This is a genomic window from Pseudomonas sp. MWU12-2037 (assembly GCF_023242345.1).
GTDB lineage: Bacteria > Pseudomonadota > Gammaproteobacteria > Pseudomonadales > Pseudomonadaceae > Aquipseudomonas > Aquipseudomonas gingeri_D.
In genome coordinates, this window is record NZ_JALLIZ010000006.1 from 1 (window position 1) to 57,671 (window position 57,671).

At 62.0% G+C, this 57,671-nt stretch carries 28 protein-coding genes and 2 pseudogenes (1 of these 30 running past the window's edge); 13 read left to right on the forward strand and 17 right to left on the reverse strand.

Features of this window, described 5'->3' with window-relative positions:
* From M5B42_RS12495 to M5B42_RS12515, 5 genes are all read left to right on the forward strand, one after another.
* A partial coding sequence (locus M5B42_RS12495) for a non-ribosomal peptide synthetase (protein ID WP_248746006.1) occupies positions 1-5,582 on the forward strand: 5,582 nt, incomplete at its 5' end.
* A gap of 4 nt (positions 5,583-5,586) precedes the next feature.
* Positions 5,587-19,188, forward strand: coding sequence for a non-ribosomal peptide synthetase (locus tag M5B42_RS12500; protein WP_248746007.1), 13,602 nt, complete (start codon positions 5,587-5,589; stop codon positions 19,186-19,188).
* 282 nt (positions 19,189-19,470) lie between these two features.
* Entirely contained in the window at positions 19,471-20,298 is an 828-nt protein-coding gene (locus tag M5B42_RS12505) for a helix-turn-helix transcriptional regulator (protein WP_103499344.1), read from the forward strand.
* Positions 20,298-21,716, forward strand: a complete 1,419-nt coding sequence (adeC, locus tag M5B42_RS12510) for an AdeC/AdeK/OprM family multidrug efflux complex outer membrane factor (protein ID WP_247263495.1) — start codon at positions 20,298-20,300, stop codon at positions 21,714-21,716. Before M5B42_RS12505 ends, adeC begins: the two co-directional genes overlap by 1 nt.
* A gap of 19 nt (positions 21,717-21,735) precedes the next feature.
* The gene (locus tag M5B42_RS12515) at positions 21,736-21,942 is read left to right on the forward strand and encodes a hypothetical protein (protein WP_103499346.1); all 207 of its coding nucleotides are present in this window, start codon (positions 21,736-21,738) and stop codon (positions 21,940-21,942) included.
* Between the two features lie 108 nt (positions 21,943-22,050).
* Here M5B42_RS12515 and M5B42_RS12520 read toward each other — a convergent pair whose 3' ends face one another.
* The 3 genes from M5B42_RS12520 to M5B42_RS12530 are packed head-to-tail and all read right to left on the reverse strand — an operon-like array spanning position 22,051 to position 26,155.
* The gene (locus M5B42_RS12520) at positions 22,051-23,391 is read right to left on the reverse strand and encodes an MFS transporter (protein WP_247263496.1); all 1,341 of its coding nucleotides are present in this window, start codon (positions 23,389-23,391) and stop codon (positions 22,051-22,053) included.
* 41 nt (positions 23,392-23,432) lie between these two features.
* Positions 23,433-24,974, reverse strand: coding sequence for an AMP-binding protein (locus M5B42_RS12525; protein ID WP_103499342.1), 1,542 nt, complete (start codon positions 24,972-24,974; stop codon positions 23,433-23,435).
* Positions 24,975-24,976: 2 nt separating this feature from the next.
* Entirely contained in the window at positions 24,977-26,155 is a 1,179-nt protein-coding gene (locus tag M5B42_RS12530; protein WP_248746008.1) for an acetyl-CoA acetyltransferase, read from the reverse strand.
* Positions 26,156-26,304: 149 nt separating this feature from the next.
* Here M5B42_RS12530 and M5B42_RS12535 point away from each other — a divergent pair, with 149 nt between their 5' ends.
* Complete coding sequence (locus M5B42_RS12535; protein ID WP_103499341.1) at positions 26,305-26,877, forward strand: LuxR C-terminal-related transcriptional regulator; 573 nt, start codon at positions 26,305-26,307, stop codon at positions 26,875-26,877.
* An 80-nt stretch (positions 26,878-26,957) separates the two neighbouring features.
* Positions 26,958-27,114, forward strand: a pseudogene (locus M5B42_RS12540) (addiction module antidote protein, HigA family); the annotation flags it as partial.
* 70 nt (positions 27,115-27,184) lie between these two features.
* On the opposite strand, the gene M5B42_RS12545 reads toward M5B42_RS12540, so the two are convergent.
* The 5 genes and pseudogenes from M5B42_RS12545 to M5B42_RS12565 all read right to left on the reverse strand — a co-directional run.
* Positions 27,185-28,426, reverse strand: coding sequence for a M20/M25/M40 family metallo-hydrolase (locus M5B42_RS12545; protein ID WP_248746009.1), 1,242 nt, complete (start codon positions 28,424-28,426; stop codon positions 27,185-27,187).
* A gap of 64 nt (positions 28,427-28,490) precedes the next feature.
* Positions 28,491-29,291 carry a class I SAM-dependent methyltransferase gene (locus tag M5B42_RS12550; protein ID WP_248746010.1) on the reverse strand — a complete coding sequence of 267 codons (801 nt, stop codon included), beginning with the start codon at positions 29,289-29,291 and terminating at the stop codon, positions 28,491-28,493.
* A 248-nt stretch (positions 29,292-29,539) separates the two neighbouring features.
* Positions 29,540-29,902, reverse strand: coding sequence for a hypothetical protein (locus M5B42_RS12555; protein ID WP_218171284.1), 363 nt, complete (start codon positions 29,900-29,902; stop codon positions 29,540-29,542).
* Between the two features lie 602 nt (positions 29,903-30,504).
* Positions 30,505-30,948 carry a DUF2846 domain-containing protein gene (locus tag M5B42_RS12560; RefSeq protein ID WP_103496604.1) on the reverse strand — a complete coding sequence of 148 codons (444 nt, stop codon included), beginning with the start codon at positions 30,946-30,948 and terminating at the stop codon, positions 30,505-30,507.
* 298 nt (positions 30,949-31,246) lie between these two features.
* A pseudogene (locus tag M5B42_RS12565) lies at positions 31,247-31,552 on the reverse strand (IS481 family transposase); the annotation flags it as partial.
* A gap of 183 nt (positions 31,553-31,735) precedes the next feature.
* Here M5B42_RS12565 and M5B42_RS12570 point away from each other — a divergent pair.
* On the forward strand, positions 31,736-32,749 hold the full coding sequence (locus M5B42_RS12570) for an IS110 family transposase (protein ID WP_248746011.1): 1,014 nt from the start codon (positions 31,736-31,738) through the stop codon (positions 32,747-32,749).
* A 700-nt stretch (positions 32,750-33,449) separates the two neighbouring features.
* Here the strand turns inward: M5B42_RS12570 and M5B42_RS12575 are convergent.
* Positions 33,450-43,127: a filamentous hemagglutinin N-terminal domain-containing protein gene (locus M5B42_RS12575; protein WP_248746012.1), complete on the reverse strand. Its 9,678-nt coding sequence runs from the start codon at positions 43,125-43,127 to the stop codon at positions 33,450-33,452.
* Between the two features lie 276 nt (positions 43,128-43,403).
* Here M5B42_RS12575 and pnuC point away from each other — a divergent pair, with 276 nt between their 5' ends.
* The 4 genes from pnuC (at position 43,404) to M5B42_RS12595 (ending at position 46,663) form a co-directional block, all read left to right on the forward strand.
* Positions 43,404-44,009 (forward strand): nicotinamide riboside transporter PnuC, encoded by a 606-nt coding sequence (gene pnuC, locus M5B42_RS12580; protein ID WP_248746013.1) that lies wholly within the window; start codon positions 43,404-43,406, stop codon positions 44,007-44,009.
* A 52-nt stretch (positions 44,010-44,061) separates the two neighbouring features.
* A complete protein-coding gene (locus M5B42_RS12585; protein ID WP_283099762.1) occupies positions 44,062-44,295 on the forward strand; it encodes a UTRA domain-containing protein in 234 nt (77 codons plus the stop codon).
* A gap of 130 nt (positions 44,296-44,425) precedes the next feature.
* Positions 44,426-46,024, forward strand: coding sequence for a lactate dehydrogenase (locus M5B42_RS12590; RefSeq protein WP_248746015.1), 1,599 nt, complete (start codon positions 44,426-44,428; stop codon positions 46,022-46,024).
* Positions 46,025-46,177: 153 nt separating this feature from the next.
* Positions 46,178-46,663 (forward strand): Spy/CpxP family protein refolding chaperone, encoded by a 486-nt coding sequence (locus M5B42_RS12595; protein ID WP_248746016.1) that lies wholly within the window; start codon positions 46,178-46,180, stop codon positions 46,661-46,663.
* 47 nt (positions 46,664-46,710) lie between these two features.
* On the opposite strand, the gene M5B42_RS12600 is transcribed toward M5B42_RS12595, so the two are convergent.
* From M5B42_RS12600 to M5B42_RS12625, 6 genes are all read right to left on the reverse strand, one after another.
* Positions 46,711-47,625: a LysR family transcriptional regulator gene (locus M5B42_RS12600; protein WP_152740395.1), complete on the reverse strand. Its 915-nt coding sequence runs from the start codon at positions 47,623-47,625 to the stop codon at positions 46,711-46,713.
* A gap of 175 nt (positions 47,626-47,800) precedes the next feature.
* Complete coding sequence (ycaC, locus tag M5B42_RS12605) at positions 47,801-48,427, reverse strand: isochorismate family cysteine hydrolase YcaC (protein ID WP_103496609.1); 627 nt, start codon at positions 48,425-48,427, stop codon at positions 47,801-47,803.
* Between the two features lie 69 nt (positions 48,428-48,496).
* The gene (locus M5B42_RS12610) at positions 48,497-50,335 is read right to left on the reverse strand and encodes an amidohydrolase (RefSeq protein ID WP_103496610.1); all 1,839 of its coding nucleotides are present in this window, start codon (positions 50,333-50,335) and stop codon (positions 48,497-48,499) included.
* Complete coding sequence (locus M5B42_RS12615; RefSeq protein WP_103496611.1) at positions 50,332-50,964, reverse strand: antibiotic biosynthesis monooxygenase; 633 nt, start codon at positions 50,962-50,964, stop codon at positions 50,332-50,334. The genes M5B42_RS12610 and M5B42_RS12615 overlap by 4 nt, the downstream gene beginning before the upstream one ends.
* Positions 50,957-51,904 (reverse strand): LysR substrate-binding domain-containing protein, encoded by a 948-nt coding sequence (locus tag M5B42_RS12620; protein WP_103496612.1) that lies wholly within the window; start codon positions 51,902-51,904, stop codon positions 50,957-50,959. Before M5B42_RS12620 ends, M5B42_RS12615 begins: the two co-directional genes overlap by 8 nt.
* Positions 51,905-51,924: 20 nt before the next feature.
* On the reverse strand, positions 51,925-52,749 hold the full coding sequence (locus tag M5B42_RS12625) for an alpha/beta hydrolase (protein WP_248746017.1): 825 nt from the start codon (positions 52,747-52,749) through the stop codon (positions 51,925-51,927).
* Between the two features lie 130 nt (positions 52,750-52,879).
* Here M5B42_RS12625 and M5B42_RS12630 point away from each other — a divergent pair, with 130 nt between their 5' ends.
* The gene (locus M5B42_RS12630; protein WP_248746018.1) at positions 52,880-55,681 is read left to right on the forward strand and encodes a winged helix-turn-helix domain-containing protein; all 2,802 of its coding nucleotides are present in this window, start codon (positions 52,880-52,882) and stop codon (positions 55,679-55,681) included.
* On the opposite strand, the gene M5B42_RS12635 is transcribed toward M5B42_RS12630, so the two are convergent.
* Positions 55,628-57,124, reverse strand: coding sequence for a winged helix-turn-helix domain-containing protein (locus M5B42_RS12635; RefSeq protein WP_248746019.1), 1,497 nt, complete (start codon positions 57,122-57,124; stop codon positions 55,628-55,630). The genes M5B42_RS12630 and M5B42_RS12635 overlap by 54 nt on opposite strands.
* A gap of 187 nt (positions 57,125-57,311) precedes the next feature.
* A protein-coding gene (locus M5B42_RS12640; RefSeq protein ID WP_103496616.1) for a GlxA family transcriptional regulator crosses the window boundary here: on the reverse strand, positions 57,312-57,671 show its 3' end. 591 nt of this gene lie beyond the right edge of the window; 360 of the gene's 951 nt are visible here — the last part of the coding sequence; its start codon lies beyond the right edge, outside the window; the stop codon is at positions 57,312-57,314.

Below are 57,671 nucleotides of genomic sequence, written 5' to 3' on the forward strand. Positions count from 1 at the left end.
GTCGCGTCGACCAGTTGCTGGCGCAGATCAAGGCCACCACCCTCGACGCCTACAGCCATCAGGACTTGCCTTTCGAACAGGTGGTCGAAGCCCTGCAACCGGAGCGTAGCCTGGGCCATAGCCCGCTGTTCCAGGCGATGCTGGTGCTCGGCAATACCCCTCACGACCAGGTTCTGGCCCTGCCCGGCCTGGAACTGACCCCACTGCCTCAAGTCACCGGCACCACCCAGTTCGACCTGAGCCTGTCGCTCAACGACGACGGTGAAAGCATCCGTGGCCAGTTCGAATACGCCACCGATCTGTTCGACGAAAGCACCATCGCCCGCTGGAGCCGCCATCTGCTGCACCTGCTCGACGCCCTGCTCGGCGATGCCGGACAACCGCTGGCGAGCCTGCCATGGCTCGACGCAGATCAACGCGAGCAACTGCTGACGACCTTCAATCCAGCGCAAACGCCCCTGGACGAACAGCCGCAGCGTCTGCCCCAGCGTGTCTTCGAGGCCCAGGCGGCACTCACCCCGCACGCGGTGGCACTGGTCTGCGCCGGACAACCCCTCGATTACGCCGAGCTCAATGCCCGGGCCAACCGTATCGCCCACCGTCTGATCGCTCTCGGCGTGCGCCCTGACGACACCGTCGGCCTTTGCGTCCGCCGCAGTCCGGAGATGGTCATCGGCCTGCTCGGTATCCTCAAGGCCGGTGCTGCCTACGTGCCACTGGACCCGCAATACCCTGCGCAACGCCTGGCCCATATGCTCGCCGACAGCGCGCCACGGGCCCTGGTGTTCCAGCAAGGGCTGGACGAACTGCCGCTGCCCGCGGGCCTGGCGACCCTTGAACTGAACGACCCGACGCTGCTCGACGTAGCGGATCACAACCCGCAGGTGCCGGCGCTGAACTTCAGCCATCTGGCCTATGTGATCTACACCTCGGGCTCCACCGGCTTGCCCAAGGGCGTGATGGTCGAACATCGCGGCCTGCGCAACCTGCTCGACTGGTACCTCGAGGACCTGGCGCTGCATGCCGGGGACGCAGTGCTGCTGGCCTCCTCCTACAACTTCGACCTGACCCAGAAGAATATCCTTGCGCCACTGATGGTCGGCGCGGCGCTGCACCTGGCCGAAGAACCGTTCAACCCCGCGGCCATCGTCGCGCAGATCGCCGAGGCCGGCGTCACCCACATCAACCTGTCACCGAGTGCCTTCCACGCCCTGGTGGACGCTGACCCACAACAGGCCCTGGCCTGCCTGAAACGCGTGGTCCTGGGGGGCGAGCCGATTCAGATCGCCATGCTGGAAAAACTCGCCCTGCCACGCCCGGCGGTGATCAACAGCTACGGCCCCACCGAGTGCAGCGACGTGGTCGCCTGGCACACGGCGGACATGGACCTGGCGACCTACCAGGAGCGTTCGATCCCGATTGGCCGGCCGATCCGCAATATGCAACTGCATGTGCTGGACAACCACGGTCAATTGCTGCCCGTGGGGGTCCGCGGCGAGATCCATATCGGCGGCGTCGGCGTTGCCCGCGGCTACCTCAACTTGCCGCAACTGAGTGCCGAGCGTTTTATCAGCGACCCGTTCTCCGCACTGGCCAACGCCCGCCTGTACAAGACCGGCGACGTCGGCCGCTGGCTGCCCGACGGCACCCTGGAATACCTCGGGCGCAATGACGACCAGGTGAAGATCCGTGGCCTGCGGGTCGAACTGGGGGAAATCGAGGCGGCCCTCGCCGCCCTGCCTGGTGTTCGCGAGGCGGCAGTCATTGCCCGCGAGCAGCAGGCCGGACAAGCCGACAGCAAGCGCCTGATCGCCTACCTCTGTGGCGAACCGGCCAGCGCCGAGCAATTGCGCGCCGAATTGCTGACCCGCCTGCCCAGCCATATGGTGCCGAGCGCCTTTGTGGTGCTGGATGTCCTGCCCTTGACCGCCAACGGCAAGCTCGACCGTCGGGCCCTGCCGGAGCCGGGCCAGGACGCCTACGCCAGCCGTACCTACGAGGCCCCTCAGGGCCCCGTGGAACAAGTTATCGCCACGATCTGGGAGCAATTGCTCGGTCTGCAACGTGTCGGTCGCCATGACGGTTTCTTCGAGCTCGGCGGCCACTCGCTGATGGCCGTCAGCCTGATCGAACGCCTACGCGAACAAGGCCTGAACGCCGATGTGCGGCGGGTCTTCAGTGCACCGAGCCTGCGCGAGCTGGCCCTGGCCGTGGGCCAGGCCAGTGAAGCGCTGTTCCAGGCACCGGCCAACCGGATTCCGGCCGATTGCACACAGCTGACAGCGGATATGTTGCCGCTGGTGACGCTGAACGCCATGCAGCTGGAGCGAATCGTCGCCGCCGTGCCCGGCGGGGCCGCCAATATCCAGGACATCTATCCCCTGGCGCCGCTGCAGGAAGGCATTCTCTTCCATCACCTGCTCGGCCATGAAGGCGACGCCTACCTGGTGCGCTCGATGATCGAGTTCGACGACCGCCAGCACCTGGACGCCTTTATCGGTGCCCTGCAGCAGGTGATCGAGCGGCATGACATCCTGCGCACGGCCGTGCACTGGGACGGCCTGCCCCAGGCGGTGCAGGTGGTGCAACGTCACGCTCGCCTGCCGGTGCACAGTGTCACCCTCGACAGCGACAAGGACCCGCTGGAGCAGTTGCGCAACCTCAACGATCCACGGCAACTGCGCCTGGACCTGCGTCAGGCGCCGCTGATGCGTGCCTGTATCGCCCGCGATCCGCACTCCGAGCGCTGGTTGCTGGCATTGCTCAACCACCATATGGCCAGCGACCATGTGACCCTGGAAATCGTCCTGGAAGAAATCCACGCGATCCTCCACGGCCAGGGCGACAGCCTGCCGGTGCCACAACCCTATCGCGACTTTATCGCCCAGACCCAGGCCACTCCGGCTGAAGTCCATGAAGCCTACTTCCGCCGCCGCCTGGCCGATGTCGATACACCGACCGCGCCGTTCGACCTGCTGGAAGTCCAGGGCGACGGCAACCACATCGAAGAAGCCGAGGTGCACCTGAGCAGCGAACTCAGCCGGCGTATCCGGGCCCAGGCCCGCGAACGCGGAATGACCCCGGCGGTGCTGTTCCATGTGGCCTGGGCCCAGGTCCTGGCCCGCTGCACCGGCCGCGACGACGTGGTCTTCGGCACCGTGGTCGCCGGTCGCCTGCAAGGTTCGGCGGGTGCCGAACGGGCCCTCGGAGTCTTTATCAATACCCTGCCGGTGCGGGTGCAACTGGCCGCGCAAGGGGCCCATGAGCTGGTCCTGGCGACTCACCGCGACCTCGGCGAGCTGCTTGCCCACGAACAGGCATCCCTGGCCCTGGCCCAACGTTGCAGTGGCGTGGCCAAGGCCCTGCCGCTATTCACCAGCCTGCTCAACTACCGCCACCAGAGCGACGACAGCCAGTTGCAATGGCCGGGCATGCGCATGCTCGACAGCGCCGAGCGGACCAACTATCCGCTGACCCTGTCGGTCAACGACTACGGCGACGACCTCGGCCTGTTGGTGCAAAGCGTGCGGCCGGTGGACCCGCAACGCCTCTGCGCCCTGATGCAGCGTGCCCTGGAGCAACTGACCCAGGCGCTGATGTACACACCGAAAATCCCCCTCACGCAACTCGATGTGCTGCCGCCCGCGGAGCGCACCCTGTTGCTCGAAACCTTCAACCAGAATCGCCTGGACTACCCGACGGACGCCTGCATCCAGCAACTGTTCGAAGAGCAGGTGTGCTGGACGCCGGAAGCCATCGCCCTGGTCGATGCCCAGGGCAGCCTCGACTATGCCGGACTCAATGCCCGCGCCAACCACCTGGCCCAACAGCTGATCGCGGCCGGCACCCAGCCAGGTGACCTGATCGCCATCTGTGTCGAACGCGGCGCGGCGATGATCGTCAGCATCCTCGCCATTCTCAAGGCCGGTGCCGCCTATGTGCCGCTGGACCCGACCTACCCGGCCGAACGCCTCGTCGCGATTGTCGAGGATGCCCAACCGCGCTTGCTGCTGGCCGATCCGCTCGGACGCGCGGCGGTGGGCGAACTGACTGGCACGACCCGCTACCTGGCGCTCGAACAGGCCGATACGCTGACGCCGGCAGCCGACCTGGAAAATCCACGGTTCGCCGCCGGCGCCCTGACCTCGGCACACCTGGCCTATGTGATCTACACCTCCGGTTCCACCGGCAAGCCCAAGGGCGTGATGATCGAGCACCGCAACCTGGTGGCCTCGACCCTGGCCCGCTGCGCCGTCTACGCACCGAACGAAGACCGGCGCTTCCTGCTGCTCTCCTCGATTGCCTTCGACAGCTCGGTGGCGGGGATTTTCGGTACCCTGGTCAGCGGCGGCACCTTGTGCATCCCGGATGCCGAGACCGCCCGCGATCCCGAAGCCGTTGCCCGCTTCATCGATGCCAAGGCGATTACCACCCTGCTCTGCGTGCCGTCCCTGGGCCGCCTGGTGCTGGGCAGCCTGGCCAGCGGCAAGGGTCACGCCAGCCTGCGCGAGATGATTGTCGCCGGCGAAGCCTGCCCGCCGCTGCTGGTGCAGGAATGCGCCAGCTTCGAACCGGCCATCACCCTGTACAACGAATACGGTCCCACCGAAGGCACGGTCTGGGCCACGGTGCACCGCTGCTCCGGTGATGAACAGGGCACGGTGCCGATCGGCCAGGCCATTCCCAATACCCGCCTGTACCTGCTCGATCCGCAAGGCCAGCCGGTGCCCCTGGGGGTTTCGGGTGAGCTGTATATCGGTGGCGAAGGGATTGCCCGTGGCTACCTGAACCGGCCGCAATTGAACGCCGAGCACTTCCTCGCCGACCCGTTCGGCCTCAGCGACGACGCACGGATGTACCGCACCGGCGACCTGGTGCGGATGCGTCCCGACGGGGTGCTCGAGTTCCTCGGCCGTAACGACCAGCAGGTGAAGATCCGCGGCTTCCGTATCGAACCCGGTGAAATCGAAGCGCTGATGCTGACCCTGCCGGGCGTACGCGAGGCGGCGGTGATCGCTCGCGAGGATGTTCCGGGCAGCACCCGTCTGGTGGCCTATCTGAGCGTCGAGCCGCACCTGGCCGGACGCAATGCCAGCCATACATTGCGGCCTTACCTCAGCTCGCAACTGCCGGACTACATGGTGCCGTCAGCCTTCGTGCTGGTCGAGCAACTGCCGCTGAGCCCCAACGGCAAGCTCGACCGTCGCGCCCTGCCGGTCCCTGCCGCCGAAGACTTCGCCCACCGCGAGTACGAAGCGCCCAACGATGAGACCGAAACCCTGCTGGCGGCGATCTGGGCCGACCTGCTGGGCCTCGAACGCATCGGCCGGCATGACGACTTCTTCGAACTCGGCGGTCATTCGTTGCTGGCCGTGCAGGTCACCCTCCGGGCCCGCGAGACCTTCGGTGTCGAAGTGCCCCTGAGGGGCCTGTTCGAACACCCGTCGCTGCAGGCCCTGGCCGACCTGGTCACCACCCTGCAACTGGCGCAGTACGAGTCGGACGAACTGCTGGACCTGCAACAAGAAATGGCTTCGCTGTCTGAAAGCGAACTGCTCGCTATCGTCTCCAAGGATGCTTGATAAATTGAACTCACATAACGATAGTCTCGACCAGTTGAAACGTGCCGCCATGCTGCGCCTGCTCAAGCAGCGCGGCGCCACGCGGACCGTCGATACCACCTCGGACGACATGGTTGCCGTGGACCGCGACGGTCCGTTGGCGCTGTCGTTCGCCCAGCAACGCCTGTGGTTCCTCGATCAGTTGGACCCGACGGCCAGCGCCGCCTACCACATGCCGGCAGCACTGGTGCTGCGCGGCAGCCTTGACCACAACGCACTGAAGGCCGCCCTCGATCAACTGGTGGCCCGCCATGAAAGCCTGCGTACCACCTTCCGCCGTGACGGCGAGCAGCCGGTGCAAATCATCGCGCCGGCCAACTGCGGCTTCAGCCTGGCGGAGCACGATCTGCGCCACCTCTCCGTCGAGCTGGCGGCAGAACAGGCCGCCCGGTTGAGCGAACGCGAAGCCACGACGCCCTTCGACCTGCTGAACGGGCCGCTGATCCGTGGCAGCCTGCTGCGCCTGGCCGACGATGAACACCGCCTGCTGATCACCCAGCACCACATCATCTCCGACGGCTGGTCCATCGGGGTGCTGGTCAAGGAGTTCGCCGCGCTGTACCAGGCCTTCAGCACCGGCCAGGCCGATCCCCTGCCGGCCCTGGCCCTGCAATACGCCGACTACGCGGCCTGGCAACGCCGGCACCTGGAAGGCGAACGCCTGAGCCGGCACGTCGAGTTCTGGCGCAGTCACCTGGCCGGCGCCCCGGCCTTGCTTGCGTTGCCCACCGACCGGCCACGTCCGGCGGTGCAGAGCTACCGTGGCGAGACCCTGAGCTTCGATTTGCCCGTGGCCCTGTCCGCGGCCATCACCCGCTTCGCCCAGTCCCGTGCCGCGACCCCGTTCATGACCCTGATGGCCGCCTGGGCGGTCCTGCTGGGCCGGATCAGTGGCCAGCAGGACGTGGTGATCGGCACCGTGACCGCCAACCGCGACCGCCAGGACGTGCAGGCGTTGATCGGTTTCTTCGTCAACACCCTGGCCCTGCGGGTGCGCCTGGACGCCAACCCGACCCTCGACCAGGTGCTGCAACAGGTCAAGGAACTTCTGCTGGAGTCCGCCAGCCGCCAGGACACCCCGTTCGAGCAAGTGGTCGAGGCCCTCAAGCCACCTCGCAGCGCCAGCTACAGTCCGGTGTTCCAGACCATGCTCTACACCAACGCCGGCGGTGCCGGCGGGCAGTTGCAATTGCCGGGATTGAACCTGGAGTTCCTGCCGTCGCACAAGGACAACACCCAGCACGACCTGTCGTTACATATCGACGAAGGCGGCGCGAGCCTGTCCTGCAGCCTGTCGTATTCCACCGCCCTGTTCGACGCCAGTACCGTCGAACGCCTGGCGGCGCGCTTCGAACGCCTGCTGCAGTGCTTCACCGAAGCCCCGCAAACCCGACTCGGCGCCCTGGAATTGGACGCCGCCCTGGCGCTACCCGAGGTCAGCGCGCTGGTGCCGGTCCCGGCACGGCTGCCGCTGTCCTATCACCAGGAACGGGTCTGGTTCGTCGACACCTTCGAAACCGGCTACCTGTACGAGGCCAACCCGGTCTATCACAACGTCGCGCTGCTGCTGGAGATCTTCGGCGAACTGCAGGTCCCGGCCCTGCAAACCGCCCTCGACGGGCTGCTGGCCCGCCACGCCATCCTGCGCTGCCGGGTGCATTCCGACGGTGCCAGCGCCTGGCAGAGCTTTGACGGCCCGGCGAGCCTGGTGCTGGAACAGCTCCAGGGTACTCCGGGCAACCTGACGGCCCTGGCCCTGGCCGAAACCCGCCGTCCCCTGGACATGAACGGCGGCAGCCTGGTGCGTGCCAGCCTGATTCGCGCGGACGAGAAAAATGCCGTGCTGGCCCTGGCCGTGCACCACTTGCTGGCCGACCGCACGTCGATGCAATTGATCAAGCGCGACCTGCTGGCCCTCTATGAAGCCGCCTGCGCCGAGCGCGAAGCCACGCTGCCGGCGCTGTCCCTGGGTTACGGCGACTTCGCCGCCTGGCAGCGCCAGTTGCCGGCCGCCGTGCGCGAAAACCTGCGGGCCTACTGGAGCTATCAACTGCGCGGCAAGCTGCAAGCTCTGGAGCTGCCACTCAACCGCCCACGGGCGGCGGTGCATGTCTTCAGCGAAGCCACCCATGAGTTCGTTATCGAGGCGGCGCTGGTCAAGCGCCTCGGCGAGCTGGCCCGGGAAGTCGGCGTCAGTACCGACAGCCTGGCGCTGAGCGCCTTCACCGCCCTGCTGCGGCGCTATGCCGGGCACGACGAGTTGGTCATCGGCACTACGGCAGCCTGCCGCGAACCGGCCCTGCAAGACGTGGTCGGCCCGCTGGACAACCTGCTGGTGATCCGCGGTACCTGCGACAGCGACACCACTCTGCAAACCCTGCTGGAACAGACCGCCGGTACCCTGGCCGATGCGCGCCGCCATCGCCACATGCAGTTCGACCAGTTGGTACTGGCCCTCAATCCGGCCAAGGACATGAGCCGCACCGCGCTGTTCGACGTGCTGTTCAACTTCCAGCAGGTCAGTGACAGCCGCACCTTGATCGCCGGGCTTGCGGTCAACAGCCTGGAAACCAACCTGGGCTACGGCAAGAACGACCTGCACCTGTTGATCAGTGCTGGCGAGCAACACTGGAATGGTCACCTGGCCTACAACGCCGACTTCTTCGACCCTGAATTTATCCAGCAACTGATGCGTCACTACGTGCGCCTGTTGCAGGCCTTTGTCGACACCCCGCAACAGCGTGTCGACGACGTCGCCCTGCTGGATGCGGCCGAGCGCCAGCGGCAGGTCCTCGACTTCAACAATACCGAAGCCGCCTGGCCCGACAGCCTGACCCTGCACCAGATCTTCGAGGAACAGGCGCGCCTGACCCCGGACAATATCGCCGTCAACCTCGGCGAGGAACGCCTGAGCTATCGCCAACTCAACGAACAGGCCAACCGCCTGGCCCACAGTCTGCGCGACGCGGGCGTGCAACCGCAGGAACTGGTGGCCGTTGTCCTGGAGCGCTCGCTGGCGATGATCATCGCCACCCTGGCGGTGCTCAAGGCCGGCGCCGCCTATGTGCCGATCGATCCCGCTTCGCCGGCTGAACGTATCGCCTATGTGTTGCGCGACAGCGGTACCAGCAAGGCCATCGCCGGCCAGGACATCAGCCCCGCGCTGCTGGCGCTCGGCATTGAAGTCTTCGCGCCCGAATCGACCCATGCGGCGCCCCACAACGCCCGGTATTCGACCAACCTGCCCAACCTCAACGCCCCGGACCATCTCTGCTATGTGATCTACACCTCGGGCTCCACCGGCGAACCCAAGGGTGCGCTGCTGGAACACCGCAACGTCGTGCGGCTGATGCACAACAACCGCTCGGAATTCGCCTTCAATGCCGAGGATGTCTGGTCGCTGTTCCACTCCAACGCCTTCGACTTCTCGGTCTGGGAGATGTACGGCGCCCTGCTCTACGGCGGCCGCCTGAGCCTGGTCCCCGAAGCCCTGCGCCGCGATCCGGCGGAGCTGCTGGGTTTCCTCGAACGCGAACAGGTGACGGTGCTCAACCAAACCCCGTCGGCCTTCCTGCAGCTCAGCGGCGCCGCCCTGGCCCGCAGCGATGTGCGCCTGGAACACCTGCGTTATGTGATCTTCGGCGGTGAAAGCCTGGAGCTGGGCAAGCTCGACGCCTTCCATCAGGCCTTCGCCCATGTGGCGCTGGTAAACATGTACGGCATCACCGAAACCTGCGTGCACGTGACCTACAAGGCCATCGCGGCGGCGGATATCGCTGCCGGTATCTCCAATGTCGGCCGACCGATCCCGACCACCGTGGCCTATGTCCTCGACGCCCAGCAGCGCCTGCTGCCCATCGGCGTGGCCGGGGAAATCTGTGTCGGCGGCCTGGGGGTCGGTCGCGGTTACCTGAACCGTGAGCAGCTGACCGCCGAACGTTTTATCGCCGACCCGCTGCGTCCCGGTGAGCGCCTGTATCGCTCCGGGGACCTGGGCAAATTGCTGGACAACGGCGAGATCATTCACCTGGGTCGGATGGACGCCCAGGTGAAGATTCGCGGTTTCCGTATCGAGCTGGGGGAAATCGAGGCCAAGCTGCTGGCCTGTGACGGCGTGCGCGAAGCCCGGGTCCTGGCTCGCGATGACGTGGGCCAGGGCAAGCGCCTGATCGCCTACCTGATCGCCAAGCCGTCGGTCCGCCTGGAAATCGCGGCCTTGCGCAAACAACTGGGCGCCACCCTGCCCGACTATATGATCCCCAGCGCCTTTGTCAGCCTGGCGGCCTACCCGCTGACCGGCAACGGCAAGCTGGACCAGGACGCGCTGCCGGCGCCGGACCTGGATGCCATGTCCGAGCGCGGCTACACCGCACCGCAAGGCGCCACCGAACTGGCCCTGGCGCAGATATTCCAGGAACTGCTGGGCCTGGAACGCGTGGGCCGGCATGACGGCTTCTTCGAACTCGGCGGCCACTCCCTGCTGGCCGCGCAACTGGTTTCCCGGGTACGTCAGCAACTGGGCGGCGAGATGATGCTGCGCCAGCTGTTCAGCCACCCGACCGTGGCCGAACTGGCGCGGGTGGTCGGCGGCCTGCAAGCGACCGAGACCGACAGCATCGAGCCGGTCGAGCGCAGCGCGCCCTTGGCGCTGTCGTTCTCCCAGCAACGCCTGTGGTTCCTCGACCAGCTCGATCCCGGCGCCAGCAGTGCCTATCACATGCCGATGTCGCTGCTGTTGCGCGGCAATCTCGACCACGTCGCACTCAAGGCCGCCCTCGACCGCCTGGTGGCGCGTCACGAAAGCCTGCGCACCACCTTCGAACGCCACGGCGAACAGCCGGTGCAGATTATCGCCCCGGCGGACTGCGGTTTCGCCCTGGCCGAGCAGGACTTGCGCACGCTGTCCTACGAGCAGGCCAGCCTCAGCGCCTCGCGCATTGGCAACAGCGAAGCCACGGCGCCCTTCGACCTGCGCCAGGGTCCGCTGATTCGCGGGCGCCTGCTGCGCCTCGCGGATGACGAACACATCCTGCTGATCACCCAGCACCACATCATCTCCGACGGTTGGTCGGTGGGGGTGCTGGTCAAGGAGTTCGCCGCCCTTTACCAGGCCTTCAACCAGCAGCAGGAAGACCCGCTGCCGATCCTGTCGATCCAGTATGCCGACTACGCCGCGTGGCAGCGCCGCACCTTCACCGGCGAGCGCCTGGCCGAACAGGCCGAGTTCTGGCGTGGGCACCTGGGCGGCGCCCCGGCGCGGCTGTCCCTGCCCACCGACCGGCCACGCCCCGCAGTGCAGAGCTACCGTGGCGGCGACGTACCGGTACAGATCGATGCGGCGCTGTACCAACGCCTGGAGCGCTTCTGCCAGGCCCACAACATCACCCTGTTCATGGGCCTGCTCAGTGCCTGGTCGGTGCTGATGGCGCGCCTGGGCAACGAGCGCGACGTGGTGATCGGCGTACCGACCGCCAACCGCGGCCGGACCGAAACCGAAAACCTGATCGGTTTCTTCGTCAACACCCTGGCCCTGCGCGTCGACCTCGGGCAGGACCCGAGCGTGGCGCAACTGCTGGAGCAGGTCCGCCAGACCACCCTGGCGGCCCACGAACACCAGGACATTCCGTTCGAGCAAGTGATCGAGGCCTTGCAGCCGCCACGCTCCCTGAGCCACAACCCGTTGTGCCAGGTCGCCCTGTCGCTGGACAATACCCCGGCTGGCGTCGAACTGAGCCTGCCGGGCCTGAGCCTGGTGCCCGTGGCCCAGGCCCATGAAACCGCGCAATTCGACCTGATGCTGACCCTCGGCAGCAGCAACGGTACCCTGGCCGGGGTGATCGAGTACGCCAGCGACCTGTTCGACCGCGCCACCGTCGAACGCTTCGCCCAGCACTTCCAGATCCTGCTGGAAGCGATGATCGAAGATGTTGCGCAACCGGTACTCGGCCTGCCATTGCTCACCCCCGCGCAACGCCAGGCCTCGCCGGCGCTGCTACCGCCGAAAGCGACATTCGCTGTCGAGCAACTGATTCACCAGCGCTTCGAAACCCAGGCGGCCAATCACCCGCAGCACACTGCCCTGGTCTTCGGCGAACAGAGCCTGAGCTACCAGGCCCTCAACCGCCGCGCCAACGGCATTGCCCGCGCCCTGCTCGCCCAGGGGGTGCGCCCGGATGATCGGGTGGCGATCCTCTCCCTGCGCGGCGTCGACATGCTCTGCGCAGTGCTGGCCGTGCTCAAGGCCGGTGCCGCCTACGTGCCGCTGGACCCGGCCTACCCGGCCGAACGCCTCGCCTACCTGCTGGACGACAGCGCACCGGTGGCGTTGCTCGCACAGACGGCCTGCCTCGATGCCCTGCTGGCGCATAACGTGCCGGTGCTGAAACTCGACGAGTTGAACCGCGAAGACGCCGCCGCTGACAGCAACCTGGACCTCAACCCGCAGGCCGACGAACTGGGCCTGGCGCCGCAGCACCTGGCCTATGTCATCTACACCTCGGGCTCCACCGGTTTGCCCAAGGGCGTGCTGGTGGAGCACGGCAATGTCGCGCGGCTGTTCGACACCACCGCCGAGTTGTTCGACTTCGACCACAGCGACACCTGGACGCTGTTCCACTCCTTCGCCTTCGACTTCTCGGTCTGGGAAATCTGGGGCGCCCTGAGTTACGGCGGCAAGCTGGTGATCGTGCCGAGTGACGTGGCCCGTTCGCCGGATGACTTCTATGCCCTGGTCTGCCAGCAGCAGGTCAGCGTGCTGAACCAGACGCCGAGCGCCTTCCGCCAGTTTATCGAGGCGCGCGGCCGCAGCGAGGCAGAACACAGCCTGCGCGAAGTCATCTTCGGCGGCGAGGCCCTGGACTTTCGCAGCCTGCGGCCGTGGACCGCGAGTACCCCGCTGTCGCGCACCCGCCTGGTGAACATGTACGGCATCACCGAGATCACCGTGCACGCCACCTACTACCCGGTCAGCCAGGCCGAGATCGACACCGCCGCACCGAGCCTGATCGGCCCGGCGCTGCCGGACCTGTGCCTGCGCATCCTCGATGACTACCAGCAACCGGTGCCGGTGGGCGTCAATGGCGAGATCTATATCGGTGGCGCCGGGGTCGCCCGGCATTACCTGAACCGTGACGCGCTGAACGCCGAACGCTTTATCGCCGACCCTTACTCCGATGTGCCGGGTGCCCGCCTGTATCGCACCGGCGACGTCGCCCGTTACCGCACCGATGGCGGCGTGGTCTACGTCGGCCGCAACGACTCGCAGATCAAGATCCGCGGTTTCCGTATCGAACTGGGTGAAATCGAGGCGCAACTGCTGGCCTGTGCCGAAGTCCGCGAAGCCCTGGTGATCGTCCGTGAGGACCAACCCGGCGACAAACGCCTGGTGGCCTACCTGATCGCCGAAGACGGCAGCGCTCCCGAGTCCTCTGCCCTGCGCGGCCAACTGGCCGGCGTGCTGGCCGAACATATGCTGCCGAGCGCCTTCGTGACCCTCGCGGCCTGGCCGTTGACCACCAACGGCAAGCTCGACCGTACGGCCCTGCCGGCACCGGACCTGTCCGCCGCCGTCAGCCGCCACTACGAAGCACCGCTGGGGGCGATCGAAACCACCCTGGCCTCTGCCTGGCAGGAATTGCTCGGCGTTGAGCGGGTCGGTCGCCAGGATCACTTCTTCGAACTCGGCGGTCACTCCTTCCTGGTGATCAGCCTGATCGAACGCTTGCGCCAGGCCGGTCTGCAACTGGATGTGCGCACCGTGTTCTCGGCGCCAACCCTGCAGGCCATGGCCACCGTCCTCGCCGGCGGCAGCCGTGCCGAACGGGTGGTCCCGGCCAACCTGATCCCGGGCGATTGCACCACCCTGACCCCGCAGATGCTGCCGCTGGTGACGCTGAGCCCGCAGGAGATCGAACAAATCGTCTCTGATGTTCCGGGCGGCGCCGCCAACGTGCAGGACATCTACCCGCTGTCGTCCTTGCAGGAAGGCATCCTCTTCCACCACCTGTTGCAGTCCGAAGGCGACGCCTACCTGATGCGCACCGTGGTGACCTTTACCACTCGCACGCTGCTGGACAACTTCCTCGCCGCCGTGCAGGTGGTGATCAACCGCCATGACATCCTGCGCACCGCCCTGCGCTGGCACGGCCTGCCGCAACCGGTGCAGGTGGTTCATCGCCGGGCCCAACTGCCGGTGATCAACCTGGAGACAGCACCCGGTGAAGACGCCCTGGAGACGTTACGCCAGCGTACCGACACCCATCATCTGCGCCTGGATCTGCAACAGGCACCGCTGATCGCCGCGCATATCACCTACGATGCCCGGCGCGAACAGTGGCTGCTGGCATTGCTCGACCACCACCTGGTCAGCGACAACGTCACCTTGCGCCTGATCATGCTGGAGATCCAGGCGGTGCTGGCCGGCCAGGCCGACAGCCTGCCGCCGTCGCAGCCCTACCGCAATTTCATCGCCCAGGCCGCCAGCGTTTCCCAAGCCGAGCATGAGGCCTACTTCCGCCGCCTGCTGGCCGATGTCGATGCCACCACCGCGCCTTATGGCGTGCTCGATGTTCGCGGCAACGGCGCCGGGATCCAGCGTGCGGTGCAGCACTTGAGCGAAGATCTCAGTGCCCGGGTCTATCGCACCGCGCGCGCCCAGGGCGTACCGACCTCGGTGCTGTTCCATGCGGCCTGGGGCCTGGTGGTCGCGGCCACCAGCGGGCGCGACGACGGGATCTTCGGTACCGTGTTGTCCGGGCGCTCCCAGGGCACCACCGGTGCCGACCATGCGCTGGGAATGTTCATCAACACCCTGCCGATGCGTATTCGCCTGCAACACCACAGCGTGGGCGATATCGTCCAGGACGCCTACCAGCAGCTCAGTGAACTCCTGACCCACGAGCAGGCGCCGTTGGCCCTGGCCCAGCGTTGCAGTGCGGTGGATGCGTCGTTGCCGTTGTTCACGGTGATCCTCAACTGCCGTCACGGCGACCTGGTGAATGCCTCCGGGGAGAACGTCGAGGACATGGGCGAGCATGAAGGTATCCACTTCATCGCCTCTGAAACCCGCACCAACTACCCGATCGAGATTGCCGTAGCGAACGTGGCCAGCGGTTTCTCCCTGACCGCGCAATCCATCAGTGGTATCGACCCCCACTGTATCGCCGCCTATCTTGGCCAGGCCGTTGCCGAGCTGGTCGAGGCGCTTGAGCAAGACCCGGCACGTCTGGCCAGCAGCCTGGACGTCGTGCCCGAAGCCGAACGGCAACTGCTGCTCAACAGCTTCAACAACACCGCTACCGCGTTTGCGCCGACAGAGCCGATCCATGCCCTGTTCGAAAGCCAGGTCCGTGCCAATCCCGACGCCGTGGCCCTGGTCTGCGAAGACCGGCAACTGAGCTATCGCCAGCTCAACCGCCGCGCCAACCATCTGGCCCGGCAACTGCTGGCCCTCGGTGTACGGCCGGACGAACGCGTGGCCATCTGCGCCGAACGCAGCCTGGACATGATTGTCGGTCTGCTGGGTGTGCTCAAGGCCGGTGCGGCCTATGTGCCTATCGACCCGGCGCACCCGGCCGACCGCATGGCCTTCATGTTGCAGGACAGCCAACCACGCGCTCTGCTAACTCAAACAGCCCTCACCCTGCCGGCTGGCGACACGCCGCTGTTGCTGCTCGATACCGCCGAGTCGCTACGTGCCGCTGACGATGAGGCTTTCGATGCCAACCCGACGGTTCCAGGCCTGACGCCGGAAAACCTGGCCTATGTCATCTACACCTCCGGCTCCACCGGCCAATCCAAGGGCGTGATGGTCGAACACCGCTCGGTGTTCAACTTCTGGAACGTGCTGACCCGCACCACCCACCAGCATTGCCCGACACCAGCTACCGTGGCCCTTAACGCCGGGTTCTTCTTCGACATGTCGATCAAGGGCATCTCGCAGCTGTTCTCCGGCCACAAGCTGGTGATCATCCCGCAACTGATCCGCGCCAGCGGCGGCGAGCTGCTGGACTTCCTTGAACAGCACCGGGTGCATGCCTTCGACTCGACCCCGTCGCAGCTCGATACCCTGCTCTCCGCCGGCCTACTGGAACGCAACAGCTACCAGCCGATCAGCGTGCTGCTGGGTGGCGAAGCGATCAATGCCAGCACCTGGGAAAAGCTGCGCAACTGCCCGACCATCCGCTTCTACAACATGTACGGCCCGACCGAATGCACGGTCGACGCCACCATCGACCTGATCCGTGACCTCGGTGAAAAACCGAGCATCGGCCGGCCGATTGCCAATGTCCAGGTGCATGTCCTCGATACCCGTGGCGAACCTGCACCACTGGGCGTGGCCGGGGAAATTCATATCGGCGGTGCCGGTGTGGCCCGCGGATACCTCAACCGCGACGAACTGAGTGCCGAGCGTTTTATCGCCGACCGGTTCTCCGACGTCCCGAATGCTCGCCTCTACAAAACCGGCGACCTCGGCCGCTGGCTGGCCGACGGCACCCTGGAGTACCTGGGCCGTAACGACTTCCAGGTGAAGATCCGCGGTTTCCGTATCGAGCTGGGTGAAATCGAAAACGCCCTGCTGGCCGTCCCGGGTCTGCGCGAAGCGATCGTCATCTCCCGCGACGACAACCAGGGTGATTCGGAGAACCAGCGCCTGGTCGCCTATGTCTGTGGCGAGCCGGTTCCGGCCGAACAGCTGCGCAGCGAGCTGCTCAAGCACCTGCCCGAGTACATGGTGCCGAGCGCCTTCGTCCATCTGGACGCCCTGCCGCTGACCGCCAACGGCAAGCTCGACCGCCGTGCCCTGCCCGCCCCCGGCCAGGACGCCCTGGCCAGCAAGGCCTACGAGGCGCCGCAAGGCGATACCGAACTGGCCATCGCCGAGATCTGGAAAGGCTTGCTGCACCTGGATCAGGTCGGGCGCAACGACGGTTTCCTCGAACTGGGCGGCCATTCGCTGCTGGCCGTGCAGTTGCTCTCGCGGCTGCGGCGCAAGCTCGGCGCGCGAATCACCCTGCGCGAGCTGTTCGACGCACCGACCGTGCGGGGCCTGGCCTCACTGGTCAACGCCTCGGCACCGAGCGAAGCGCAATCGATTCCCCTGGCCAACCGCTCGGGCCGCCTGCCGTTGTCGTTCTCCCAGCAACGCCTGTGGTTCCTCGATCACCTGGATCACGCCGCCGGCGCCGCCTACCACTTGCCGACGGCATTGCGCCTGACCGGCACGCTGGACAAGGCCGCCTTGCACGCCACCCTGGATCGCCTGGTGGCACGCCACGAAACCCTGCGCACGCGCTTTGAACTGGTGGACGGCGAACCGCTGCAGAAAATCGCTCCGGCCGATACCCGCTTCCCGCTGGCACAAGAGGACCTGCGCGAATTGCCGAGTGATGAACGCGCGGCGACCCTGGTCCGCCTCGGTCAGGACAGTGCGACACAGTTGTTCGACCTGAACCAGGGGCCATTGCTGCGTGGTTTGCTGCTGCAATTGGCCGACGAAGAGCACGTGCTGTTGATCACCCTGCATCACATCGTCTCCGACGGCTGGTCCAACAGTGTCCTGGCCCATGAGGTGAGCGTGCTGTACACCGCGTTCAGCCAAGGCCAAAAGGACCCGTTGCCGGCACTGGCCCTGCAATACGTGGACTACGCCGCCTGGCAGCGCCAGTCCCTCGACGGCCCGGCGCTGCAAGCCCAGGTCGACTTCTGGCGCCAGCATCTGGAAGGTGCGCCGAGCCTGCTGAACCTGCCCCTGGATCGTCCGCGTCCGGCCATCCAGAGTTATGCCGGTGGGATCGTCAACTGCGCCTTCTCGCCGGCCTTGAGCGCCGACCTGCGCGCCTTCAGCCAGGCCCAGGGCAGCACGCTGTTCATGGTCCTGCTGGCCGGCTGGTCGGTGCTGATGAGTCATCTGAGTGGCCAGAACGATGTGGTGGTCGGTACCCCGGTGGCCAACCGTCAACGTCCGGAACTGGAGCCGTTGATCGGTTTCTTCGCCAACACCCTGGCGCTGCGCGTTGCCAGCGGAGCCGACACCCGTGTCGCCGAGTTGCTCGTGCGGATCAAGGACCTGACACTGGCGGCCTACAGCCATCAGGACCTGCCGTTCGAGCAGGTGGTCAGTGCCTTGCAGCCGACCCGCAGCATGAGCCACAGCCCGTTGTTCCAGGTGATGCTGAGCCTGGACAATACGCCGCCGGCACCGCTGCAACTGCCCGGCCTGCAGGTCGAGTCCCTGGACAGCGCGCACCGCACCACTCAGTTCGACCTGTCGTTGTCGCTGGTGGACACCGCCGATCACATCGGCGGCAGCCTGCAATACGCCAGCGACCTGTTCGACACCGCGACGGTGGAGGCCATCGCCGGGCTGTTTGCCAAGGTCCTGGAAAACCTGGTGGCCGGCGCGCAACAGACGATCGGCCAGGTGCTGGAGAACACCCCGACACTACCGCGTGCGGCCCATGCCGAGGCAGTCCCCGCCGCCGTTGAAGCACAGCCGTCCGAGGCTCTGCCTTACGAAGCGCCCCAGGGCGATACCGAAATCGCCATCGCCAACCTCTGGAAGGACCTGTTCAAGCTGGAGAACGTCAGCCGGCATGACGACTTCTTCAGCCTCGGCGGTATTTCGCTGATGGCGGTGCAAATGGCCTCGCGCTTGCGCAAGGTGCTCGGCAAGCCTATTGCCGTGCGCGATCTGTTCGTCGAACCGACCATCGCCGGTTTCGCCCGGACCCTGGACGGCCAGACGCGCCCCGGTCAGCACAGCAATCTGGTGCCGGTACGCCGTACCGGCTCGCAACGGCCGCTGTTCCTGGTCCACCCCCTGGGCGGCGAAGTGCAATATGTCCGTGACCTGGCCCCGGTGCTCGACCCACAGGTGCCGCTCTACGGCCTGGCCGCCAGTGGCCTGGTCGCCGGCGAAACACCCTTGTTCGAAGTGCCGGCCATGGCCGCGCGTTACCTGGCGGCGATTCGCCAGGTCCAGCCACAAGGGCCTTACCGCCTCGCCGGCTGGTCGGCCGGCGGCCTGATCGCCTATGAAATGGCCCGTCAGCTGCAAGCCGGCGGCGAGCAGTTGGAGTTCCTCGGCATCATCGACGCCTCGGCCCGCCCGGCGCCGGCCGCGCCGGAGTCCTTGAGCGAAGGGCAATTCCTGATGGCCTGGCTGCCCGGGCAGGTCGATCCGGATGTGCGCCGACAACTGACCGAGCTGGCCCAAGAAGAAGCCATCGAGGCGATGCTGGCCCTGTGCATGAGCCACCGGCTGCTGCCGGAGGAGCTGCCCCAGGACGTCGATGCCGGCTTGTTGCGCAGCCACCTCGCGGTGGCCTATGCGACGCGCCTGGCCGTCGGCGCCTATGTCAGCCCGGCCACCCCGCTCAAGGTCACGCTGTTTACCGCCAGCGGGCAGGAACGCAGCGACCCGCTGCTGGGCTGGGGGGCGTTGCTCGGGACCCCGCCAAGCGTCACAGCGCTGCCCGGAACCCACAACACACTGGTCAAGGCCCCTTATGTCAGTGCGCTGGGCCAGGCGATTTCCCAGGCGCTGAAGGCAGGTGAAGTGTCATGAATCTCAGACAGGAGCGCTTTTCATTCTCACAATGTCAGCGTCAACTAAACAGCGCCGGCTCCGCGGCGTAGGATGTCCCTGTTTTCCATTACAGACTTTTCCTACTTAACTGAGCTTAATTATCACTACTGACTGAATCGTTTTTGTGAAGGGATTCACGGGTGATACCTGAACTTCCAGGTATCAAGGCTAGAAATGGTTTGAGCGTCCCGGGGAGGCGGACGGACTTCGTACTCCCCGACGACAGGATTGCAAGCTACTTCTGATATGCAGGATCAGCATATGAACCAACAGACGAATGCCAAAGATGTAGAGAAAAGCCACATTTACCTGGAGCTGGGGAAACTGGTTTCCAGCGTCGGCAATGAAACATTCCTGACGAACATGCACCAACTGATCAACGCTTCGGTGGCGGTCAGCCGGGTTGAACTGAGCGAATGGACCGTCGACGACGCCCAATCGGCGGTTGTCGATGTCCAGTTGCTGGGCTACGCCGGTCTTGAGTTGAGCCCGCAGATGCAAGCGGTCTGCCCAACCAATGCCAAGCACCGCAACGACCATCCCTTGGTCAAGCGCGTGCTGGAAGTGGAAGACGCCCTGCTGATCCACCTCAATGCCCGGATGAAAAACGAGAAGGACAATAACTGCCTCGGCACATCCCATCAGTGCAGCCTGATTTCGCGCAAGGCCAATCGTTGCTGTGTGATTTCGCTGCACCGCCCACGGGTGGATCGCGACTTCACCCTGCAAGAGCTGTCCTTTCTGAAATACCTCTCCGAGACCTTGTTGCCCCTGACGGAGCGACATGCCCGTGCCCATCGCCAATCCAGCGCAAAAAGCCCGAGTGGGTCAAGCCCACGCAACCTGGTTGCCCTGGAACAGACGCAGTTGCAGCGCGAGTTCAACGAGCGTCTGAGTGCTTGCGAGGTCACGCTCTCGGTGCGGGAAAAAGAGGTCTGCCTGGGGCTGCTGGCCGGCGGCACCGTACCTGAGATCGCAGAAAAACTCTGCGTCAAGAACAGTTCCATCGAAACCTACCTCAAGCGTTCCGCGGCCAAGCTGGGTGTCAGCGGGCGACATGGGTTGGCCAAGTGGATGATAGGAGCATAATGAACAAATCCCTGAGCCCCTGGGTGGCCATGGCCTTTGCCCTGAGCGGCTGCTCGCTGATCCCGGACTACCAGCGCCCCGCCGCGCCAGTCGCCGCACAATACCCGCAGACACCCGCCTACGCCCCGGCTCTCTCCGGGACGATGGCCGCGGACGTGGGCTGGCGTGAGCTGTTCCGCGATCCGACGCTGCAACAACTGATCGAAAGCGCGCTGCTGAACAATCGCGACCTGCGTGTGGCGGCCCTCAATGTCCAGGCCTACCAGGCGCAATACCAGATCCAGCGCGCCGACCTGTTCCCGGCGATCAGCGCCAACGGCAGCGGCACCCGCCAGCGCCTGCCGGCCAGTCTCACGCAAACCGGCAGCGCGGTGACCAGCAGCACCTATTCGGCAACACTGGGGATCAGTTCCTATGAACTGGACCTGTTCGGACGCATCCGCGCCCTCAGTGACCAGGCCTCGTTGACCTATCTGTCCAGCGAAGAAGCCCGGCGCAGCACCCAGTTGAGCCTGGTGGCCAGTGTCGCCAACGCCTACCTGACCTGGCGCGCCGACCAGGAACTGCTGGCCTTGACCCAGGACACCCTCAGCTCCTACGAGAAGAGCCTGCGCCTGACCGAACGCAGCCAGCAAGTCGGCACCACCTCGTCCCTGGCCCTGGCCCAGTCGCGCACCTCGGTGGAAAGCGCCAGGACCAGCCTGGCGACCTTTCAGCGCCAGGTCGCCCAGGACCTCAACAGCCTGACCTTGCTGGTGGGCACAGCGGTCGCAGACACTCCGTCCAGCCGCCCACTGGCCTCCGACTGGCTCGCCGAAGTACCGGCCGGCCTGCCTTCGGACCTGCTGCAACGGCGTCCGGACATCCTCCAGGCCGAATATCAGTTGCAGTCGGCCAATGCCAGCATCGGGGCCGCCCGCGCGGCGTTTTTCCCGAGCATCACCCTGACCGCCAACGCCGGGACTTCCAGCAATGAACTGTCCGGGCTGTTCAAGGGCGGCTCGGGAGGCTGGCTGTTTCAACCGCAGATCAATATCCCGATTTTCAACGCCGGCAGCCTGCAGGCGAGCCTGGATTACTCGAAGATCCAGAAGGACATCCGCGTCTCGCAGTACGAGAAATCGATCCAGACCGCCTTCCAGGAAGTTTCCGACGGCCTGGCGGCACGCCAGACCTACAAGAACCAATTGAAAGCGCAGAACGATCTGGTGCAGGCCAACCAGGAGTATTACCGCCTGGCGGAACGCCGCTATCGTATCGGCGTCGACAACAGCCTGACCTTTCTCGATGCCCAGCGCTCACTGTTCAGCGCCCAGCAGAGCCTGATCACCGATCGGCTGTCGCAACTGACCGCCGAGGTCAATCTGTACAAGGCCCTCGGTGGGGGTTGGACGCAGCGGACACAAAAAACCTTGTAACCTTGTGAGGTCACTGATGATGGGCACATTCGAACCTGGTTCACATGTACGCCTGCGCTCGGGCGGCAAGATAATGGTGGTCAAGCACGGCTCAACGGCCGCCCATCTCCCGGAGACCCTGCTGGTGTTGTGCGAGTACCGGGCCAAGAATCGGTTGGTGCAGGGTTTCTATTCTGCGCGGGACCTGATTCTGGCGCCCAGGGAAGCGGTGCCCAATCAAGGCTGAACACGGTCCTGTAGGAGCAGGGCTTGCCCGCGAAGCTTTTGGCGGCCTCAAGTACGCCTTCGCGGGCAAGCCCTGCTCCTACAAGGTTGTGGCGTTCTCAAGATCTCATTAACTGGCCGGCATCGGTGCAGCGGCGCTCGGCACCACTTTGCGGGTCTGGGCCGCACCGGTGCTGGCAACAAAATCCCCCTGACGCAACAACACCAGCGCAATCAGCGACACCACCCCCGTGCCGACATAGAAGTACCAGGGCGAAGTAATGTCCCCGGTCAACTTGATCAGCCAGGTGGAAATCAGCGGCGCGCTGCCACCGAATACCGCCACCGGAATGTTGTACGCCACCGCGATACCGGTGGAACGGATGCGCGTGGGCAGCAGTTCGCTCATCAGTGCGTAGGTCGACGAGGCATACAGCCCGAACAGGATCGCCACCGCCATCAGCGGCCAGAAAAACGAGGCCGCCGTAGCCGTCGGCGCCGACTTGAACAGCCAGAACATCGCCAGGGTCGCCAGGGTCCCCACCACCAGCAGAAACGGCTTGCGCCCGTAGCGGTCGGTGAACGCCCCGCCGAACGGCATGACAAAGGCCGCCGAGAAGCTGGCGGTAAAGACGTAGAGCAGGGTCGTGCCGCTGTCGAACTTGAGAATGCTCGACATGTAGGTCGAGGCAAAGGTCAGTACCAGGTAGAAGATCGAGCTGTGCAGGGTGATGATAAAGAACACCAGGGCAATCGCCCGTTTCCACTGCCAGACTTCCCGCAGTGGCGCCTTCGAGGTCTGCCCGGCCTGCAGCAAGGCGATAAACTCGGGGCTGTCTTCCAGCTTCAGGCGAATGTACATCGAGATCAGGCCCAGGGGCGCCGCCATCAAAAAGGGAATGCGCCAACCCCAGTCCTGCATCAGCTCTGCGCCCAGGGTCCAGGTCATGCCGTTGGCCACCGCGCCACCGAGCAACAGGCCAAGCACCGCCGTGACCATCAGCCAGCAAGTGGCAAAGCCGCGCCGTCCTGGCCCCGCGTACTCGGAAATAAAACTGGTGATGGTGCCGATCTCGCCGCCGGCGGAAAAACCCTGCACGCAACGAATCAGCACCAGCAGGATCGGCGCGGCAATCCCCAAGGTTGCATAGGTCGGCAACAACCCCAGCAGGCAGGTGGAACCGGCCATCATCACCAGCACCGTGATCAGGGTCTTGCGTCGACCGATCTTGTCCGCCAGCGGGCCGAAGAACAGTCCGCCCAACGGCCGGATGAAAAAGCTCAGGGCAAAGGCGGCGAAACTGGCGAGCAGGCTGGTGGTGGGGTCGTCGGAGACGAAGAACGACCGGCCGATATAGACGGCGAGAAAGCCGTAGACGCCGTAGTCGTACCATTCGATCAGGTGGCCGGAAGTTGCACCGATAAACGCCCGGCGTCGTTGCCGGGCCGGGTCTGTGTGTTGCATTCCCATGGAAGGGACTCCTGTCTGATGGCTATCCGTAAAAGGGTTGTTCAGGGAACGAGGGTGTCATTGGCGCTGTGCTTCAACCACAGGCGCAGTTCGGTCTTGAGGACCTTGCCATAGCTGTTTCTCGGCAGATCGCTGCGAAAGACATACTTCTTCGGCTTCTTGAACGAGGCCATGCGCTCGACGAACCAGGCATTGAGCGACGACTCGTCAAGCGTCCCGGCGATGCGCGCGACGACGAACGCTACCACCGATTCACCCCAGTGTGCATCCGTTTCGCCGACCACACAGACTTCAAAGACCCCCGGGTGCTGTGCCAGCACTTCCTCGACTTCCCGGGGATAGATGTTGCTGCCGCCGGAAATGATCACATCCTTGGAGCGGTCGGTGAGCGTCAGGTAACCGGCCTCGTCGACAAAGCCCACGTCACCGGTCAGCAGCCAGCCTTCCACCAGGGTCTGGCGCGTTGCGGCCTCGTTGCGCCAGTAACCTTGCATGACGGTGGGCCCGCGCACGGCGATTTCGCCCATCTGACCAACCGGCAGCGGCCGGTGCCCGGGATCGAGGATGCGGATTTCCACGCAGGACTGGGCGCGGCCCACGGACGCGGTCAGCGTCGCCCATTCGGGGTGTTTGCGATCGGCAATCACCTGGCGGGACAAGGCACTGATGGTCATCGGGCTCTCGCCCTGGCCATAGATCTGCACCAGTCGTGGCCCGAAAGTAACGAGGGCCTCCTTCAGGTCCGCCTGGTACATGGGAGCGCCACCATAGACAATCGTCTTGATGCCCTCCCCGCTATAACCTTGACGGCGGGCCTGCTCGACCATGCGCTTGAGCATGGTGGGCGCCGTGAACAGACTGACATTGCCCAGCCAGTTCGCCAGGCCGAACAGCTCATCGGCCCTGAAGCCACGGGACTCAGGGACCACATGGCGCGCGCCACGGCGCACGTGGATAAAGTTGTAGAGACCGGCACCATGGGACATCGGCGCCGCATAGACCACGGCATCCTCGGCACTGACCGGGTCCACATCCAGCGGATAGCACAGCGACATGGCCATCAGGTTGCCATGGCTCAGCATCACGCCCTTGGATCGACCGGTGGTGCCGGAGGTGTAGAACAACCAGGCCAGGTCATCGGCATGACGCAGACAAGGGGTATCCAGCGCCGTCGAAGCCACCGGCTCGAACTCGCCCATGTCTTCCCGATCCAGCTCTCGGCAACCCGGCAGCGGGATATCGGGCGCGAACACCTCGCCACCGTCAGTGAAAATCAGCCGGGCCTGTGCGTTCTCGACGATCCAGCTGACCTCGACAGGGTGCAGCTTGCAGTTGATCGGCACCGCCACGGCGCCGACCCACCAGATGGCGTAGAGCAGCTCGAGGTATTCACAGCAGTTCAGCATGAACAGGGCGACACGATCACCAGGGACGATCCCGTGCTCGTTGACCAGATACGCGGCCCGGTGCCGAACCAGGGCCACAAAGGCCCCATAGTTGGCGACCTGCCTCAGCCCCTCGAACAAGGCGGGTTGCTCCGGACAACGCAAGGCGGTGTCTTCCAGCCAGTTGGCGATATTCATGCTCAGCTCCTGCGTGCCTGAAGAACCGAAGCGTAGTTGGCGACCGCCATGCCCCCCATATTGAATACCAGACCGAACTCGGGATTCTGGGCCGCGAGGCCAATCGGTTCGCCGGTCAGTTGTCGAAATGCCAGGGCATGCATCGAGACCCCGGTCGCGCCCACCGGGTGTCCCTTGGCCTTGAGTCCGCCGGACAGGTTCACCGGCAGCCGCCCACCCGGGCGCACGGTGCCGTCATCCAGAGCACGATGCCCTTCGCCCCGGGGCGCCAGGCCCATGGCTTCGTAGATCAGCAGCTCGGCGATGGTGAAGCAGTCATGGACTTCGGCAAAGCCGAGGTCGCCGAGGGTCACACTGGCGCTGCGCAGGGCCGAGTGGATCGCCCGCTGCGGCCCTTCGAAGGCGAGGATGTCACGGCGGGCTATCGGCAGCAGATCATTGACCTGGGCGGTCGAGCGGATCCGCACCTCGCGGCGGAACTGCTGCGCGCGCCGGGACGAGGCCAGCACAATGGCCGCCGCGCCGTCGCTGATCAGCGAACAATCGGTCAGGCGCAGCGAGGGCGCGACATAGGGATTGCTCCGGGAGACGTTGTTGCAGTGTTCGAAATCCATCACCCGATGCATCTGGGCCAGGGGATTGGCCATGGCATTGGCGTGGTTCTTGGACGCGATGGCGGCCATGGACGCCATGGGGCAGTGGTAACGCTGGCGGTACTGCTGCGCGGCAAGGCCGAACAGTTGCGGAAAACTCAAGCCCGCCTCCTCGCTATCGTTCTGGTACCCGGCACCGGCCAGGGCCTTGGTGACCTCGGCCGTGGAGTTGCCGGTCATCTTCTCGGCGCCCACCACCAGCACCAGCTCGGCGGAGCCCGAGAGAATCGCGTTGATCCCCGCCTGGATCGCCGCCGAGCCCGAAGCACAGGCGTTTTCACAGCGGGTGGCGGGTTTGAAGCGCAGCCCCGGGTCGGCTTGCAGCAGCAACGAGCTGGCAAAACCGTCCGGGACCAGGCCCGAATTGAAATGCCCAAGGAATAACGCATCGATCTCCGAAGCCGAGATCGCGGCATCCGTCAGCGCCTGACGGGTCACTTGAACGATCAGATCTTCCAGGGTGGAACCTTCAAGCCGGCCAAAGCGCGAGTGGCCGGCCGCAACAATGGAGACACAATCATGAATCATGGTGATTTTCTTCTTGGCATGGATCAGGCATTGCTTACAATGGCGCATCGCCGGTATCGCTCGCCAGTTAGTACAACTACCTACCTGGGTACGTAGCGATTCCGGGCCGGAAATCGCCAGTATCGGACTTACCTTGAGGCAGGATGCCAATGACCGTCTTCACACAACAACTGAAAGACCTTCAGCGCCTGGCCTTCATGGTCTCGCCCGCAGCGCAATTGATCACCGGCAATCGCCTGATGCTCGATTGCAACGAGGCCTTCCTGGAGTTGTTCGGTTACCCGCGCGAAGAGCTGCTGGGGCAGTTGACCCTGCTGATCTACCCGTCCCAGGCCGACTACAAGACCATCGGCAATCGCAGCCGCAGTTGGCTGCGCCGCAGCAAGAGCGGCTCCTACGCCGACGAACGTTTTATGCAGCACAAGAACGGCGAGGTGTTCTGGGCCAGGTCCCAGGGCTATACCCTGACTCCGGACGATCCGTTCAAGCTGATGGTCTGGCACTTCGAACGCCTGGATCGGGCACACCACGCCACGGTGGACCTCACGCCGCGGGAACGGGAAATATCGATGCATATCGTCAACGGCCTGACCTGCAAGGAAGTAGCCCGCAAGCTGGCGATTTCCCATCGGACCGTGGAAGTCCACCGTGCCCGCCTGATGAAAAAGATGCAGGCCAAGAACAGCGCGGACCTGGTGTCGAAGATCATCTTTGTCGATTGAGGCAAAAGTCCTTCGGATTTTTTTCGAAAGCGGCTCAACCAACGGACGTCGAATTGGTCAACTACTTGGACTACCACTGAACGGAGCTCCTTCATGGGCATGCCCCCATCAGCCCAGATCTTGCTGTAAGACTGGAGCGCGCTGGCATCAGTACTGCACGTCTCTGGCTGAGTATTCAGGCAGACGGTGGAGCATCGAGAACAGCCCACTATCGAACGTTATACCCAGGCGGGCTGATGCAAAGTTGGGGGCAACCTGCGCTCAGATCGTTCCCGGCGTTGCGGGAACGATCTGACAAAACCAGGCCCTAGCGCTTGGCCAGTTCCATGATCATGCGGCTCAGCAGATAGATCCGGGGCGACACGCTTTCCACCTCGGCGTATTCCTCGGGGGTATGGATATTACCGCCGACAATGCCGAAGCCATCCAGCGTCGGCGTGCCCACGCCCGCCGACAGGCTGGCATCCGCCGCCCCGCCGCTGCCCTCGATAGTCAGCTTGCGGCCCAGCTCGCCGTAGATCCCCTGGGCGATGGCCACCAGCGCATCCGACTCAGCGGTTTCCGGCATCGGCGGCAAACCGCGCAACAGGCTGGTCTTGACCTCGGTTTCCGGAATCAGCTTGTTGGCCGAAACCCGTGCCAGGTCCTTCTCGATCCGATCAAACTCCTCCGGCAATGCCGCCCGCACATCGGCCTTGGCGGTGGCCTGGTCAGGGATCACATTGATCCGGTCCCCGGCCTTGAGCACGGTGAAGTTGATGGTGGTCTTCTTCTCTTCATCGCCCAGCTTGCTCAGTTGCAGGATCTGGTGGGCTGCTTCCATGGCCGCGTTGCGTCCCAACTCCGGTGCCACGCCGGCGTGCGCGGCCTTGCCCTTGATCTCGACTACCGCGGTGGCGCTGCCCTTGCGCCAGACCACCAGGCCATCGGCCGGACGACCGGGTTCCAGGTTCAGGGTGACGTCGTGGGCCTTGGCGGTGTTCCGGATCAGTTCGGAGGCGATCTCCGAGCCGGTTTCCTCGCTGGCGTCGAGCAGGAAGGTGATTTGCGCGTAGTCCTGGAAGTTCTGGTTCTTCAGCACTTTGAGGGCATAGATCCCGGCGACGATGCCACCCTTGTCATCCATTACGCCAGGGCCGTAGGCGCGACCGTCCTTGATCTGGAATGGACGCTCGCTTGCCGAGCCTTCCTTGAACACCGTGTCCATATGCGCCATCAACAGGATTTTGGCCTTGCCGGTGCCCTTGAAGGTAGCGAGTACGTGGCTGTTACGGGCGTGTGCGTCGGGCACCAGTTCAATGGTCGCGCCGAGTTTTTTCAGCTCATCGACGGCGATATCGCGCACCTGGGTCAGGCCCGGCTCGTAGCCGGAACCCGAATCGATATTGACCAGGCGTTCCAGCAGCCTCAGGGCTTCGGCCTTGTACTGTTCGGCGTCGGCCTGGATTTGTTTATGGGGTTCGGCGCTCCAGGCCGGGGCGGTGAAACCGCAGGCGAGCGCCAGGCCGAGGGTGGTCGCCAGCAAGGTGCGGGGGAGATTGAACGTCATGAACGGGTCCTTGTTTTTTATTGGAGTGTTGCGTGTTGCTTGTCTACCGGTTGCTTCATCCTCGCTACATCTTGATGCCCGTCAGGGTGTAGCACATTGGCACAGCCCAATAGCCGTCTTCATAGATGTCATAGATCTCTTCCCGGTTGGAGTGCGGGTACTCCGAGAATTGACTGATGCGCAAACCGGCACTGATCGTGCCGGTGATGATTTCAGTCAAGGTATGAGGATGCCAGTAGCTACTGATGCCGTTGGCCTCGGCTTGGCCTTCGTAGACGATGGTTTTGTCTTCAACGATTGGGCCGGTCTGGAAGTAGGAGCTGGAGATTCTCCACGGGTCGGTAGACTCGGGGTCCAGCATCTCCAGAAAGGGATGGGTTTCGTAGATCACCAGCGTGCCGCCCGGCCTGAGCGTCTTCGCTGCGTGGACGAAGAACGCCTTGATGTCTGGCATCCAGTTCAGGACGCCGATGGTGATCAGGACGATATCGAAACTTTCGTGAAGATCGGCCGGTAACTCATGCACATCGGACTCGACGAATGTCGGTGTATGTGGGGATCGTGCCGTCAGCTCACGGGCCTGATCCAGAAAGGCCGAGGCCTGGTCCAGCCCCACGACGGTTCGGGCACCCAGGGCAAATAACGAAAGTGATTCGCGGCCGTTGTTGCAGCCCAGTTGGATAACGTCCTTGCCGGCGATACCGACCTCACGCAAGCGCTCGGTCAGGGTTGCATCCAGGCATGAAAAGTCTGGCATGTCGACAGATTCGAGGAGAGTCGTCCAGGCGCGGCTGGTTCTGTGGTGATCGGCGGAGGCGTTCCAGGCGTCTCGATTGCTGCTGATGACGCTCTTGGCGGATGACATGTTCTAGTTCCCTTAGAATGATTCTTCGTCTGCAATAAATCTCGACCGGGCTGTCTTGCCTGAGTCTTACGCAATGCTCATTGCGTCTAATACAGAGTTGAACGATCTTCAAAGCGTACGTGAATTGGCGGGTACAAGGAAGGCAGCAAGATTTGCGTTGGCCTTAAACGAAAAAGAGATCAAGCAGCCAAATACTTGATCTCTCTGAGTGGGGAAACGGGAGCAGATTTATTTGCTCACAGCCTCAATCAATCGACAGTTTGTCCACTGCGTGAGGACAGCTGATTGGACGGGGCCGCACCCTCAAGCAAGGCGTCCACCACTGCACGCGCCACCTCCACCGAATGCAGCATGCCCCAGAACAACGCCCGCTCGACGGGGTTGGTATGCAGGCTGATTTCGTCGCCATTGAGCTCCGCCGTTTCGAGCAGATTGGAAACGTAGGTCAGTGCGTCCTGGGCGTTGATGCCTGGTTGGATGGCGAACAGCGTAGGCTTGTACGGGGCTTCGGGGGTGACGGGTTTGGAGCAGGTGAACGCGAGGGTATCGAGCAACCGGGGTGTGCTTGCCGGGGCCGGCTCGGGTTCGTTGGAAAGTTTGCGCAGGTACATCGCCCTGTCGGCGGTACTGAGGGTTTTGCGAACACCCGGCGGATCTGGAGTGATTTTCTTGGTCACGGTAAAGCTCCTCTGTTAAGAAAAGGAACTCGTCACCCCACGCTGCAAAACGAAAGGTGGCAAGCTGTACACAGGTTTGCAGACCGGAACAGAGGACCGGCAGGCCGAAGCCTCCTGCGCACAGCTCGCCATAACGCGAGCACAAAAACCGCTTTCGCGGCGCTGTGCGCCTCTGTAGTTCCGGGCTGCAAAACCCGAGTCGCTGAATTTGCAGCGACAGCCGAACTGTAGCCCTGGCGTTTGGCGCACGCAATATTCTCCCATGCCTGTAGCGCGTGGGAAATATGAGTTTTTTCGGCAGTCCATTTCGCGTATTGATTGAGCGCTACTGAGCCGCGCGCGCTAAAGCGAAGACCCAAGCCTTACCCCATACTGATGAAAACACGTCGATCAGCAACGGAGGATGTCAGGAAAGCAGGCATCGGAAGAGAGTTAAGTGCCAATCAAATGCGTCCCCTTTTCCGAGGTACATCTGCGAGGCGGGATAAGCGCTTGATTGAATCGCTCCCGCACTGCACGCGGGAGCGACCGGAACCTTACTGAGCCTGGATCAACTTGCTTTCGCTGACACCGGCACGGCCGGTTTTGTCGTCGACAACTTGCAGGTTGTTGCGGGCCTTGATGAAACCTACTTTCACTTCCTGCCAGACAAAATAGTTCTTGCCGGCTTCAGCCGTAAGTTTCAACTCGGAATCGTTTTCTGCCGAAGACACCAACGTCTGCTGGCCCGCCGGGACAGAGAGCATCAGGTAAGACTTGGCAACGGTCTGCCCTACTGGCTTACCGTTGAGCGCGACGGGCATTTTCACGCCGGCGCCCATGCTTTCGTTGCGATAAACGTAGATGTTGGCTTTGTCGGGGCTGACCTGAAACGTCTTGGCTTGAGCGTCCTGGTTGTCGTCAGCCATTTTTACCGAAGCGCAGCCAGCGGTAAGGGCGGTCAGTGCCAGCAAAGCGGTGAAGGTGAACTGCTTGAACATTGTGTATCTCCATTTTTTGATGAGTCCAACGAACCGTTATCGGCAGCGCTCGACAAAAGGCAATGAGCCATCATTGAAAAAACGGAAATAATTTCATCAGCGTGTGATGCCAGTGCCGCTAAGGAAACTCCGAACAAGCCCCCAAACGTGCTGAAATACAGTCTCATCAGCAGAGTCTGCTCATCGCCTCCTTTACCGCGAAAACGTCCCAACGAGGCATCCAAAACAGCACCGCTGGCGAGACAAACGATTCCCACCAACCGGCAGATGGGAAAGCCCAGCCCGGCTTTTTGCCCACGAGAGCACTGCGACTCAGTTGGGGAAAGCACTCATGAAGATGCCCCAGCATGTCGTCCAAAGGCAGCATTGTCCGCCGACGGAACTCAACCACCATCTGTTCTTCACTCGGTGTCAGCTTTGCGCTACGCGGCCGGGCAGGCCCCATTCGCGAGTCCTTGGTTGTTGACCGTGAGCGCCATTTGGCTACGGTCTTTACGTTCAATCTGTAACGGGCTGCAAGCTTGCGATTCGACTCTTGCGACGCTTGGAGCTCGACTCGAATTCGCGGCGTTGTCCGGGCTGAACCATGAAGACGTCCTTCCATAATGCATCCTCTTGCTCTGCCATTCGGGACGGATTTATTTTCTGTTCATTTACTGCCGCGCCTTGGCGCCCACCGAAAAAAAAATCAAATAAATCTGAGAATCATCTGGCCGGCCTCCCCACCTCACGGAGGTGGCGCAAAATTCAAGGTGCGAACTTAGTCTTTTGCTGTGAGGAGGCCGTGATGAAATTCTGTGGCATAGACCTGCATTCGAACAATAGTGTTGTGGTGGTTACCGACGAAATGGACCGGGTGCTGGTCAGTCGACGGTGCCCCAATGAGATGACGCCAATCCTCTCGCTACTCGAGCCTCATCGGGCCGAACTGGTCGGTGTCGTGGTTGAGTCGACGTACAACTGGTACTGGTTGGTCGATGGCCTCAAGGCGGCGGGCTTCGAGGTTAAACTGGCGAACCCCGTGGCGATGAAACGCTACGACGGTTTAAAGCATTCCGACGACAAGGATGATGCGGCTTTCCTGGCACATTTGCTGCGGCTCGGGATTTTGCCAACGGGGTACATCCACCCGCCGCAAGAACGAGCGCTGCGAGATTTGGCGCGTAAACGCATTCAGTTGGTACGCAGTCGGACTCAGCACATTCTGGCCGTCGAGAACATCATGACGCGTCAGTTTGGCCACCGGTTGAGCTGCAATGACGTCAAAGGGCTGTCAGCCACATCCGTGGACAGGCTAGGCCTGTCAACGGATGTGGCGCTGGCGATGAAAGCCAATGTTGCCATCATCCAGGCGGTGCAGGCTCAAATTGATTTTCTTGAGGACCGATTGCTGCAGGAAGCCAGTCTGCGCCCAGAGTTTTCCTTATTGAAAACGATGCCCGGGATTGGCGAAGTTCTGGCTACGGTGATCATGCTGGAAACGAGAGATATTGAGCGCTTTGCCGACGTCGGCAACTTCGCTTCTTATGCCCGATGTGTAAAGAGCGCGCATTACTCCAACGGCAAGAAAAAGGGCGAAGGTAACACCAAGAACGGCAATGCTTACTTGATCTGGGCCTTTATCGAAGCGGCGAATTTCGCTCGGCGTTTCAGTGATGATGCCAAACGCTTTTTCGAGAAAAAGAAAGCCAAGACCAATGCTGTGGTCGCCACGAAAGCGCTGGCTCACAAGCTGGCTCGGGCGAGTTACCACATTCTGAAGGAGAAACAGCCTTTCGATGCTAAACGCTGTTTCGCCTGAGGAGCGAATTAAGGTGATGGCCGGCCAACCAAAAAGGGACTGGGCGCGAACCATGAAATCTGAGTGGCGTCCGGCTGTCACCGCCTGAGTGTGTTGTAACCGGGTCGTCTGCCAAGTGAGCCCGCTGGGACTGGACGTGCTTTGCACGAGCCACAGTTCTGTGACACGTTTTGGACACAATGGCGGCACCAACGTTTCTCTGGGGCAGTTCTCTGCCAGGGCGGTGCATGCAATACCGCTACCGCTTGATCCACATGGGTGTCAGGCACGACTCGGTCGTAGCCAATGACGAGGAAACGGATTCGACGGGTTCAACCAGACAGGTCGAGAAAGAGGGAAAACTCTGCAGTTAAAAACTGCAGAGCGAGTTGGCTTTTAGCCTTGACTTGAGACCGGCTAATGGGTGCCCCCTTTTTCCAAACTCATCACTTTTTCTCCTCCCGAATATAAGATCTAAATTTATTCCGCCCTCCCTCCTCTAGGTGAAGCCTCTCACATTTCGGACAACGATATACTGTAGTTGATTTTGAATCTATAGCATTGTAAAACTCACCCTCCGAAAGCCCGCCTTTTGAAACCAAATCCCCCACTTCTTCAATTACCCGATCAGGAACAAGAGTCAACTCACTCTCCGATGTGCCATTGGAGAGATTTATTACATACCCACACACACATGCAAATTTAGGCATACGACACCACCTCAAGGACGATCAAATCGAATAACACTTCCATCGGCCTTTTGAAAAAGGATAGTTTTTATACTTTGAGCATTTGTTTTGCCCCACATACGGGCAGCGATAGAGGACATGTCTGTGCTTTCTATATCCGCTTGGACCAAAACACCAACCGCTTGGTCTGCCTTTTTTTCAATCCCTCGGAGGATCTTATCAGGAGCAATATTTTCAGGGGTATACACATCCACATCCCCAATACCTTCAACGAAGAGATCGGCAGTTCGCACCCCCTCAATACCTTGTGATGATGCTGTAGCCTGATGGGTGACATGGTAGCCGAGATCGGACAATCCTTCCCCTGCTCGAATTTCATTTGCGTCAGGTACCGCGCCGGCCTCAGTCTCGACCCTACCCGCGACCTCAACACTTTTCTCACCCGACACCTCAACAACCGAGGTGCCGCTGGGCGTCTCGGCAATTACTTCGGGGGCGGGATTCTCACCGATACTGAACAGCCGTCCTGCATTCGGCAACGAGGCAAGAGCTTCCTCCAAGGATATTTCCAAGACGGCGGCACTCCTACCCACAACACCGCCCATTAGCGCCGCCGCCAACAAGGCAGGCTGACTGAACGGGTTCTTGGACGGAGTCCCACCTGGACCGCCCGGATTACCGAAGCCTGACGTAGGATCTATCGTAGCGCTATCTGCATCAGGATCGCCCCCGCCCTTCTGCGTGGTGGGATGCGAGAGCGCATACGCCTTAGCGAATAGCTCCACAAGATGAAGCTGCTCGTTGTACTTCTCCCCATACCCACCAATCATGCTCCCCGTGGCAGCATCGCCACCGGCCAGAGACGCAGAAAGCAGCCCGATAATCTGGGCAGTCGCGATCTTGTCCTGACTCCCCTGCTGGCTCAGGTCACCGGATGCAAATTTATCACTGACGTATTGCGCCAACAGCCCGTTGGCAATAGGTGTCAGCCCTTCAGCAACACCGCCCGCAATTGCCCCACTGGTGAAGTCATGTCCCTTGGCCACCGAGATCAACCCACCCAACATGGCGTGGAGCATCATTGTCGTTGCGGTGCCCGAATCAACACCCAGGGTTTGAGCCAGATCACCCACACCTCTGTTGCCGGCCGCAGCGCCAAGATCAATACCCTCGTTGATCAACGCACTGCCCAGGTTGCTGCCAAAGCTGCCGCCATTGATGGCCGTCGAGATTCCACTGCTGATTACCGCATTCGCGCCGCTGCGCAAAGCAGTATCAGCCGCGTTGCTCCAAGTCAGCATCTGGCTGGTGTAACCCGGATTCTGGACCGGTCCCAATGTCGTGACCTGAGAACCACCGCTGGTTGCACCTGCCACGGGCTTGAACCAAGTACTGTCGGCGTAGCTTATGGCGCCTGCCGTCAGCCCGCCTATAGCAGCATTTTTCAGGCTGTTGGCACTGAAGGTGTCACCCAGTGCGGCACCCAGATTCCCTTTGTCGTTTATGATGCTGACGGCACCAGTGCCGGCCAGAGAGGTCAATGTCGCCGTCAGCGCCACGTTAGCCCAGCCCGCAGACGCAGTCCCGACCGCCGTCCCCGCAGCCATCATGGCTTCGCTGCCTCCAGCCGCCAGCGCCGCGCCACTACCCGCTTGAGCGCTCGCCCCGGCCATTGTTCCTATCGCACTGCTCGCAGTCCCCGCCGTCAGTACCGTGACAATGATGATGATCGCCAGCATTGCCCCCTGCCCAAGGCCGGAATGGCTGTAGCTGTAGGAGTCGTGCATCTCCTTGATCTGCCGCCAATCCACATCACCGCGCTTCTCGGCATCCTTGAGCCAGGCCAGTTGCGGGTCGGCCTGGACCATGGCATCGATGGCCTGGCTTACCGTCTGTTCGTTGACCTGCTTGACGTCGATGTGCAGCCCATCGACCGCCTTGATGACCAACTGCCCCTTGGCCGACATCTCGGTCTGCTTCAGGGTTTCGTCGGTGCTGCCGCTACCGCTCATGCTGGTCCGGGCAAAGCCGTTATCACTCTTGCTGTGGTCCTCCTTGTGCAGATCCTTCACACCTTCGAAGGTGATGGTTCCACCGCTCTGCAAGGTCAGGTCCTTGTTACTGTCCAGCCTGGCGACCTGATAGCGCTGGTCGCTGCCGCTGATCAGGCCGATATCGCCGCCGGCCTTAATCTGGCTACCGATGTTGGTGACCTGGGTGACCTCGTCGTGCCGTGAGTTATCAGTGTTTCTCTGGTCATACAGCGAGTAATCGGTGTTCTGCGCGGCGAGCACATTCAATTGGCCCCCGGCTACCAGAAAGGCGTCATTGCCGGCGCTGACCTTACTGGAAACAAGTGCCATGTCTTGGCCCGCACTGAGCCTGAGATCGCCTCCGGCGTTGACGCTGGTCGATACCTGCGCAACGTGGTCTTTTTGCTCGGTGAGGCGGCTAATCTCGTAATCGAAGTGACTTTCGTCCGCCGCCGAAGCCAGGACCAGGTTTTGCGCGGCAGTCATGGCGATATCGCGCTTGACATCGACTTGGCTTGCAATCACAGCCAGATCACGCCCGGCTGTAAGACTCAGGTCACGTCCGCTTTCAACACTGCCAACGTTTTGATGGACACTCGTACTCCGAGCGCCCCAAAGATCGCTGTTCGTGGCGGCTGCGGAGGTAAGGCTGATGTCACGGCCTGCATCAATCTTCGTGTCAGAGCCACTTTGCAGCACACTGCCAATGTTGTTGACGTCACGCCCCGCGCTGATGCTTAGCGTGTTGGCCGCTTCAATGCGTGCAGCGTTGTCGACGACATCCACACGATGGCTGTAGACATTATCGATACTGAGGCCAACGTTGTTGAGGCTTCGTTCGTTGGTGACGTCGCCCGCGACCGCTGTCAGGCCAACATCACGCCCGGCAATGATGCCGCCAGCCCTGTTCGTCAGGTTGTTGCCGGCGAGCAGGTCGAGACGCGCGTAGGCCTGTGTCAACCCGCTGTTGGCCAGATCGTTGCCCGCAGCAGCCGACAAAGTGTTGTTGGCATGCAGAGTGCCACTGTTGTTGAGGTCCTGACCGGCGATCAAGTTGACGTCGTTACCCTCGATCAACGCGCCGTTGGGGCCCAGGCGATTGTTGGCCTGTGCCAGGTAGAGCACCGGCACCATGACCTCCTCACCATTCACCACCTGTTTTTCCATCCAGACGATGTCGTGAGTCAGGGCCGCGACCTGCTCGCTGGTCAGGCTGACGCCGTAGCTGAGGTTAAGCTGCTTCTGGCTGCTGATGGCGTTGTCCATCAGGTACTTGAACAGGGCTTCGTCCGAGGTCTGGCCATCGATGAAACGTTGCCCAGTACGGGCGACTACCGCCTGCTCAATCAGTTTCTGCTCATAGAGACCATCGCCCAGACGTTTGGCGCTGGTATCCGGGTTGTAACCCAATGCAGCCAGCAGATAGTCCGAGCTCATGAATTGCTTGAGGTCGGTCAGTGCCGGGTTGGTTTCGATCAGGTACTTCTGCGGACGGGTCCGGCCCGAGGTGTCCGGTAGCCCCTGGACGCGGGACAAACTTTGGTTGCTCGCGGAGGCGACCGTATCATCGGCACTTATCAGTTGGGCACTACTTGCCTGCTGATTTAACGGGATCTGCTGACGCGGTGCGAAGCTGATTGAGGAGCTACCAACACTCCAATTTTGCGACCCCGTGTTAGCTTGGTTTGCTGACTGAACGGACCCGCTTTGCCCACTCAGACGAAAAAGTCCGTTGGAACCGCTTGGAAGCGTAAAGCCAGGTAAAGACAACGGGTTGATTTGTTGCTGAGCCAAATCAGGAGGCAGCTGTGGATTAAGACTAATGACAGTTGTAAGGGTTTCCTTGTTCACACCTGTATCTTGTGTACTATTATTGCCTCCAGCGAACGCAATATTGTTATATAAAACACCGTTCTGAATTGTGTTTTTTGCATTAATCTCTACAGCCTGCCCCGCTTGAACAACGGAGGGCACGTTTCCGCCACGTGCATACACTGTGGATACGCTTTCAAGCTGAAAATTTGTGATAAATGCTGGAACCGCAACTTCCGGACCAACGCCAAATTTTGGGTTATACAGTTCCAAATTGGCATCCTGACCAAAATTGATTCCATCAACATTAACTGCCGCATCACCAGAAACAGTAGTATAAGAATGATACAGGTACTGAGTTCTTGAGTTTCTTTCCGCATAAACCGTTAACGCCCCACCATACGGAGCCGTATACGGGCCCAGAACAAGATCATTAATAACCGAAGGATCCCCTGTACTTATATAAGATCTGGTGCGGGTAAAATCCCCCGACTCTATTGATGTATTTTCAAACGAATCGACATTCAGCGTTATATTCTTCCCCGCAGAAATTACAGATCCAAAATTTGAGAAGACGGCAGCGTTCACCCCAAAATTCCCGCCAACCGAGACCGACGACACATTTCCTGTAACCGTTGAATCAGACCTTCCAGTCTCGACCACTTGAAACACAAGTGGAGGTGGGGAGTCGTAAGTAGAAGTATCATTAGCAGGATAAATCGTTATATCGCCTGATATTATTTTTTCCTGAGCCTCAACACCTTCAACCTTGTTATCAAACACATTTGTCGACAGCGAAAAATCACCGCCCACATTAATAGTGGATGCAATGTTTTTTACACTGTTGGCCCGACCACCATTCACACCAACAATGCTCAGCCCCTCCAAGCCATACAGAGCAGCATTCTGATTGGTGAAATCATTGACCTTTATATCCATATCCGAACCGCTGAAGATCAACCCTTGATCATTCAGCAGTGTTGGCGTATTCAGCGATAGTTTTTGGGCACTGCCCAGGGTTCCATAGTTATTGATTGTTCCTGCGGCAATACTCATGCCCGCCGCAGAAGTCAGCCGCCCATAGTTGCTCAGTTGACCGCCGACATTGAGGGTCGTATCGCTACCACCGGCAATGCTAGCGCTGCTGCTCAGATTCACCTGTGCCGCACTCAGGCCCAGGGTGCTCAAGCTGGTGTAACGTCCGTTACCGCCGTAGCTGCCACTTAGATTCAGGCTGGCCGTACCGTCACTGGCGATCAGACCGTCGTTGCTCCAGTTGCCGCCAGTACCGGTCAAGCTGGTGGAGGCCAGAAGCTGACCACCTGCGGTCTGGTTGAGGGTATTGACGTTCAGCGTCAACCGACCGGCCTGGATCACGCTGCTATTGGTCCAGTTGTCGGCAGTGAGGGTCAGGCCACCACGAGTGACAAAACTGCCGCCCGCGTTGGTAATGTTGGCCGTGGCAGTATCGAACGTGCCAGTACCGGTATGCAGCACACTGCCGCCCAGGTTCAGGAAGCTGCCAACGCCCAGGGTCAGGTCGCTGTTGGCGGTTTCCAGCTGGCCGTTGCTGTTGTCGAACAGCCCGCCAATCTGGAATTCGGTCTTGCCGCTGCCGCCCAGTGCTCGCAACTGGCCGGTCTGGTTATCCAGGCTCGCGGCGGTAATCGCCAGGGTGCTGCCACTTTCGATAATGCCCAGGCGGTTGTTCAGAGCGCCCGCGAGATTCAGGCTGATCTGGTTGCCGCCGATCTGCCCATCGCTGTCACCGCTGTTGTCGAAGTTATGGCCCGTGACCTGGACCAAGCCCTTGGCATAAACGCCGCCATTGCGGTTATCAAAATCCCCCGCCCCGGTGGCGATCAGCGCATCACCGGTTTGCGCGGTGAGATGACCACCGTAGTTGTCGATACCACCCCAGGCTTGCAGGTCCAGACGCTGGGCCTGAATCTGGCCGCCTTGGCCGTTGTTGTTGAGGTCGTAGCCGTTTTTCAGCACGCCGACAACGCGAGCCTGCAGCGCCCCCGCGATGCTGGACAGCAGGCCGCCACGGCTATCGATGTTCGCCGCGTTAAGGGTCAGGTCACCTGACTGGGCGATGACCTTGCCGCTCTGATTGTCGATATCGCCGCTGACATCGAGGTTGACCGCGCCCTGACCTTGCAGCGAGCCCATGCCATTACCGAGGCTGGCGGCGCTCAGTTGCAGGTCGGCGTTACGGCTGGCGATCAAACCGCCATTGCCGTTCTGCACCGTACCGGTCGAGGTGACCAACAGCTTGTCACCGGAGCCGATGGTGCCGCTGTTGCTGTTATCCAGGCCGCCGGTGAGCAAGGTCAACAGACCCTGGCTGGAGAGTTGACCGCCCTGGTTGTTGATCTGGGTGGAACGCTGAACCAGCAGTCGGCCGACGGCGGAGAGCTTGCCATTGGCATTGGTCAGCGTACCCAGCAGATCCAGGGTGACGGCAGCACCACCGCTAAGCGTGCCGTTGCTGTTATCGAAGTCGGTACCGGTGAAGGTCAGCGCCTGTTGTGCGTTGATCGTGCCGCTGCTGGTCAACGCCATCGTGTTCAGGGTCAGGGCCGCGCCGCTGTCGATCAGGCCGCCCTGAGCGTTGTTCAGCAGGCCGCTGACGGTCAGCGATTGCCCCGCCCCGCTGGAAAGGATGCCCTTGTTGCTGTTGTCGATACTGGCTGCGTTGACCGTCAAGGTCTGCTGGCTGGCCAGTGCGCCGGCATTGCTGTTGAGCAAGGCACCGCTCAGCGTCACGCCGACGTTACCGCTACGACTGGAGACCGTACCGTTGTTGCGGTTGTCCAGGCTGCTGCCAGTGAGCGTCACGCCCTGCCAACCGGAGAGCAGGCCAGCGTTCTGGTTGATCAGGTCGGTGGCCGTCAGGCTCAGCAGGCTATTGCTGATCAGTTGACCGCCGTTGCTGTTATCCAGGGTCCGCGCTGTCAGGTTGAGGCTCTGCGTGCTGGAGAGCGTACCGCCCTGATTATTCAAGTCGCGCAGGTGGTTGATCGTCAGATTGCCGGCCGTGGTGATCTGGCCTGCGGCGTTGTTCAGGTCGCCCGTTGCCGCACCGAAATCGAGGGCAATGGCACTGCCCAGCAGGCTGCCGCCCTGGTTGTTGATCCCTGCGCTGTTGATGGTCAGGCCACTGGTGGCGTTGATCAGTCCTTGATTCTGGTTGGTGAGCTGAGCACCAACGGTCAGACCCAGATCAGCGCGACTGGTGAGGGTACCGCCCGTGTTGTCCAGGCTGCCCGCCTGCGCATCCACCGAAGCCGCCGCGATCATGCCCTTGATATTGCTCAGCGCCTGGTCGATACGCAGGGTCAGGGCCTGGTTGCTGAGCAACTTGCCGTTGTCGTTGCTCAGGCTTTCAGCAGCAAAGGTGTAGGCCTGGGCGCTGGAGATTTCACCGCCCTGGTTGTTCACGCCCTTGAGGTTGTTCAGCACCAGCAATGGTGCGTTGATATAGCCGTTCTGGTTGTTCAACTGGCCGTGATTGAGGTCCAGGGTCAGGGCGCTGGTACTGAAGAGCTGGCCGCCTTGCTGGTCCAGGCCACTGACACTGGCGGTCAAGGCATGGCTGCTGGCAATGCTGCCGCCGTCCTGGTTGGTCACCTGCCCTGCGTTCAGATTCAGAGTGTCGTTGCTGCTTAGACGACCGCCGTGGCTGTTATCAAAAGTACCGGTCGTGACCCGGGTTGCGCCTTTGCCGGTCAGCACGCCGCTCTGGCTGTTGTCGAGGCTCGCGCTGGTGAGACCCAGGGTGGTGTCAGTTGCGATCGTGCCACCCTGGTTGACCACCGCCCCGTTGCTGGTCACTGTCAGGGCAGTGCCACTGGAGAGATTGCCGCCGCTGTTGTCGAGACTGCCAACGTTGAGACTCAGACTGCCGTCACTGGCGATCAGGCCCTTGAGGTTGCTCAGTGCACCGTCCAGGGTAACGACCACAGCGGATTGACCGCTGAGCGTGCCACCGCTGTTGTCCAGGCTGCTGCCATTGAGTGTGGTGGTGCCCGCCTTGCCGAGTAGCTGACCGCCGTTGCGATTGGTGACTGCCGCGACGCTCACGTGCAGATCGGTGTCGGCCAGGACCTTGCCGTTGTCATCGTTATTGAGCTGCTGACCCACCACCGTCACAGCCTGGGTGCTGGACAGCTCGCCACCCCGGTTATCGATTTGTCCGACGGTGAGGGTGGTGCCTTTGACGCCTCCGATCAGCCCGGCGTATGTGTTATCGAGACTATTGCCGTTCAGGCTCAGATTGCCTTGACTGACCAGCACACCCGCCCGGTTGCCCAAGGTCTGGACCGTGCCGGAAAGATCGCCCTGGCTGGAGATGGTACCGACAGCATTTTCAAGGTTATCGACCGTCAGGTTGAGCGTGCCGTCGGTGCTGAGCTGGCCGTTACTGTTGACCAGATGGCCCAAGGTGGCCGTGAGCGCGGTCGAACTGTTGATCAGGCCGCCCAGGCCATTGAGCGCCGTATCAACGGTCAGGTTCAGTTGCCCGGCACTCAGTACCCGGCCCTTGTTCTGGTTGTCGAGGGTGCCAGCGGTGACGGTGGTTTGCCGCTGCCCACTCAAGGTCCCGCCCTGGTTGCCCAGGGTTTGCGTGGCCGTGACGCTCAAGTCGCGACTGGCAATCACGCTCTGCCCGCTGTTGACAATGTTCTGCGCCGTGACGCTGACGTCCCCCGTGGTATTGCGCGAGTTATCGGCATTGACCCCGGCCTCGATAATGCCGTGGTTGGTCAACTGGCCGCCGCTGTTGAGGGTGATGCTGTCCCGGGCCGCCAGGTTGTTCTGGCTATTGAGATCCCCCGTGGTCTGCACGTTCAAGCTGCTGCCGGCGTAGACCGGACCTTGCGCATCGAGGCTCGCGGCCTTCACATTGACGGCGCCACTGGCGGTGGCCTGGACCATGCTCAACTGGCCATTGGCATTGAGCTGGATATCGCCGCCGCTGGCCGCCAGATTGCCGGCCAGCTTTACCCCTACCCCGGCTTCGGTCCCCACCAGCTTGATGGCGCCGGCGTACATGCCGCCCAGCGCCGAAGAATCGATGGCCACTTGGGGCTTGCTGCTGCCGTCGTCGGCACGCGCCGTGGCACTGAGCGTGCGGGCGTCGACATCGTTGCGACCGGCAATGATCGTCAGTTGCTTGGCATTGATCTGCGCGTTGATGCTCGCGGCGCGGGTGATGATTTCGAACTGGTCGACGTTGTTGGCATTCAGCCCCGCGCCGTCGATGGACACGCTGCCCTGGTCGACCTGGTAGCCGGTAACCTGGCCGTTGGTGATCACCGCCTTGCCGGTGGTCAGGGTCGCCTGCGGGGTGTTGATAAAGCCGCAACCGTTGCAACTGATGCCGTACGGGTTGGCGACGATCACATGGGCCGACTGCCCCGCCACCTCGGTGTAGCCGCGCAACTGGCTCGGGCTGCCGCCATTCACCTCGTTGAGGACGACATTGGCCGCAGCACCATTGAAATTCGGGTTGCCGAGAATGATCCCGCCCAGTTGCGTCGACTGGGTTCTATTCGTTGAGTTGTTGAGGATGACCCCGTTGGCCCCGACGTTGTAGTCGCTGAACTGGTTGTGTGACAGGCCCTGGGCATTCGGCGCGGCGATATTGACGATCGGTACGCCATTGCCCGCCTGACCCAGCGTCGTCCCCGGCGCATTGACCACGATCCCATCCGCCTGGGCCAACAATGGCTGCCAGAACATCGCATTCGCCAGAATGAACGCCAACCCGCGCTTGGGCAGTCCCCAAAAATGCTCACGGTTTTTCAGGGCAGCAGAAGGCTGGCGGGCCAGGAAGACAAGCTGACGAACGTCCATGTCGAGATCTCGATACATCGCAGGCGACAAGGCGCCCTTCAGATGGCGCTATGCCATCAACCGGCGGCGATACTAGGACGCCAATCCAATGGCGTCAATTTGTCCAACGCTAAATATTTTCAAAATATTTCAAAGCGTTGCGCTGGCCGGCAAGGCCACTTCGCCAAAATGTACGGTAATCCATTGATAAGTATCGATTTCAATACCAAACTAGGCCGACCTCTCGCCCAGCGCCTGATCAAGCCGCCGCCATTGCCTGCGTCAAGGAATCCGCGCATGTCCACACTTGAAATCATCGCCGTCCTGGTTAATGTCCTCGGCGTCTGGCTGACCGCCCGGCGTATTCGCTGGTGCTGGCCGGTCGGTGTCGTTGCCGTGCTGCTCTACGCCTGGATTTTCTACGACGCCAAACTGTATTCCGATACGCTGCTGCAAGGCATTTTCGCCGTATTGCAGGGTTATGGCTGGTGGCGCTGGAGCCAGGGCGGGCTGAGCGAGGGCAAGGTCCATGTAGCCCGGTTGTCCTTGCGCGAAGGCTTGCTCGGCCTGCTCTGTGGAGCCGTGGGCGCGGTGCTGCTGGGGGGACTGATGGTCCGCTTTACCGAGGCGGCGGTGCCGTGGGTCGACGCCTCGCTCACCGCCTTCAGCCTGGTGGCCAGTGTCTGGGCGGCGCGCAAGTATGTCGCCAGCTGGTGGCTGTGGATCGTGCTGGACGTGATCTACGTCGGCCTGTTCCTGTTCAAGGACCTGCAACTGACGGCCGCGCTGTACGCCGGCTTCGTGGTGCTGGCGATCTATGGCCTGCGGGCCTGGCAGCAGGACCTGAAGTCCCAGGAACAGCCAGGGCCGGTGGACTCGACGAGCGGTGAGCTGATTCGTTAGTGTAGAGACCCAGCGCCGCACGCCGAGAACCGAATGCCTCCAGGGGCGCCTGCTGCGCAAGCGTTTTTCGCGGGTGCAGTCGCGTTGCGAGCTGGAGATGCATATCGGCACGGTCAACGAGGAACAGGCGCAGTTGCTGCAACTGTCGGCGGGTTCCACCAGCGTCTACCTGGAGCGGCTGAACTTCGGCGAAGCGAACCAGCCGGTGGAGTTCGACCAGGAATTCTGGCGACCCGATGCGTTGTCGATCGTGATGGAGACACGGTATCCGGGGACAGGCGCTTGAATCCCTCTATTTCAAAGGCTCAGTGCACTGGACAACAGTTCTCCGGCCTGCCGCTGATGCCCTAAAGTTATTTGTGTCGCAGTCGATACACTCCTGTACATAGAATAATTCTCTTGCCCCAGGAGGTTCCATGACAGGGATATCGTCGATCAATGTTTTGACGCTGAACCCTTCCCAGCTTGTCGGTAATACGCCGGCTGGCGCCCAGCCTGTCGAAACAACCGCGGCTGTTTCCGCACCGGCGTCCACCGTGCTTCTCGGCCAGAACAACGTGGTCGAAATCAATACCTACAATGCCCGTGGAACCGTGCCTAACGCCGCGCAGGCACCTACCTGGGAAAGCAGCCCGCTGGACAAGGTGTCGTTCACGATGGGCGGCAACCTCAGCAATAGCTCCAACTCCAACGCCGCCCGCTTTGCCGGCTTGGGTGCCGCGCTGATGTCACAGTTGGCCGACGGCAAAAAGAACATCTCGCAATCGGTTGTCCAGCAGTCCGACATCAGACCGCTCAACGCCGCCGGGATCGCCGCTGCACAGTCCAAGCTGCACAGCAGCAATGCCGACAGCACGATCAGCCTGACCCTCAAGACCGCCAGCGGTAAAACCGTGACCTTGAGCCTGGCGAACCAGGACGATGGAATGGCCGTGCAGGCCCAGGTGGAAGGCGGCGACCTCACGGCTGAAGAGAGTGCGGCCCTGGCCAAGATGGCCAAAGGTTTCCAGGCGGCAATCGACGGTTTGACCGCCGAACCGCCTCAACTGAAGCTGGATGCCCTGACCCAGTTCGACTCGAAGGTATTTTCCTCGGTCGACCTGAGCACCAAGCTCAAGATTGACGACAAAAACAACCAGACCCTCGAGTTCCATGCCGACAGCCAGAAACGCTCGGTCAGCATGAGCGGCCCTTCAGGTGATCTGCAGCTGTCCGTGGACCTGAAGAGCCAGGCGATTCTCGGCAATCCCATCCAACAGGCCAAGGCCCTGCAGAGCTACCTCAAGCAGATCGATGCCGCGGCCGCCCGAGGTCACGCCGATCGCGACATGATGTCGATGTTCAAGGATGCGTTCTCCTCCCTGAACAGCAACTATCCCGTCACCAGTGCGACCTCCACACCGGCAACCGTCGATCCACTCGCCCCCACCAATCTGGATCGCAAGCTGTTGACCGGCCTGGCGGATTTCTCCGCGTCGATGACGCAGGCAAGCCAGGCGAGCAACCCGATGCGTCCCAGCGAGCGGGATACCTTTGCTTATAACCTGTCCCAGACCACTCAACTCAAGGGCAATGATTCGCAGAATCGCTCCATTGAGCAGAACCAGCAATCGAACCTGACCGCCAGCTATCACCAGGCGCTGTCCGCGGGCCAGAAGCTGAAGCTGAGCAGCAACGCGGACTCGCAGAACTACCTGTTCTATCAGATCAGCGACAACGCCAGCAGCCAGACCAATATCGCTTACAAAGACGGTAAGTTGACCAATGCGGCGGTGACCCAGTCGGCCAGCCAATCCACAAATATCTTCAAATACGTGATGGGGCACCTGGTGGATCACACCTCAACCCCCGTCAACACATCGAAAACCCAGAGTTTCATGGCCGTGCTGGAACGAGCGTTGCACCCGGACAAGACGGACAAGACGCCAGAGGGCGCCGCGCGCTTGAAGGAACTCCTGGACGGCCTCCAGGACAAGGTACTGCTGGATTCGTACCCGAAAAAACTCAACAGCTGATCCAGGGGGTCAGCTTGACCCCAGTCACCTGGGCAAGAGGGCGGGTCTTTACCCGCCCTCTTGCCGTGGATTTACCCGCGATACTCCTGACCCGTCCTCGGTGGTAAGGTTGGGGCATATAGATGCCGCCCCCCTCAATCCGGATATCCGAATATGAAAAACTTCGCATTCAAAGCAGCCATGCCCGCTGTGTTGATGCTGGCCGTCCTCAGCGCTTCTTTCTCGGCACCGACGATGGCCGCGAGAAGTTCTGACGCTGTCTCCCAAACGGCCGCCCGTCACGCCAAAAAATACGAAGACCTGGTAGAGAAGCGGATCAACGAACTGCGCGCCAAACTGAAGATCACCGACAAACAGTCCGTCCAGTGGGACGCCTATGCGAAAACCATGCGTGACAATGCGCACGGTACCGACAAGGCCTACCTGGATCAGGCGCAGAAGCTGCCCTCATTAAATGCCGATGAGGCGATGCAGTCCTATGCCAGGCTGGCACAGATGCACGCGGACAATCTGCACAAGCTTGCCACTTCGTTCAGCGCGCTGTACGGCACGCTGTCCGCCGACCAGAAAAAAACCGCCGATAAACTGTTTCGCAGCGAGCGCGGGGAGCGGCACGAAGTCGCGGATAGATTTCATTGATGCGCAAAGAGTCCCAGTGGACACCGAGCCTATTGGCGATCAACCACTCATGTGTGCCGAGCGCTTTGAGCGAGGGTAACGTCGCAATCCAGCCGTTCACGCAAGAACTCGATCAGCGCCCGCACCGGTCGAGAGCCCTGGCGATGCTGCGGATAAACTGCCGATAACGCCAACGGTTCAGGACAGAAGTCAGCCAGTACCGGCACCAGCCGCCCATCCTTCAAGGCCGAATCGACAATGAAGGTCGGCAAATAGGTAATACCCATGCCGGCGATGGCGGCGTCCTTGAGCAACTCACCATTGTTGACCCGCATCCGTCCCGTGACATTGACGATCAATGGCTTGCCCTGCCCTTCGAAACGCCATTGCACCTGGCGGCCATGGCCGTAAGGCAGGCAGTCATGGGCCTGCACATCCTCGGGTTTGACCGGGGTGCCGCGCTCGGCCAGGTAAGCGGGACTGGCGCAATACACCCGCTGGATGGACCCGATACGCCGGGCAATCAGCGTCGAGTCTTCCAGCACCCCGATGCGCAATGCCAGGTCGTAGCCCTCACCGAGTAAATCTACCGGTCGGTCGCTGAGATCCACTTCAACCGTGACGTCGCAATAGCGCTGCAAGAAAGCCGGCAACACCTCACTCAAATGCACCATGGCAAACGACAGTGGAGCGCTCAGGCGAACAGTGCCACGGGGCTCTACCGTCTGACCGGCGATGCCCTGCTCCACTTGCTCGACCTCACTGAGCAGGCGCAAAGCCGACTCGTAATAACTCTGCCCCAGGGGCGTCATGTCCAGCCGCCGGGTCGAGCGATTGATCAGTCGCACGCCCAGACGTTCCTCCAGTTGCATCAGACGCCGGCTGACAAACTGCTTGGACAGGCCCAACTGATCCGCCGCTGCGGTGAAGCTGCCGGAGTCCATGACCTGGCAAAAAATACGCATATCTTCGAACGGGTTCATTGTCACTCTCTGGTTGACAGCCAAACACGTTATAGCGACTTTTTCCTTTTCTGACAGCCCATTAATCGGTGATGAGGCCTTGATTGAAAGGCCCGCTGGGTGACTGCAGAAACGTTGATCAAAAAAATGCCCGCACAGTGGCGGGCATTCATTCGAAGCAGCAGTGCACCAGAACTTATCTGGAGGTCAGGGCCGAATAGCTGTTCATCAAGTTGCGATAATTCGGAATGCGCGGCGACAACAGGTTCGCCAGGCCTTCCATGTCGTTGCGCCAGTCGCCTTGCAGCTCGCAGGCTACCGAGAACCAGTTCACCAGTTGCGCACCCGCCGCCGTCATCCGTGCCCATGCCGCCTGCTGCACGGTTTCGTTGAAGGTGCCAGACGCGTCGGTGACCACAAACACTTCAAAGCCTTCCGCCAGGGCAGACAAGGTCGGGAACGCCACGCACACGTCGGTCACCACACCGGCAATGATCAGTTGCTTGCGACCGGTCGCCTTTACCGCCTTGACGAAGTCGGCGTTGTCCCAGGCATTGATCTGGCCAGGGCGCGGAATGTACGGCGCATCCGGGAAGAGCTCCTTGAGCTCCGGCACCATCGGGCCGTTCGGGCCGTTTTCAAAGCTGGTGGTCAGGATGGTCGGCAGTTTGAAGAACTTGGCCAGGTCTGCCAGCGCCAGTACGTTGTTCTTGAATTCGTTGGGTGAGAAATCCTGCACCAGCGAGATCAGCCCGGTCTGGTGATCGACCAACAGCACAACGGCATCATCTTTGTTCAGACGTTTGTACGGAACGTTGCTCATGTAAAAACTCCTTGGTGGATGGATATTGCACAGGGATGCCGACGGCTTTGGCCGGCATTTTTTTGATCGTCAGAAAGCAAAACACGAGCAGCCGAACGCGCCCCAGAACCCCTGGAAGTCACTGACCGGTGCGTTCGACAGACGCGCCCGCTCATGGCTGTGGGAGTGAACGGCACAGGGTCCGCTGCAATGGTGAACCTGAGCCTGCATCGGCGACGTCGGGCGCCAATGACCAGGAACCTTGGCTACCGGCGACCAGTCCGGCAGCACTGGCACGCTGGCTGGCCCGAGCTTTTCGAAGTCCCCGGCGGCATACACCACCTTGCCGCCGACCACGGTCAGCAGCGACTCGATCCACTTGATGGCCTCTTCTTCGACCTGGAAGAAATCCGCGGTCAGGGCGACAACGTCTGCCAGTTGCCCGACCTTGATCTGGCCTTTCTTGCCCTGCTCGGAAGAGAACCAGGCGCTGCCATGGGTGAAGAGCTCCAGTGCGGTCTGCCGGGAAAGCCCTTCGCGGTGCAATTCCATGCCGCCCACGGTACGCCCGCTGACCATCCAGTACAGTGAGGTCCACGGGTTGTAGCTGGAAACCCGCGTGGCATCGGTGCCCGCGCCGACAGGGACACCCTCGGCCAGCATCCGTTTGATCGGCGGCGTGGCTTCGGCAGCCTTGGCGCCATAACGCTCGACGAAGTATTCGCCCTGGAACGCCATGCGGTCCTGAATCGCAATACCGCCGCCCAACGCCCTCACCCGTTCGATGTTCTGCGGGGTAATGGTTTCAGCGTGATCGAAGAACCAGGGCAAGCCATTGAATGGAATGTCGCGATTGACCTTCTCGAACACATCGAGCATGCGGCTGATGGATTCGTTGTACGTCGCATGCAAACGGAACGGCCAACGTTGCTCCACCAGATGGCGGACAACCGGTTCCAGCTCTTCTTCCATGGTCTGCGGCAGGTCCGGGCGCGGTTCGAGGAAGTCTTCGAAGTCGGCGGCGGAGAACACCAGCATCTCCCCGGCACCGTTGTGCCGCAAATAGTCGTCGCCCTGGTGCAAGGTGACGCTGCCGGTCCAGTTCTTGAAATCGCTCAGTTCTTCCTTGGGCTTCTGGGTGAACAGGTTGTAGGCGATGCGAATGGTCAGTTGCTGGTCCTTGGCCAACTGCTCGATCACCGCGTAGTCATCCGGGTAATTCTGGAAACCGCCACCGGCATCGATAGCGCTGGTCAGGCCGAGACGGTTGAGTTCACGCATGAACTGGCGAGTCGAGTTGACCTGATACTCCAGGGGCAGCTTTGGTCCCTTGGCCAGGGTCGAGTAAAGAATCATCGCATTGGGTCGCGCCACCAACATGCCCGTCGGGTCGCCTTTGGCATCGCGGACAATCTCGCCGCCCGGCGGGTTCGGCGTATCACGGGTGTAGCCGGCGACCCGTAGCGCAGCGCGATTGAGCAAGGCGCGGTCGTACAAGTGCAAGACGAATACCGGTGTGTCCGGTGCGGCCTGGTTGAGTTCTTCCAGGGTCGGCATACGCTTTTCGGCAAACTGGAATTCGTTCCAGCCGCCCACCACCCTCACCCATTGCGGCGTCGGCGTGCGGTCGGCCTGCTCCTTGAGCATGCGCAGGGCATCGGCCAGGGAAGGCACACCCTCCCAGCGCAGCTCCAGGTTGTAGTTCAAGCCACCACGGATCAGGTGCAGGTGCGAGTCGTTGAGACCAGGGATGACGCAACGGCCCTTGAGGTCGATGACCTGGGTACTCGAACCGCGCAAGGCCATGGCTTCGGCATCCGTGCCCACCACCACAAAGCGGCCATCGTGGATCGCCACCGCACTGGCGAGGGGCTTGGCACGGTCAACCGTGTGGAATTGACCATTGAACAAAATCAGATCGGCGTTCATCGCGTTTCCTCGGACAAAGTGGAATGAGACGGGGCGGCAGTCAACCAGGGGGCAAACAGTCGGGTCGCCAGGGGCATGAACAGGTACACCACCGAGAGCACGATGGTCAGGGTGATCAGGAAGGTGGAGATCAGGTAATTGGAGAGGAACGCGTCGAGCCGCAGTACCGGTCCCCAGATCAGCGGCACCAGCAGGGTGTGCGGCAGGATCACCATCAATGTCAGCACCGCCTGCTTCCAACGCGGGGGTGGTGAGGTGGCATCCGCCGGCGGTGAAAACCAGAACGCATTGACTGGATGGACCTCGGTCCGATCACCGTCGGCGAGCATCGGGGCGGCTTCGTTGACCAGCTCCAGCCGCTGCGGCGAATCAAGCCAGCGCTGCATCGCCTCGGTGGAGCAGAAGCGCAGCACGCAGGTGAACAGGTCGAGACCGGCACTTCTGCCACGAATCACGTCCACGCCCAAATGCCCCTCGCGCTGCCCGGCAATGCCGACAATACGCCGTAGCCAAGCTTCATAGGGGGCCTCAAAGCCGACCTTGACCCGGTGTTTGACGATCAGTGTCACGACTTCATCAGCCCCCCGCGCCGGGCGACCGACGGGGTCGAGGCGATTGGAATCAGGCATGATACGAAGCTCCGGTGAGAGGATCGGGGATGTTCAACGGTTCAGACATGTACTGGCTGATCCGCGAACGTAACCAGCGCTCCGCCGGATCGTTGTCGTGCACGCCACTCCAGGCCATCGACAGTTGCGCCGCCTCGATGGGGAACGGCGGTTCTTCCGCTCTCAAGGCACCGCCTTCAACCAACGCGCAAGCCGCGTAGTCGGGCACCGTGGCGATCATTTCGGTACCGGCGAGCATCGCCCGCAAGCCACTGAACTGCGGAACCCCCAGCACCACACGCCGGGTACGGCCGACCTTGGCCAGGTCGAGATCGATGTTGCCGCTCAGGTCGCCGGAAAACGACACCATGGCGTGGGGTCGCTGACAGTATTCATCGAGCGTCAGCTGACCGGGGCGATTGTCACCGCGCAACACTTTGCAGGCGATATCACGCAGCCTCTTGCGCTTGGCGTTGGCCGGCAACTCGGTGGTGTAACTGACCCCGACGGAGATTTCCCCGGATGCCAGCAAAGCCGGCATCAACAGATAATTGGCCCGACGCACCACCACAACGACCGCCGGCGCCTCCTCCTGCAACTGCCGGAGCAATGGCGGAAACAAACCGAACTCGGCATCGTCCGAAAGGCCGATGCGAAACACCTCGCAGCTGGTTGCCGGGTCAAACGCCTTGGCCCGGCTGACCGCCCCCGAAATGGTGTCCATCGCCGGTTGCAGCTCTTTGAGGATCGCCAAGGCCCGCGCCGTCGGCTCCATCCCACGACCGTTGCGCAGCAGCAGCGGGTCGTCGAACAGATCCCGCAGGCGTCCCAGCGCGGCGCTCACGGCCGGCTGCCCCATGAACAGTTTTTCAGCCACTCGGGTCAGGTTCTTTTCGAACATCAGGGCCTCGAAAATCACCAACAGGTTCATGTCGACGCGACGCAGATCGTTACGGTTCATCAGTACGCGCTCACAAGCAATCAACCCTTGAGGAACGCCAGCAGATCGGCGTTGAGTTGATCCTTGTGGGTGTCGGTCAGACCATGGGGGGCACCGGGATAGACCAACAGCTTCGAGCCTTTGATCAGTTTGGCCGAGGCGATGCCGGCGGCCTCGATCGGCACGATCTGATCAGCGTCGCCATGCACCACCAGGGTCGGCACGTCGAACTTCTTCAGGTCTTCGGTGAAGTCGGTTTCCGAGAACGCCTTGATGCAGTCATAGGCGCTTTTGTGGCCAGCCATCATCCCTTGCATCCAGAACCAGTCGATCATGCCCTGCGAAGGTTGGGCACCCGGCTTGTTGAAACCAAAGAACGGCCCGCTGGCGACATCCTTGTACAACTGCGAACGGTCGGCCAGGGAGCCCTGGCGCAGGCCGTCGAACACCTCGATCGGCAAACCGCCCGGGTTGGCTTCGGTCTTGAGCATCAGCGGTGGCACCGAAGAAATCAGTCCCGCTTTGGCGACCCGTCCGGTACCGTGACGACCGATGTAGCGCGCCACTTCGCCACCGCCGGTGGAGAAACCGAACAGCACCACGTTATTCAGGTCCAGCAGCTCGATCAATTGGGCCAGGTCGTCGGCGTAGGTGTCCATTTCATTGCCGAACCAGGGTTGGCTGGAGCGGCCATGGCCACGACGGTCATGAGCGATAACCCGATACCCCCTGGAGGCCAGGAAGATCATCTGCGCCTCCCAGCTGTCGGCATTCAGCGGCCAGCCGTGGCTGAAGACGATGGGCTGACCGGTACCCCAGTCCTTGTAGTAGATCTCGGTACCGTCACGGGTGGTAAATGTGCTCATGGCGATTGCTCCTCGGGGTTGTCGTTGCAAGAAGGCTGAGCTTTGCGTTGAACTTGAAGGATTGGATTTTTGAACGTAGAACGGGCACAGGACGAGTTAAACGTTGTTAATTTTCCAGAGGAGTAATCTGTTGGCCCTTCCCCCCGCGCAGGCCGTGCTTTTCGGCCCCTACCGGATCTACCCCGGACAACGCCTGGTCATGGAGGGCGATCAGCGCCTGCGCCTGGGGCGGCTCGCCCTGGACATTCTGTTGATCCTGCTGGAGCACGCCGGGAATGTGGTCAGCAAGCAGCAATTGATCGCCCGGGTCTGGCCCAGAAGCGTGGTTGAAGACACCAATCTGCGCGTGCACATCGCCGCACTGCGCAAAGCCCTCGGCGACGGCCAGGCTGGCCAGCGCTACATCATCACGGTCGCCCAGCGTGGCTACAGCTTTGTCGCGCCCGTCTCTCTCGAGACTATCGAGCAAAGCCCCGGAAGTGCCTCGGACGAGCCGAAGGGTCATAACCTGCCGATACGTCGCACCCGCATGATCGGGCGTCACGCCTTGCTGGACAGCCTCGTGACACAACTGCCCGACCTGCGCTTCATCACCCTGGTCGGCCCCGGTGGCATCGGCAAGACCACCGTGGCGCTGCGCGTTGCCGAACAGCTGATCGGTCACTACCGCGACGGCATTCGACTGTTGGACCTGGCCCCTATCCACGACCCGCGGATGATCAGCGCTCATCTGGCAACGCTGCTGGACCTGGCGCTGCATGACGGCGAGCCGATGAACTGCCTGGCGACGTGCCTGCGCGAGCGGCAGATGCTGCTGGTCATCGACAACTGCGAACACCTGGTCGAGGCCATCGCGTTGCTTTGCGAAAGCATCCTGCGCGCGGCGCCACAGGTGCATATCCTGGCCACCAGCCGCGAGAGCCTGCGGGCCGAAGGCGAATTCGTGCAACGCCTGGAGTCGCTGGACTGCCCGCCACCCATCGCCACGCTCAACCGCACTCAGGCCTTGGGCTTTTCGGCTTTGCAATTGTTCGTCGAGCGGGCGATGGCCAGCCACGACAGTTTTGAATTGGCCGACCACGAGTTGCCGCTGGCGATCGAAGTCTGCCGGCGCCTGGACGGTATTCCCTTGGCGATCGAGCTGGCGGCGGCGCAAGTGGCCAACCTGGGGATCGAGGGGTTGCTGACGCAACTGCAAGGCAGTTTTCGCCTGCTGACCCAGGGCTCCCATACGACACTGGGCCGTCATCAGACCTTGCGTGCCACGCTGGATTGGAGCTTCGAACTGCTCAATGCCTGCGAGCAGGCCTGTCTGCGCCGGCTGGGCATCTTCAGGGGAGGATTCACCCTGGCATCGGCGGCAGCGGTGATCGTCGGCGAACATATCGCTCCCGACCGGGTTTTTGCCTCGATCACCCAACTGGTGGCCAAGTCCCTGCTGAACGTGGAAGTCGGTGACGAGGAGGTGTTTTATCGCCTGCTGGACACCACCCGCAGCTACGCCCTGGAAAAACTCGACCAGGCCGCCGAGCTGGCGGAGGTCCGCGAGCGTCACGCCGAACGTTGCCTGGCCTTGATGCACCAGGCTCAAGAGGACTGGGAACTGACCCTGTCCGAGCTATGGATCGAACGTTACGCCCGAGGCCTGGAAGACATCCGCGCGACACTCGACTGGGGCTTGAAGGGCGATGGTCCGTCTTTGTTGGCGATCCGTTTGACAGCCGCCTCGACGCCGCTTTGGCAGGAACTGTCGCTACTCAAGGAACACGGCGGGTATGTACGCAAGGCTCTGGCACGGCTGGAGGCGGCCGCGCAACCCTGCCCTCGCTTGACCATGACCCTCAAGCTCGCCCTCGGCAGCTCCTGCTACCACGCCCAGGGCGGTACCGCCGAAACGGTCGACGCCTTCGTGAGCGCCCGCGCCCTGGCCGAAAGCTGCGCCGATGTGGCCGGCCAGCTCCGGGCGGTATCCGGGCATATGGCGGTCAACCTCAGTTGCGGCCACTACCAACAGGCCCTGGAGCAAAGCCGGCAGTTCGACCGCTTGGGTCTGCTCGGCAACGGGACCGCCGCGATGTCCCTCAGCACCCATCGCTTGCGGGTGCTGGCCCTGCACTTTGCCGGGGACCAGCCACAAGCGCGGGAGAATGCCGAGCAAGTCATCCAGCGCATGGCCCAGAGCGGCCACCTCAATCGCTTTACCCGCGGCTTTGGCGTGCAATACGACCAGAGCGTCGCCGCCCTGACGATCCTGGCGCGGATCCTCTGGCTGCAAGGCCATCCGGAAAAAGCCTGGCACACGGCTCGCCAGGCCCTGGATATCGCGACCCAGATCAACCACGGCACCTCCATCTGCTACACCCTGGCGCTGTCCGGCTGCCTGATCGCCCACTACAACGGCGACACCGGGACGGCCCGTGAACTGTTGCGCCAGTTGCTGGAGCAGGCACAGAAGCACTCGGTGCTGCTGTTCTACACCTGGGCCCGGCGCTATGCCCAGGTGATCGATAGCGGCGCTGAGTACTCGTCGCCGCCACCCGGCACCGGGCTGATCAAGGACATCATGGTGACCCTGGACACCGGCTTTCTCGATGACGCCTTGCTGGAGCGCGCCGAAACCGGCATGGCCGGCTGGAGTACGGCGGAAATCCTTCGAGCCAGGGCCAATACGCTGCTGACAGCCAACTGCACGAGCGCGGCCGAGACGGTTCTGCTCAAGGCGCTGGCCGTGGCAAAAGCCCAGGGCGCACTGGCCTGGGAGCTACGTAGCGCCACCTCACTGGCACAGCTTTGGCAGCGCCAGGGTCACTTCCAGCAAGCTTATGAGCTGCTCGCCCCACTCTACGCCCGATTCACCGAAGGCTTTGCCACACCGGACCTAACCAAAGCTCGTCAGTTGCTCGACGAATTGCAACGACACCGGGCCCCGTGATGCCCAATGTGCCGGGCTGAAGTAGCGGGCGTAGCGCATTTCAAACGCCCGCAGCAGTCCACCGTGCTCAAGCTTTTCCAGAGCGAAGGCGCGGGTGGTGTTGAGCAATCGGTAACGTGTCACACCGTTGCGCTGTTCGACCGACAACAGCGATTTGCGCGCCAGGCGTTCCACCACGTCCACCAGACTGGCGGGGCGCAGTACCGCACAGCTGATGGCGCCGACGGCAGCCTCCAGGGTAAAGGCCATTTTGAACACCGCCAGACCCTGCAACACGGTTTGCTCCAGCGGGCTGAGGCGCTGATAACTCCAGTCCAATGCGGACTTGAGGGTCTGATGCCGTGGAACGGCGGTACGCCGGCCTTGGGTCAGCAGTTGCAGGCAGTTGCCCAATTGGGCTTGCAGTCCCACCAGTGCCAGCGCATCGATCTGCGCCGCCGCCAACTCGATGGCCAACGGCAAGCCATCGAGTCGACGGCAGATTTCGCGCACGGCCCGGAGGTCCCGCTCGCGCAAGCAAAAGGCTGGCTGACGGGCTCGGGCCCGACTGACAAACAGCTGCACTGCCGAATAGCCCATGACATCGGCCACACTGTGCAACGCCGATGTGGGCGGAACGACCAGGGGCGGCACGTGCAGCACTGTTTCAGCCAGTGCCCGCAGCGGTTCGCGGCTGGTGACCAGGATCGACAGTCGTGGCGCCGAAACCCGCAATGTCTCGACGATTGCTCGACAGCCTTCGAGCAGATGCTCGCAATTATCGAACACCAGCAAGGCGTGCCATGACCTCAGGGCGTCCACACCGCTGTCCAATTCAAGGGTGTGCGCCAGATACTCGATGATCCGCGCGGGATCATCGATTGCCGCAAGATCAATCATCCAGACACCGTCGCGGTAGTGCTGCAGCAGCAATTCAGCCACACGCAACGCCACGCTGGTCTTGCCGATGCCGGCAGGGCCGGCCAGGGTCATGAAACGGTGGACGGGCAACTGCCGGACCACACTGCCGACCATCGCGTCTCGACCGATGACGGGGGTCAGCCGCGCAGGCAGGTTGTGCTGGGGCTTGGGCGGGGTGTCGATCGCGACCGCCGTACCGTGCGCCATCCGCTGCACCGGGGCGATAAAGACGTAACCACGCTGGGGAACGTTGACGATGTAGCGTTGCCCCTCCTGGCCGTCACCGAGGGCCCGACGCAGGGCGGCGATGTGCACCCGCAGATTGATTTCCTCGACCACCGAGGTCGGCCAGACCCGCGCAATAAGCTCATCCTTGCCGACGACATTGCCGGCGCGCTCGACCAGCACCTGGAGAATGTCCAGCGCCCGCCCGCCCATGCGCAGGGGCCTGTCACCGTCGAGAATCAACCTTTGCCAGGGGTGGAACATATAGGGACCGAAGCGCAGCGGCCCATCGCGGTTTAGATCTCTGAGGTCGTTCATGCACGCTCACGTGCTGAAAACCTGGTCCGGCCCAAAGGTACTGCATGCTCCGTTGCGCACATTGACCCAGGCTCCCGCACCTCCATGGCTAAAAATTCATGGATATCTTGGCAGGCATGGGTGACGGTACAACCACCACGGGAGGAGCGCTACGGCCATCCCAGTGCGCGGGACGGACAAGAGCGCTCTAGCTGAACTGTTCGCGGTACTGACTGGGGGTCAGGCCGAGTTTCTCACTGAACAGAAAGCGCATGTGCCGTACGCTGCCGAAGCCGCTTTTGTAGGCCACGGTCTTAAGTGGCAAGTCGCTGGTTTCCAGCAGACGCCTGGCGCAATCGATGCGTGCATTTTGCACAAACGCCATCGGCGTCATGTTCACTTCCCGGGTAAATATCCGGGCAAAATGCCGCGCACTCATATTCGCCAGCCCGGCCATGCGTTCGACGCTGAAGCTTTCATCGAGGTGTTCGAGCACATGATGCTGAACCCGGGTAACCGGGGTTTCATGAGGTGACACCGCCGCCATCAACGGACTGTACTGCGCCTG

What these genes read in the sequence shown, in the direction of transcription:
- M5B42_RS12525 (WP_103499342.1), bottom strand. Translation starts at nt 24,974, where the DNA reads ATGAATATCGCCAACTGGCTGGAAGACACCGCCTTGCGTTGTCCGGAG.
- M5B42_RS12590 (WP_248746015.1), top strand. Translation starts at nt 44,426, where the DNA reads ATGACAGGGATATCGTCGATCAATGTTTTGACGCTGAACCCTTCCCAG.
- M5B42_RS12545 (WP_248746009.1), bottom strand. Translation starts at nt 28,426, where the DNA reads ATGACGTTCAATCTCCCCCGCACCTTGCTGGCGACCACCCTCGGCCTG.
- M5B42_RS12560 (WP_103496604.1), bottom strand. Translation starts at nt 30,948, where the DNA reads ATGTTCAAGCAGTTCACCTTCACCGCTTTGCTGGCACTGACCGCCCTT.
- M5B42_RS12520 (WP_247263496.1), bottom strand. Translation starts at nt 23,391, where the DNA reads ATGGGAATGCAACACACAGACCCGGCCCGGCAACGACGCCGGGCGTTT.
- adeC (WP_247263495.1), top strand. Translation starts at nt 20,298, where the DNA reads ATGAACAAATCCCTGAGCCCCTGGGTGGCCATGGCCTTTGCCCTGAGC.
- M5B42_RS12635 (WP_248746019.1), bottom strand. Translation starts at nt 57,124, where the DNA reads ATGAACGACCTCAGAGATCTAAACCGCGATGGGCCGCTGCGCTTCGGT.
- pnuC (WP_248746013.1), top strand. Translation starts at nt 43,404, where the DNA reads ATGTCCACACTTGAAATCATCGCCGTCCTGGTTAATGTCCTCGGCGTC.
- M5B42_RS12515 (WP_103499346.1), top strand. Translation starts at nt 21,736, where the DNA reads ATGGGCACATTCGAACCTGGTTCACATGTACGCCTGCGCTCGGGCGGC.
- M5B42_RS12555 (WP_218171284.1), bottom strand. Translation starts at nt 29,902, where the DNA reads ATGTACCTGCGCAAACTTTCCAACGAACCCGAGCCGGCCCCGGCAAGC.
- M5B42_RS12505 (WP_103499344.1), top strand. Translation starts at nt 19,471, where the DNA reads ATGAACCAACAGACGAATGCCAAAGATGTAGAGAAAAGCCACATTTAC.
- ycaC (WP_103496609.1), bottom strand. Translation starts at nt 48,427, where the DNA reads ATGAGCAACGTTCCGTACAAACGTCTGAACAAAGATGATGCCGTTGTG.
- M5B42_RS12550 (WP_248746010.1), bottom strand. Translation starts at nt 29,291, where the DNA reads ATGTCATCCGCCAAGAGCGTCATCAGCAGCAATCGAGACGCCTGGAAC.
- M5B42_RS12610 (WP_103496610.1), bottom strand. Translation starts at nt 50,335, where the DNA reads ATGAACGCCGATCTGATTTTGTTCAATGGTCAATTCCACACGGTTGAC.
- M5B42_RS12570 (WP_248746011.1), top strand. Translation starts at nt 31,736, where the DNA reads ATGAAATTCTGTGGCATAGACCTGCATTCGAACAATAGTGTTGTGGTG.
- M5B42_RS12530 (WP_248746008.1), bottom strand. Translation starts at nt 26,155, where the DNA reads ATGATTCATGATTGTGTCTCCATTGTTGCGGCCGGCCACTCGCGCTTT.
- M5B42_RS12595 (WP_248746016.1), top strand. Translation starts at nt 46,178, where the DNA reads ATGAAAAACTTCGCATTCAAAGCAGCCATGCCCGCTGTGTTGATGCTG.
- M5B42_RS12615 (WP_103496611.1), bottom strand. Translation starts at nt 50,964, where the DNA reads ATGCCTGATTCCAATCGCCTCGACCCCGTCGGTCGCCCGGCGCGGGGG.
- M5B42_RS12575 (WP_248746012.1), bottom strand. Translation starts at nt 43,127, where the DNA reads ATGGACGTTCGTCAGCTTGTCTTCCTGGCCCGCCAGCCTTCTGCTGCC.
- M5B42_RS12620 (WP_103496612.1), bottom strand. Translation starts at nt 51,904, where the DNA reads ATGAACCGTAACGATCTGCGTCGCGTCGACATGAACCTGTTGGTGATT.
- M5B42_RS12625 (WP_248746017.1), bottom strand. Translation starts at nt 52,749, where the DNA reads ATGAGCACATTTACCACCCGTGACGGTACCGAGATCTACTACAAGGAC.
- M5B42_RS12600 (WP_152740395.1), bottom strand. Translation starts at nt 47,625, where the DNA reads ATGAACCCGTTCGAAGATATGCGTATTTTTTGCCAGGTCATGGACTCC.
- M5B42_RS12535 (WP_103499341.1), top strand. Translation starts at nt 26,305, where the DNA reads ATGACCGTCTTCACACAACAACTGAAAGACCTTCAGCGCCTGGCCTTC.